The following is a 56,738-nucleotide window of genomic DNA, read 5'->3' on the forward strand; positions in this document are numbered from 1 at the left end:
CGGGGGGGGGGGGGGGGGGGGGGGGGGGGGGGGGGGGGGGGGGGGCGGGGGCCCCCCGCGCCGGCGCGGCCGCGGTCCGACGATACCTTCAGGCCGGCGCTGCGCAGCACGTCGAGCGCGGCGCTCGCGCCACCTGCGCGGCGCGGGATGCTGTCTGCAGTGGCGGGCACCTGGTCCTGCTGCTGCGCCACGGCTGGCGCGGCTTCTTCCGCGCGAGTGAACGCCGCTGCGGCGGGTGCGGTCAGCGCGGATGCAGGGGTTTCGTCTTCGGGACCGGCTGCGGAGGTGGTTTCACCTGGCGCGATCTCCGCTTGAGTTTCGGTGGACGGTTCGTCCATCCATGGCGCCAACGGACGCGCGGCGCTTGCTTCAACTGGCGTAGCAATGGCCGATGCGCTTGTGTGGTTGGATGCCGATGCCGTACTGGCAGAGATGGGCGCTTCAGCAATATCCGGTGCCGGCTGATCTTCGTCTTCTGACGAACCCGGCGCCCGTTCCGCTGCCACCTGCGTTGCAGCCGCAGCTTCCTCAGAAGCGCGTTCGGGCGTCGCCGAGGTTACCGGTTGCAGCGTGTGCGGCGAAGTGTCTTCGGCTCGCGTGGCGGGTACCGATTGCTCCGCTTCCGTCGAAGCGCTATCCGCTCGCACGGCAGATGTCGACAACGCGGCTTGCTGCACAGCAGCCGTCACGGCGATGCCGGCCGTCGGTTTGCGTTCATCCGCGTCGGTGTGAGCCGATTGCGCGTCGACCGGCACCGCCGCAGGAGCTCGAGGCGCCCGTGCAGCTTCGGCGACAGCCGGTGTCGCGGACGCATCCGTCGAACCCGCCACACCGCTCCCCGCGACAGCGCTAATAGCCGACACTTCACGCGAAGCCGCCACTCCATTCGTAACTTCACGTGCGGCAGAGACAGCCGCAGGACCCGCCGCGCCCTGTTGCGCAGCCACCGCAGGCGCACCGGCGCGCTTCGCGCCGCCGCCCGGCCCGGCCGCGCCGGCCGAACGTGCCGAAGCCGCCCCGCCCCCCGCCGCACCGCCACCCGTAGGCGCCGGTTCGAACGCCAGCATCCGCAGCAGCGTCATCGTGAAACCGGCGTATTCATCGGGCGCGAGGCCGAGCTCGCTTCGACCGATGGTCGCGATCTGATAGAACAGTTGCACCTGCTCGGCGCTCAGCGCTTCAGCAAAGCGGCGCAAATCGCCGGCTTCCGGCCACTCGTCGAGCACCGACGAAGGCGCGAACTGCGCCCACGCGATCCGATGCAGCAAGCTCGCCAGATCCTGCAACGCCGTCGAAAACGACAGGCTGCGCAACGCCATTTCGTCCGCGACCGCGAGTACAGCGGCGCCGTCGCCGTCGGCAAGCGCATCGAGCAGACGGATCAGATAGCTTTGGTCCAGCGCGCCGAGCATGCCGCGCACCGCTTCTTCATTGACCTGATTGGCCGAATACGCAATCGCCTGATCGGTCAGCGACAGCGCGTCGCGCATCGAACCGTCCGCCGCGCGCGCGAGCAGACGCAGCGCCTGCACGTCGTACGGCACTTTCTCTTCGCCGAGAATGTGTTCGAGATGCGAGACGATATGGCCGGCCGGCATCTGCTTCAGATTGAACTGCAGACAGCGCGACAGCACCGTGACCGGAATCTTCTGCGGGTCGGTGGTGGCGAGAATGAACTTGACGTGCGAAGGCGGCTCTTCCAGCGTCTTCAGCATTGCGTTGAACGCGTGGTTGGTGAGCATGTGCACTTCGTCGATCATGTAGACCTTGAAGCGCGCATCCACCGGCGCATACACCGCACGCTCCAGCAGCGCGGCCATTTCGTCGACGCCGCGATTACTCGCCGCGTCCATCTCGACATAATCGACAAAGCGCCCTTCGTCGATCTCGCGACACGCACGGCACACGCCGCACGGCGTGGAAGTCACGCCGGTTTCGCAATTCAGCGCCTTGGCGAAGATGCGCGACAGCGTCGTCTTGCCGACCCCACGCGTACCGGTAAACAGATAGGCATGGTGCAGACGGCCGCCGTCGAGCGCGTGCGTGAGCGCGCGCACCACGTGCTCCTGTCCGACGAGCGAAGCGAAATCCTTCGGCCGCCATTTGCGTGCGAGAACTTGATAGGTCATCCGGAAATTGTATCAGTAACGATGACGCGCCAAACCGATTCGACGACGTGCAAACGCGCGCCGCGGCTTCATTGAAACCGGCCACCGGATCGATAGAAAAAAATAGATGTCGCGCGCAGAGAGCGGCGCTGAGGTGCCGTGAACGAAGGCCCAGGGTAAAGCAGGAGATAACGACGAAAAACCGACACGCCGGAAGAGCGCGAAAGAACAACCGGAAACAAACGAAGAAAGGAGAAGGTGACGAGCCTGACCCTCGGCACTGGTGGAAAACGGCTGTGGCTGCTTCGTTCCCGACCTGACCAGGTTGACCATCCCTCCATGCGAGGAGGCCCGTCACGAAACATTCTATCACCGCTTGGGCCGCAAAGCGACTGTTAATACGAGCAAAGCGCCATCGACGCACCAAATCGCACACTACGCACCCTGAACAGCGCGGCAGCAACCGTGGCGACGCGAAGCTCTTGTGTTCGTCCGCGAAGCCACCAGATAGGAAACGTAGCGAGGTATGACAGAGCGTGGCGTATCAGCGGCGGCCATTGTCCCTACTCCCCCTGATGGGTACTATCGCCACCGGCAACGCATAGCGAATTAAGCTAAACTGCCGTACGGATGACCCGCAATGGCGAGCCTTCCGCACATGCCTGAAAGGTCCAGGGGCTTTTCAGGCATGCGCCGGCAGGTGGTGATTGCGGCAAAGCGAACAGAAGTTTCCCCTAGATTTTGATGTATCGTGGCGAGCATTCAGGCGGGCCTCGATCCGATAGAGGTATTCATACAATGAGCGAATCAATCAAGCATATTAGCGACGCATCGTTTGAACAAGACGTCGTGAAATCCGATAAACCCGTGCTGCTCGATTTCTGGGCCGAATGGTGCGGTCCGTGCAAGATGATCGCGCCGATCCTCGACGAAGTCGCGAAGGATTACGCCGATCGCCTGCAAATCGCCAAGATCAACGTCGACGAACATCAATCGACCCCGGTCAAGTTCGGCGTGCGCGGCATCCCCACGCTGATCCTGTTCAAGAATGGCGCTGTCGCCGCGCAAAAGGTCGGCGCGTTGTCGAAGTCGCAACTCACCGCGTTCCTCGACGGCAATCTGTAAAAGCACAAGCGTCGGCGCGTCGCTCAGAATCGGGCGCGCCACGTCCATCGTGTTGTCGAGCGACAACACGATTGATAAGAAAGATGCCATGCCGCCGCACTGGCGGAATTTGGCCTGTGCTATGCTAGAATCCGCAAAACGTCGAAAAGACGTGTAAGTCCTTGAGCGGTTCCGCTCACTCTCCTCCCAGATTTCATTTCGTCGCACCTTCTCCTGCGGGTTCTCCGTATGCATTTATCCGAGCTTAAGACTCTGCACGTGTCCGAATTGATCGAGATGGCCAATGGCCTCGAGATCGAAAGTGCGAACCGCCTGCGCAAGCAGGAATTGATGTTCGCCATTCTAAAAAAACGAGCCAAAACGGGCGACACGATCTTCGGCGACGGCACGCTCGAAGTGCTGCCGGACGGCTTCGGCTTCCTGCGTTCGCCGGAAACCTCGTACCTCGCCAGCACGGATGACATTTACATCAGCCCGTCGCAAATCCGCCGTTTCAACCTGCATACGGGCGACACGATCGAAGGCGAAGTGCGCACGCCGAAAGACGGCGAACGCTATTTCGCGCTGGTGAAGGTGGACAAGGTCAACGGCCAGCCGCCGGAAGCCTCGAAGCACAAGATCATGTTCGAAAACCTGACGCCGCTGCACCCGAACAAGGTGCTGCTGCTCGAACGTGAAATGCGTGGCGAGGAAAACGTCACGGGCCGGATCATCGACATGATCGCGCCGATCGGCAAGGGCCAGCGCGGCCTGCTGGTGGCATCGCCGAAGTCCGGCAAGACCGTGATGCTGCAACACATCGCGCATGCCATTAAACAGAACCATCCGGATGTCGTGCTGTTCGTGCTGCTGATCGACGAACGCCCGGAAGAAGTGACCGAAATGCAGCGTTCGGTGGCCGGCGAAGTGATCGCCTCCACGTTCGACGAACCGGCTGCGCGTCACGTGCAAGTCGCCGAAATGGTGATCGAAAAAGCCAAGCGTCTCGTCGAAATGAAGAACGACGTGGTGATTCTGCTGGACTCGATCACGCGTCTCGCGCGCGCGTACAACACGGTGGTGCCGGCTTCGGGCAAGGTGCTGACCGGTGGTGTCGACGCAAACGCGCTGCAGCGTCCGAAGCGCTTCTTCGGCGCGGCCCGCAATATCGAGGAAGGCGGTTCGCTGACCATCATCGGCACCGCGCTGATCGAAACCGGCAGCCGCATGGACGACGTGATCTACGAAGAGTTCAAGGGCACCGGCAACATGGAAGTGCATCTGGAACGCCGCCTCGCTGAAAAGCGCGTTTATCCGTCGATCAACCTGAACAAGTCCGGCACGCGCCGCGAAGAACTGCTGATCAAGCCCGAAGTACTGCAAAAGATCTGGGTGCTGCGCAAGTTCATTCACGACATGGACGAAGTCGAGTCGATGGAATTCCTGCTCGACAAGATTCGCCAGACGAAGAGCAACTCCGAATTCTTCGACATGATGCGTCGCGGCGGCGGCAGTTAAACGTCTGCTTTCCACGCCGTTCGACATCGAACACGAAAAACCGCTCGCGACAAACGAGCGGTTTTTTTTCGCCTGCTTCACGGGCAACCTGACCATGCACTATCCCGATAACATGTACGTGAACGTACACGTTGAACTATAATGCGGACAGCCCGTCATGTTTGCGATCTCCTATGCCGAAGGACTCACCCACCCTGTTGACTGTGCGCGACGCCGCCGAGCGTCTCGGCGTCACACCGCGCACGCTGAAGTACTACGAGGAACGCGGCCTCGTGTCGCCCACCCGCAGCGAAGGCCGCTATCGCCTCTACGACGAAGACGACCTCAAGCGCTTCGGCCGCATCCTGCGTCTGCGTTCGCTTGGATTTTCGCTGCACGGCATCACCGAAATGCTGAAGCAGCCGCTTGAACCGGTCGGCGGCCAGCATCGCTACTCCACCGAGTCGCTGCAACAGATTCGCGACGCGATCGCGCAACAGGCTGACGCGCTCGACGCGCGCATCGAAGCGATGCGCCGCGAGCTGAAGGAAGCGCAAAAACTCAGGGCGGAGTTGAGCCCCGATCTCGACTATCTCGAACGACGCCTTGCCGGCGAAAACGCCGACACACTGCTGGAACAGCGCCGCAACGCGCTCGCGAAAACCGGCAACGCGCCGGCCGCGAAACGCACCAGAAAGTCGGGCACGGCACGATGAACGCGTCATCGTCCCGCGTATCGTTGTTCAGCGTCGAAAAACTACGCGGCGATTTTTTCCCCTGGGTGCTGGCGGTCGTCACCGGCCTCGACTATTTCGACAACTCGATTTTTTCATTTTTCACGAGCTACATCGCGGGTGGAATCAACGCGTCGCCCGATGAACTGGTGTGGGCGTCGAGCTCGTATGCAGTCGCGGCGGTGCTCGGCATCCTGCAGCAGCAATGGTGGGTCGAGCGCTTCGGTTACCGGCGCTATGTGGCCGGCTGCATGCTGCTCTATTCCGCGGGCGCCGTGGCCGCGGCGCTCTGCGAGTCGTCGATCGAACTCGCTTTTGCACGCGGCTTTCAGGGCTACTTCATCGGTCCGATGATGGGCACGTGCCGCATCCTGATCCAGATGAGTTTCAAGCCGCAGCAGCGGCCCGCGGCAACGCGTGCGTTCCTGCTGCTGATCGTATTGAGCAGCGCGCTCGCGCCATTGATCGGCGGCCAGCTGGTCGGCCATTTCGACTGGCGCGCGTTGTTCGCCTGCACCGCGCCGGTCGGCGTGCTGTTCGCCGTGTTTGCGCTGCTCGCACTGCCGGACGCGGGCAACCGTCTGCCGGAAGAACGCGGCTCAGCGCATTTCTGGCCGTATCTGATCTTCGCGTTCGCGCAAGGCGCACTGCAAATCGTGATGCAGCAGGTGCGCTTCCAGTTGTTCAGCGCATCGCCCGGACTCATTCTGCTGACGGTCGCGGGCATCGGCGCATTGGGCTGGTTCGCGTATCAGCAGTGGCATCATCCGAGTCCGCTTGTCCGCCTGCACGCGCTGCGCGAGAAAGTCTTCCAGGTCGGCCTCGTGCTGTACATGTTCTACTACTACATCTCGACATCTTTCAGCTATCTGATCTCGCGTTTTCTCGAGAGCGGCCTCGGTTATCCGGTTGAAAACACCGGGCAACTGGTCGGCGTGACTTCACTGATTTCCGCAAGCGCCCTCTTCGTCTATCTGCGTTACGCGAAGCTGCTGCCGCGCAAGAAGTGGATCATCGTGCCGGGCTTCGCGGTGGCCGCGTTCGCTGCGGCGTGGATGACGCGCATGTCGCCGGGCGTCGGCGAAACGGCGTTGCTCGTGCCGTTGCTGCTGCGCGGCTTGCTGCTGCTGTTCATCGTGCTGCCGGTCGCCAATCTGACATTCAGGATTTTCGCAATCGAAGAATTCACGCACGGCTACCGGCTGAAGAACATCGTGCGGCAACTGACAATCTCGTTTGCGACAGCCTCGGTAATCATCGTCGAACAGCATCGGCAGGCGCTGCATCAAAGCCGCCTCGCGGAGTTCGTGAATCCGTACAATCCGGTATTTCAGAACTCGCTCGCCGCGCTGACGAACGGCTTCGCCGCAGCCGGCCGTTCGCCGTCCGACGCGCATTCGCTCGCGCTCGTCGAAATCAGCCGGACGGTCGCGCAGCAGGCCAGCTTTCTGACCTCGCTGGACGGCTTCTACTTTCTGATCGGCATCGCGATATGCGGCGGCATTTTCGCCGCGTGGCAAAAACAGATCGATTAAGGGTTTCATCCGCTCATGCTCTCGAAACTCACTGAATGGTTCGGCACGCGCCGCCGCGACCGCGCATTGCGCGACTACGCAATCGACGACACGCTCTGGCAAGCCACGCTCGCCGGCCTGCCCTTTCTCGCGCATCTCGATGCGGCGGATCTCGTGCGCTTGCGCGAACTGACCAGCCTCTTCATCGCGAAAAAGGAATTCTCGACCGCGCACGAACTCGAGTTGACCGACGCGATGACCGTCGCGATCGCCGCGCAAGCGTGTTTGCCGGTGCTGAATCTGAGCCTCGATCTGTATCGCGGCTGGGTCGGCGTGATCGTCTATCCGGGCGAGTTCGTGATCCGCAAAACAGTCGAAGACGAAGACGGCGTGGTCCACGAAGTCGAACACGACGCGAGCGGCGAAGCGTGGGAAGGCGGGCCGGTGGTGTTGTCGTGGGAAGACGCGCAGATGACCGACAGCACGGACGCCTACAACGTGGTAATCCACGAGTTCGCACACAAGATCGACATGATGAACGGCGACGCGGACGGTCATCCGCCGCTGATGCGCCGCTGGCACGCACCGCTCGACTCCCAGGCGTGGGCCGACGTGTTCGACCATGCGTACGACCACTTCTGCGCGAAAGTGGACGCGGTGCCGGAGCGGCGCTGGGCGCGTTTCGAGCGCGATTCGCTGATCGATCCGTATGCAGCCGATCATCCGTCGGAATTTTTTGCCGTTTGCAGCGAGGCGCTGTTCGTGAAGCCGCACGCGTTCGAGGCCGAATATCCGGAGTTGTACCGGCTGCTTGCTCGCTATTACCGGCAAGACCCGGCGCGCGTCGGGCTGAGCTTTCCCAGGACCTGAGAGCGTTGCCCGGCGGGCTTGAAGCCTTTGTTGCGCCGCTCAACCGAACCCCATGCGAAAACGCCGGACTGCTGGCAAAAAGCCTGCACAAAGGTCGCCAACCAACTGATTTTCTGGCATAATCGCCGTTTTTCGACCATAGGCAAGTGGCTCGCGCCTAGATGCAGTCCGGGTGAAAACACGGTTGCACGCGGGTTGGCTACCGCCAGATTAAAGGAAAGACCATGAAAGAAGGCATTCACCCGGATTACCGCGAAGTCCTGTTCATCGACATGTCGAACGACTTCAAGTTTGTGACGCGCTCGACCATCCACACGCGTGAAACCGCCGAATTCAACGGCAAGACCTACCCGCTCGCCAAGATCGAAGTGTCGTCGGAATCGCATCCGTTCTACACCGGCCAACAAAAGATCATGGACACGGCAGGCCGCGTCGAAAAGTTCAACAAGAAGTTCGGCACGCGCGCTACCGGCAAGGCAGCAGCGAAGTAATACCGCTTGCGCGTCGTCGTCGGCTTCGTGCGGCAACGATGCAGCAGCAAAAAAGGGGCAGCGCGAGCTGCCCTTTTTTATCGCCTTTTTCAGCCTTCAGGGTTTTGTTGCGCGCCTTCTTTGTTGCCCCTTTCGTCGTCATTGCCGCCGCATACCGCGCACAGCCACAAAGCCGGCCGCGTCGCGCACCGCGTTACAAACACCCAACCAGGTTTCAAGGCGTTACCGGCGCGTGACGCGCTTCGCGCGGCACGACTACAATGCCGGATGCTCGGAATTGGCCATTCCAGCCGGACATTCCGCCCGGTCCCGGCCGCATCGCTTATCCAAGATCAACACACCGCATGAGACCTGCCGTTCGCCTCACAGCCTCCGCGACTAGTGCATTACCGCGCTGGCTGCTGCTGACCATCTGTATCGTCTATGCGTTTTTCGGCCTGTTCGGCCGCGATCCGTGGAAGAACGAAGACGCAACCGGCTTCGGCGTCATGTGGACCATGGCGAACGGCACGGCCCACGACTGGCTGCTGCCGAACCTGGTCGGCAAATTCATGACGGAAGACGGCCCGCTCGGCTACTGGCTCGGCGCCAGCGCGATTCGCGCGCTTGCACCGTGGGTGGACGCGAGCAACGCGTCGCGCGTGTTCACCGGCCTGCTGTTCTGCGCGGCCTGCGCGTTCGTCTGGTACGCGGCCTACCTGCTCGGCCGGCGCGCGGAAGTTCAACCGTTCAAATATGCATTCGGCGGCGAGCCGGAACCGCGCGACTACGGCCGCACGCTGGCGGACGGCGCGCTGCTGATCCTGCTCGCGTGCTTCGGTCTGGCCGAACGCGGCCACGAAACCACGCCGCAACTGGCGCAGTTCGTCGGCATCGCGATACTCGTGTACGGCCTCGTGCGCGTGATCGACAAACCGGTCCAGGGCGCGCTGATCTGGGGTCTCGCACTCGGGATCATGACGCTCGCCAGCAGTCCGGTGCTGGTCGTCGCACTGCTGCTCGGCACGCTCGTCACGACGCTGTTCGTGCGCGAGATGCGCACCCGCTGGCTGCTGCTGGCCGGCTTGCCGGTTGCGCTCGCGCTGTCGGTAGTGTGGCCGATCGCCGCACTCGCCGCCTTTCCGGACGACGCCGTCTGGTACCTGAACCAGTGGGTGCATGTCAGCGTGGTGTCGTTCCAAGGGCCGCCGGGGTCGGTGGCGCTGTACGCGCTGAAGAACCTGCCGCTCTACACGTGGCCGGCCTGGCCGCTCGCGATCTGGGCGTGGTATAGCTGGTCGGGGCTGCGTCGCGCGCCGCACGTGGCGATCCCGCTCGCCGTGATCCTCCCGCTGCTCGTGCTGATCGTGATGCAAAGCCATCAGTCGAACCGGCTGTTCATGCTGCTGCTGCCGCCGCTCGCGGTGCTGGCCGCGTTCGCGCTGCCCACCCTCAAGCGCGGCACGATCAACGCGATCGACTGGTTCGCGCTGATGAGCTTCACGATCCTCGGCAGCTTCGTCTGGCTGTTGTATGCGGCCAGCCTGACCGGCTTCCCGGCTCCGCTCGCGCGCAATCTGGCCCGATACGCACCGGGTTTCGCGCCGCAGTTCAAGCTTCTGTCGTTCGTGTGCGCGGTCGCCGTGACGGTCTGCTGGTTCGCGCTGGTGCGCTGGCGCCTTGCGCGTCATCCGAAAGTGCTGTGGCGCAGCGTGGTGCTGTCCAGCGCCGGCACGACGCTGATGTGGGTGCTGCTGATGACGCTGTCGCTGCCGCTCGTCAACTACAGCCGGACCTATAAGGACGTCGCCGAACAGATCGCGAGCCACCTGCCCGAGGACTACACCTGTATCTCGCCGGTACGCCTCGGTAACGCGCAGATCGCGACCTTCGCGTATTTCGGCGACATGCACTTCTCGTTCAATCAGGATTGCGACGTGATCCTGCGCCAGGACACCCAGGACTTCGGCGAACCGAGCTCGATGTCCGACTTCGTCTGGAAACTGGTTTGGGAAGGCCGCCGCGCGGCCGACCGTGACGAGCGTTTCCGTCTGTATGTGCGTATCGACCGCCCGAAGCCGCCGGTCCCCGTCAAACGCCGCAGCTGGCACAAGAAGCCCGACTGACGATGTTCGCCGACGTACGGAAAATCGCCGCCCTCGCGTGGCCCGTGCTGATCGGCCAACTGGCGATCATCGCGTTCGGCGTGATCGACACCGCGATGGTCGGCCGCTATTCGGCCGTCGATCTCGCCGCGCTCGGCCTCGGTTCATCGATCTACATTTCCGTCTATATCGGGCTGACCGGCATTCTGACCGCGCTGCAGCCGATCGCCGCACAGCTCTATGGCGCGCGGCGCTACACCGAGATCGGCGAAGAAGTGCGGCAGGCGTTGTGGCTCGCGCTCGCGCTGACCGTGATCGGCTTTCTGATCCTGTATTTTCCCGGGCCGATCCTGCGGCTCGCGCGTGTGCCGGATGCGCTGCACGAGCGCACCGTCGCCTATCTGCGGATTCTGTCGTTCGGACTACCGGCGAGCCTCGCGTTTCGCGTCTATAGCTCGCTGACGAACGCGGTGGGCAAACCGCGGCTCGTGATGATCCTGCAGATCGGCGCGCTGCTGCTCAAGTTTCCGCTCAACACGTGGTTCATTTTCGGCGGCCTCGGCGTGCCGGCGCTCGGCGGTCCGGGCTGCGCGCTCGCAAGCATCGCGATCAACTGGGGGCTAGCGGCAGTCGGCATGCTGCTGCTGACACGCGTCGACGTGTTCACGCCGTTCGCGATCTTCGGGCGCTTCTGCTGGCCGGTGTGGCGACGTCAGGCCGCGCAGTTGCGGCTCGGCATTCCGATGGGCCTGTCCTACCTGATCGAAGTCACGTCGTACACCTTCATGGCGCTTTTCATCGCGCGCTTCGGCACCACGACGCTCGCCGGCCACCAGATCGCCGGCAACATCGGCGCGGTGCTTTACATGACGCCGCTGTCGATCGGCATCGCAGCGTCGACGCTGGTCGCTCAGGCACTCGGCGCGCATCGTCATGAAGCGGCGCGCACGCTGTCGCGGCACGGAATCGTGATGGCGGTATCGATCGCCTGCTGCTACGCGGCGATCGTGCTGGCGCTGCGTCCGTATGTGATCGAAGGCTATACGCCGAATGCGCAGGTCGCGGCGGCGGCGATGCCGCTGGTGCTGATCGTCGCGTGCTACCACGTGTTCGATTCGCTGCAGATCACGACGGCATTCGTGCTGCGCGCGTACAAGGTGGCCGTCGTGCCGACCGTGATCTATGCGGTCGCGCTGTGGGGCGTGGGGCTGGGCGGCGGGTATCTGCTCGGCTTCGACGTGGGCGGCACGATACCCGCATGGCTGACCGGCGCGCGAGGCTTCTGGATAGCGAATACCGCGAGTCTGGCAATCGCCGGCATCGGGCTGCTGCTGTACTGGCGGGTTGTGAGCAGGCGGGATCGGGTTTGACGGTGCACCGCTCTCAAGCCGTCAACGCGTCCTCCCGATCGTGCCGCTCGAAAATCTCGCGTGCCGCGAACAATGCGTTCAATGCCGCCGGGAAGCCCGCATAAAGCGCCATCTGCATGAACACCTCGACGATTTCCTCGCGCGTGCAGCCGACATTCAATGCCGCCTCGATATGCACCTTCAGTTGCGGTTGCGCACAGCCGAGCGTCGCGAGCGAAGCGATCGTCGCGATTTCACGGGCCCGCAGGTCGAGTTGCGGCCGGCTGTAAATGTCGCCGAAACCGAATTCGATCAGCAGACGTCCGAAATCCGGCGCGATCGGCGCAAGCGCGGCGATCACCTGCTCGCCGGTCGAACCGTCGATCTCCTTCAATTTGTTCCAGCCTCGGGTGTAGCGTTCGTTGTCGGCGTGTTCCATGGCGAGTCCTTGTCCTCTTCAGCTTGCGATTGAGTGTCGATCTGTCGTGTCGTATCGCACGGAGCGGCCGTGTGCTGCGCCGCCTGCTCGACGGCTTCGTAGTAAGCGATCTTGTCGATGATCGCGCCGAGATTGCTCTGCAACCCGGCGATCCGCGCCAAAACCGCGTCCCGATGCGCCACCAGCATCCGGCGACGCTCGCCCACCGTAGGCTCACCATTGGCCCGCAGCGCCGCGAAGGCTTGCATTCCGACGATCGGCATCCCGGTTGCCTTCAGACGCATCACGAACTGCAGCCAGTCAAGGTCGGCCGGCGAATACAGGCGATGCCCCGCCTGGGTTCGTCCGACCGCCCGGATCAGGCCGGCCTGCTCGTAATAGCGCAGCGTATGCGTGGACACGCCGATCGTCTCGGCGACCTGGCCGATGGTGAGTGCTTTTGACATGACGGAACTCAGGTTAGAGGTTCGAGTGCACTCTAAGTCAAGCGGGTACCGTTGTCATTTTCAGATTGATTGGCGCGTTGATCGATAACGCGCATAAAGGCTTATTCGGTAGGCAAAAGGTTTAAATCTTGTTCACACTGATTTACTTGTCACGAATCGATCGGTATAAATCGTCGGTAATGGCAATTAAGGGCGCGCAATTTATCCTATGCTTAAGCGCAGTGCCTGCTGACTAAAATGAGTTGTCTGACTTGTTGTTTTTCCGGCTAACTTTTTTGCCCTCAATGGAGTGCTTGCCATGCTGAAGAAGCTTTTAATGCTGTGCGTCGCTTTGGCTTTGTCGCTGTCGGCGGGATTCGCGGCTGCGGTCGAAGTAAACTCCGCCGACCAGGCGGCGCTCGAATCGGTCAAGGGTATCGGGCCGGTGCATGCGAAAGCGATCATCGACGAACGCACGAAGAACGGTCCATTCAAGGACGCCGACGATCTGGCCGCGCGCGTTAAAGGCATCGGCACCAAATCGGTAACCAATCTCGAAGCGGCAGGCCTGACGATCAACGGTTCGTCCACGCCGCCTAGCGGCGCAAAGCCGGCCGCGAAGTCGGGCAGCACCGTGAGCACCAAGGCCGCGCCGGCGGCAGCACCAGCCGCCACCGCGCCAGCCACGACAGCAGCAACGACTCCAGCAACCGCAGCGCCCGCCGAAGCATCCGGCACGAAAGCATCGAAGTCGAAGAGAAAGAGCAAGGCCGCGTCCGACGCGGCGGCCACCACCGCCGCCCCGGCCGCGACGGCTGCGGCGAGCGCGCCGGCCGACGCCTCCGGCACCAAGGCATCGAAGAAGAAAGCGAAGAAGAGCAAGGCTGCATCGGCGGCGGCAGCCTCCGGCGCGTAAAGCAGCTTGGCAGGTTGGCGCAGGCGGCGTGCCGGCTTCCCCGAACGCCCGTCACGAACGCATTGATCGACACAGGATCAACTGCGGACGCCGCCCGCCTTCATTCCCCCGGCGCCGCGCAACCGCGCGGCGTTTTCACCCGCCGGCTCGTCACACAGGGGTCGGCATTCAAGAGAGTCCGTCATGAGCCTACTCGACACTATCGGTTCCCTGGTTGGCAAATCGCCTGAAGGCGGTGGCGGCGGCCAGCAAGCGCTGGTCTCCGCGGCACTGGAATTCGTCAACAACCAGCCGGGCGGCCTGAACGGTCTGATCGACCGCTTCAAGGAAAAGGGCCTCGGCGACGTGGTCACATCGTGGGTCAGCAACGGCGAGAATCAGGCTATCGCTCCGGATGCGCTGCATAGCGTGCTCGGTTCGGAAACCGTCACCAACCTCGCCGCCAAAGCCGGCGTCGCGCCGGACCAGGTGACGGGCTTGCTGTCGCAGATCCTGCCGCACGTCGTCAATGCGGCGACGCCGGAAGGCGAAGTCCCCGCTGAAGGCAAGCTCAATTCGACCACCGTGCTCGGCGCGCTCGGCGGTTTGTCGGCGCTGTTCGGCAAGGGCAACGCGTAACCCCTAACGCGTAACGCACCTGGCAATAAAAAAGCGGCAACGAAAATCATCGTTGCCGCTTTTCCGCATGGCCGTCACTAACGATCAGTACCGCCACCGTTAGCGACGACCCACCGTCGCTCAATGCACGACGCGTTCGAACACCAGCTTGCCGTCTTCCACTTCGACCGGAATCACGTCCTTCGGACCGAACTTGCCGGCCAGAATCAGCTTCGCGACCGGGTTCTCGATCTCCTGCTGGATCGCGCGCTTCAACGGCCGCGCGCCGAACAGCGGATCGTAGCCGACCTTGCCGACGTGCTCGAGTGCGTCGTCGGACACCACCAGTTGCATGTCGAGCTTGGCGAGCCGTTCATGCAGACGCTGCAACTGAATCCGCGCGATCGACTGGATGTTCGAGCGGTCGAGTGCGTGGAACACCACGACGTCGTCGATCCGGTTCAGGAATTCGGGCCGGAAATGCAGCTTCACTTCTTCCCAGACCGCGTCTTTCACCGCTTCCTGCGGCTCGCCGACCATCGCCTGGATCACCTGCGAACCGAGGTTCGACGTCATCACGATCACCGTGTTCTTGAAGTCCACGGTACGGCCCTGGCCATCGGTCATGCGGCCGTCGTCGAGCACCTGCAACAGCACGTTGAACACGTCCGGATGCGCCTTCTCGATTTCGTCGAGCAGGATCACGCTGTACGGCTTGCGGCGCACGGCTTCAGTCAGATAACCGCCTTCCTCGTAACCGACATATCCCGGCGGCGCGCCGATCAAACGCGCGACGCTGTGCTTCTCCATGAATTCGCTCATGTCGATGCGGATCAGATGATCTTCCGAATCGAACAGGAACGACGCCAGCGCCTTGCACAGCTCGGTCTTGCCCACACCGGTCGGCCCGAGGAACAGGAACGAACCATACGGACGGTTCGGATCCGACAGACCCGCGCGCGAACGGCGGATCGCGTCGGCCACCGCGCTGATCGCCTCGTCCTGACCGACCACGCGGTCGTGCAGTTTCTCTTCGATCTGCAGCAGCTTTTCACGCTCGCCCTGCATCATCCGCGACACCGGAATGCCGGTGGAACGCGACACGACTTCGGCGATTTCCTCCGCGCCCACCTGCGTGCGCAACAAACGCGGCCGCGTCGGATTGTTCTGCTCTTTCGCCTCGGCCTGGGTCACTTCCTTCAACTGCGCTTCGAGACCCGGCAGCTTGCCGTACTGCAATTCGGCAACTTTCTCGAGCTTGCCTTCACGCTGCAAACGCGTGATTTCCGCGCGCGTTTTTTCGATCTCTTCCTTCAATTGCGCACTGCCCTGCACCGCCGCTTTTTCTGCGGTCCAGATTTCTTCGAGGTCCGAATAGTCGCGATTGAGCCGCTCGATTTCTTCCTCGATCAGTTGCAGACGCTTTTGCGACGCTTCGTCCTTTTCCTTCTTGACGGCTTCGCGCTCGATCTTCAACTGGATCAGCCGACGATCGAGCCGGTCCATTTCTTCCGGCTTCGAGTCGATTTCCATCTTGATCTTCGACGCGGCTTCGTCGATCAGGTCGATGGCCTTGTCCGGCAGGAAACGATCCGTGATATAGCGATGCGACAACTCGGCCGCCGCGACGATCGCCGGGTCGGTGATATCGACGCCGTGGTGCAGCTCGTACTTCTCCTGCAAACCACGCAGAATCGCGATGGTCGCCTCAACCGACGGTTCGTCGACCAGCACCTTCTGGAAGCGGCGTTCGAGCGCGGCGTCCTTCTCGATGTATTTGCGATATTCGTCGAGCGTGGTCGCGCCGACGCAATGCAACTCGCCGCGCGAGAGAGCCGGCTTCAGCATGTTGCCCGCGTCCATCGCGCCTTCGGCCTTGCCCGCGCCGACCATCGTGTGAATTTCGTCGATGAAGACGATGGTCTGGCCTTCGTCTTTTGCGATGTCGCTCAGCACGGCCTTCAGGCGCTCCTCGAATTCGCCGCGATACTTGGCGCCGGCCAGCAGCGCCGCCATATCGAGCGAGAGCACGCGCTTGCCCTTCAGCGTTTCCGGCACTTCGCCGTTGACGATGCGCTGCGCGAGACCTTCGACGATCGCCGTCTTGCCCACGCCCGGCTCGCCGATCAGCACCGGATTGTTCTTGGTGCGGCGTTGCAGGATCTGGATCGAACGGCGGATTTCGTCGTCACGGCCGATCACCGGGTCGAGCTTGCCCGCCCGCGCCCGCTCGGTCAGGTCGACCGTGTATTTCTTCAGCGCTTCGCGCTGGCTTTCGGCGTCCTGGCTGTGCACCTGCGAGCCGCCGCGCACCGCGGCAATCGCGCTTTCGAGCGACTTGCGCGACAGGCCGTGCTGGCGCGCGAGGCGGCCGGCTTCGCCTTTGTCGTCCGCGACGGACAGCAGGAACATTTCGCTCGCGATGAACGTATCGTTGAGCTTCTGCGCTTCCTTGTCGGCCTGGTTCAGCAAACCGGTGAGTTCGCGGCCGATCTGCACGTTGCCGTCGGTGCCCTGCACCTGCGGCAGGCGCGTGATCGCGTCGTTCAACGCGGTTTGCAGCGCCTGCACATGCACGCCGGCGCGCGACAGCAACGAGCGGGCCGAACCGTCCTGCTGGGCGACGAGCGCGGACAGGACGTGAACGGGTTCAATGTACTGATTGTCATGACCGACCGCGAGACTCTGCGCATCGGCCAGCGCTTCCTGGAATTTAGTGGTGAGTTTGTCGATTCTCATCAAGAGACCTCCAATTTCGAATACCACCAAAATGAGGCGTTTTACGCAGGTTTCAAGCGCTTTTTTGCATCGGACGACAACTATTTAACATTTGACGCGAGAGAACTTGCGGCCGTCTTCAGACGACCGGTGCGGGGCTGCCGCCGGCCGGCGCAAGCGGAACGATCGGGATGCTCAACCCGAGCAGCGCGGCCAGCGGGCCGTGCGGCGCGGCCATCTCGCCGATGGTGTGCCGGTCGAGCTCGGCAAGGAACGCATTGCGCGCCGCCTCGAGCGCGCCGCGCAGACGGCATTGCGCCGTTATGACGCAGGCGCGACGCTCGCCCTGCTGATCCGGAAAGCAGCCGACCAGCGCGAAGTCGCTCTCCGTGGCGCGCACGATTTCGCCGACCTTCAACGCGCTGGTCTGCTCCGCCAGCCGCAGGCCGCCATTGCGCCCGCGCACGGTTTCGACCCAGCCGAGCTCGCCCAGTTGCTGGACGACCTTCATCAGATGGTTTTTGGAGATGCCGTAGGCGTCGGAAATGTCCTGGATGGTCGCCAGGCCCTCGCCGCGCACAGCGAGATACAGCAGGACGCGCAACGAGTAATCCGTGTAATCGGTCAGTCTCATAAGTGCAGGTGTCACATGAGCGCAAGCCGCGATCCGGGATAACCGCGTCGATGCAAGGGTTGCCGGGGACTGTCGCTTCGCCATAAGATGCGGGCGCCACGCATTATTTATTTTTTTGCGTTGACAGGCGGTTCGGGTCTTTCAAACGTAATGGTAACGTTTCCCGCCTGGGTCATTCATGCGAAAAGCGGGGTATTCGCGGCCCAGTTCGCATCGTTTCCACACGATTTGAGGCCATTCGCGACGCAATGTGGCACCGTGTGGCGATGCGCCGCGAATCGAAGCACTCTCTGGAATCCGCATGAAGCCGACTTTTCCCGCTGCGCCGGTCGTCGAGCGCGCCGCCGAACCCACCGACGCGAACATTCGCGAGCTCGTCTACGGCTTCTACGACCGCGTGCGCGCCGATCCGCTGCTCGGCCCGGTTTTCGACGCGAGCCTTGCCGGTCGCTGGGACGACCATCTGCCGAAAATGTGCACCTTCTGGGCGAGCCTCGTGCTCGGCGCAAAGCAGTATCGCGGCAATGTGCAGCAGGCTCATCAGCCGCTCGAAGGGATCGAGCCGCAGCACTTCAACCGCTGGCTGTATCTGTTTCTGGATACCGTCGAAGCGCGCTTCGTGCCGGCTGCCGCAGTCCGTTTCATGGAGCCCGCGCTGCGGATCGCGCAGAGTTTGCAGTTGAGTCGCTTTGGTTGGGATTACAGGATTCCGCCGGAACAGCAGGCGTTGCTGGAGCGCGTCGCGCCGAGGCGGCGTCCGCGTGACGGCGATTCGCACGACGAGCATGCCGAACGTGCGCGGCCCGCTGGCGAGCCGTTTCCGGCGCGGATCATTGGGAAAGCGCGGGATGAGTGACGCTGGGCCGCTTCCCGCATGGCCCCGCCCCACCTACTCCTTCGTCCGGTTTCCCGATTCGATGCCCCAACGGGCCAGCGCGGCGTCGTCCGTGACGCGGGCGTCGACCCAGCGCTCGCCTTCCGCGGTCTTCTCTTTCTTCCAGAACGGCGCTTCGCTCTTCAGGTAGTCCATCACGAATTCGCACGACGCAAACGCTTCGCCGCGATGCGCGGCGGTCGTCGCCACAAGCACGATCTGGTCGAGTGGATGGAGCTTGCCGACGCGGTGCACGATCAGCACCTCGATGCCCGGCCAGCGCTGCCTCGCGCTGACGACGATCGCTTCCAGCGATTTTTCCGTCATCCCCGGATAGTGCTCGAGCTCCATCGTCTCGACCGCGCTGCCTTCATTCAGATCGCGCACCGTCCCGACGAAACAGGCGACCGCGCCGACCTTCGGATTGCGCGCGCGCAACGCGGCGACTTCGGCCGTCAGATCGAAGTCTTCGGTTTGAACACGGACGGGCATCTCTGACTCCTGGCAAGCGGGCCGCAACCAGCGTAGCTAGCGGCCACGGATGTAATTCAGCCGCCGGTGACGGGCGGAAAGAACGCGACTTCGCAGCCTTCAGTGATGCGCGTGCCGGCGTCGGTCATCACGTGGTTGCAGGCCATGCGCAGCGCGCGGCCTTCCGCGAGCGCGTCCGCCCACGCGCCGCCGCGCACGCGCAGCCACGCGCGCACGTCGCCGACCGTGGCGACGCCGTCGGGCAGATCGACCGTTTCGTCGGCGGTATCGAGCGCTTCGCGTACGCTTGCAAAATATCGGAGCTGGATTTTCATCGGGAACGCCGGGTCTTCAGTTCAGCAATTCGGAAAAGGGAATGAAGCGCACGGTCTCGCCGGCGCTGATCGCGTGATTCGGCGGGTTGTCGATCAGACCGTCTCCCCACACTGTGGAAGTCAGCACCGCGGAACTCTGGTTCGGAAACAGATCGAGCCCGCCGGCCGCGTTGATCCGCGCGCGCAGAAACTCGTTGCGGCGATCGGCCTTCGGCTGCGTGAAGTCGGCCCGCAGCGACAACACGCGCGGCGCGACGGTACGCACGCCGGCGAGGCTCAGCACGAACGGGCGCACGAACAGCAGGAAAGTGGCGAAGCTCGACACCGGATTGCCTGGCAGGCCGATGAAAAACGTTTCCGCCGCTGCCGCCGTCGCGACGGTCGAGCTCTGTTGTTGCGCGCGGCGCACCGCGCCGAACGCGAGCGGCTTGCCGGGCTTCATCGCGATCTGCCACATCGCGAGGCGCCCTTCCGCCTCGACGGCCGGCTTCACGTGATCCTCTTCGCCGACCGACACGCCGCCGCAGGTCAGAATCAGGTCGTGCGCCTGCGCGGCTTCGCGCAGTGTCGCGCGGGTCGCGTCGAGTTTATCGGCGACGATCCCATAGTCGGTCACTTCGCAGCCGAGGTTGTCGAGCAAGCCGCGCAACGTGAAGCGGTTCGAGTTGTAGATCGCGCCGGGTTTGAGCGGCTCGCCGGGCATCGTCAACTCGTCGCCGGTGAAAAAGACCGCCACCTTCACGCGCCGCCGCACCTGCAACCCTGCGCAACCGACCGAAGCGGCAAGTCCGAGCGCTTGCGGCGTGAGGCGCGTGCCGGCCGGCAGGATCACCGAGCCGTTGCGGATGTCCGCGCCTTGCGCCGTAATCCATTCGCCCGCCTGCGGGCTGTGAAGGATCGTGACTTCGTCGCCGGCGGCTTCGGCTTGTTCCTGCATCACGATCGCGTCGGCGCCCGGCGGCACCGTGGCGCCCGTGAAGATGCGCGCGGCCGTGTTCGGTTCGAGCGGCTGCGGCGCGTGACCGGCGGGGATGCGCTGCGACACGCGCAACCGGCGCTTGGCCTGGCCGGCCAGATCGGCGGCGCGGACCGCGTAGCCGTCCATCGAACTGGTGTGCATGGGCGGGACGTCCAGCGGCGACGTGACGTCTGCTGCCAGCACACGGTTCAAAGCATCGAGCGTGGGGATCGATTCCGTGTCCGCGATCGGATTGGCGGCGCCGAGCAAGGTCGCCAGTGCTTCGGCAGTGGAGAGCATCGGCGCACGTGGCGTGGGTGTGGACATCTGTGGTTCGAGCCGCAGGTTAAAAGAATATTGTAGCGGTCGAGGGGGACGGCTGTCGGCAGCCGCGAGTTATGAGCGTATTTCGTCGCACGACGGTCGCCGGATACCAACGCTGCAAAAACATCGGGCGCGGCAATTGCCGCGCCCGATGTTCGATGTCCAAAGCAGCCCTACCTCACTCGCCGGTATTCGCGACGATAAAGTCCTTCACGCGCTGCGCGTCCGCCGGCAACACCTCGAAGCGCTGCGGCAGCGCCTCCAGCCCCGTAAACGCGGCCGGCCGCTCCGGTTCGCGCAGCAGCGCTTCGCGGATCGTCTCGCCGAATTTGATCGGCTGTGCGGTTTCCAGCACGATCATCGGAATGCCCGGTTGCAAATGCTCGCGCGCGACCTTCAAACCGTCCGCGGTATGCGTGTCGATCATCGTGTCGTAACGCTCGAACACGTCGCGAATTGCTTCCACGCGGTCTTCGTGACTGCTGCGGCCCGACACGAAACCGAACTGCTGCACGCGCGCGAAATCGCCGCTCGCCGCCAGATCGAAGCCGCCCTTCTCCTCGACGTCGCGGAACAGTTGCAGCACGCGCGCCGGATCGCGGTCCAGCAGATCGAACACGAAGCGCTCGAAGTTCGACGCCTTCGAAATGTCCATGCTCGGGCTGGTGGTGTGATACGTCTCCGCCGCCTTGCGCACGCGATAAATACCGGTGCGGAAGAACTCGTCGAGCACGTCGTTTTCGTTCGTGGCTACGACCAGCTTCTCGATCGGCAAGCCCATCATTCGCGCGATGTGACCCGCACACACGTTGCCGAAGTTGCCCGACGGCACCGTGAACGACACGCGCTCGTCGTTCGACTTCGTCGCGGCAAAGTAGCCCTTGAAGTAATACACGACCTGCGCGACGACCCGCGCCCAGTTGATCGAATTGACCGTGCCGATCTTGTACTGCGCCTTGAACGCGTGGTCGTTCGAGACGGCCTTGACGATGTCCTGCGCGTCGTCGAACACGCCTTCAACCGCGATGTTGAAGATGTTCGGGTCTTGCAGGCTATACATCTGCGCGGTCTGGAACGCGCTCATTTTCTTGTGCGGCGACAGCATGAACACGCGAATGCCCTTCTTGCCGCGCATGGCGTATTCGGCGGCACTGCCGGTGTCGCCGGAGGTCGCGCCGAGAATGTTCAGCGTCTGCCCGTGCTTGGCCAGCGTGTATTCGAACAGGTTGCCGATCAACTGCATCGCCATGTCCTTGAACGCGAGCGTCGGACCGTTCGACAGTTCCAGCAGCGACAGCGGCGCGCCGTTCTCGACGCCCAGCGTTTTGAGCGGCGTGATCTGCGCGGCGCTTTCGTCGTCGCGCACGTTGCAGTACGTGGCGGCCGTGTAGGTCTTGCGCGTCAGCGCGCGCAGATCTTCGGCGGGGATGTCTTCACAGAATTTCGACAGGATCTCGAACGCGAGATCCGCGTACGGCAGCGCGCGCCAGCGCGTCAGTTCGTCAGCGCCGATGCGCGGGTATTCGGCCGGCAGGTACAGCCCGCCGTCTTTCGCGAGACCGCCGAGCAGGATGTCGGAAAAGGTGTGATGCTCACCGGCTCCGGCGCCGCGCGTGGAGAGATAGTTCATAGTGGGCCTAGTTCAGCGCTTCCATGCGCAGCTTCGTGACTTGCGAGACGACGGTCTGCAACGCTTCGATCGTCCTGATCGCCGCGTTGACGTTCTTCTCGACCGTTTCGTGCGTGATCAGGATGATGTCGGTTTCGCCCTTGCCGTTCGCGTCGACCTGCTCGGATTCCTTCTGCAGCAGCGCATCGATCGAGATGCCGGTGTCCGCGAGAATGCGCGTGATGTCGGCCAGCACACCGGTCACGTCGGCCACGCGCAAACGCAGGTAATAACCGCTCGTCACTTCGTCGATCGGCAGGATCGGCGTGCTCGACAGGCTGTCCGGCTGGAACGCCAGATGCGGCACGCGATGCTCCGGATCGGCCGTATGCAGACGCGTCACGTCGACCAGATCGGCGACCACCGCCGAAGCCGTCGGCTCCGCGCCCGCGCCCTTGCCGTAGTACAGCGTGGTGCCCACCGCGTCGCCATGCACGACCACCGCGTTCATCGCGCCTTCCACGTTCGCCAGCAGCCGCTTTTCCGGAATCAGCGTGGGATGCACGCGCAACTCGATGCCCTTCTCGGTGCGGCGCGCGATGCCCAGCAGCTTGATGCGATAACCGAGTTCTTCCGCGTAACGGATGTCGATCGCGGCGAGCTTGCTGATCCCTTCGACGTACGCCTTGTCGAATTGCACCGGCACGCCGAACGCGATCGCGCTCATGATCGTCGCCTTGTGCGCGGCGTCCACGCCTTCGATGTCGAAGGTCGGGTCGGCTTCCGCGTAACCGAGTTCCTGCGCGGCCTTCAGCGCGGTCGCGAAGTCGAGGCCGCGATCGCGCATTTCGGAAAGAATGTAGTTCGTCGTGCCGTTGATGATGCCCGCGATGTACTGGATGCGATTGGCCGTCAGCCCTTCGCGCAACGCCTTGATGATCGGAATGCCGCCCGCCACCGCCGCCTCGAACGCCACCATCACGCCGTTCGCGCGCGCCGCTTCGAAAATTTCCGTACCGTGCACCGCGAGCAGCGCCTTGTTGGCCGTGACCACATGCTTGCGGTTGTTGATTGCGCGCAGCACGAGATCGCGCGCGACGCCGGTGCCGCCGATCATTTCCGCGATGATATCGATCGACGGATCGTCGACCACCGCGTTGAAGTCGTCCGTGAGCGCCACGGTGCCGGCCTCGCTGCCGAGTGCCGCTGTCGCCCTGGCCGGGTTACGCACGGCGATGCGCGCAATCTCGATGCCGCGGCCCGCGCGACGTTTGATTTCTTCCTGATTGCGGCGCAGTACCGTGAAGGTGCCGCTGCCTACCGTGCCGAAGCCCAGCAGTCCAACTTTGATCGGTTCCATGCAGCGTGTGTTTTCGATTAGGTGAGTGAAAGTTACAGGGATCGGGCGTGGTGCAACTGTCGTGCGCGGCGCGCGTCAAGCGCCGCCGCGAACGCTATTGTGCGCTACGCCGTGTGACGTTTGCGGTAACCGTCGAGGAAGCGCGCGATCCGGTTGATCGAATCCGCCAGATCTTCCATGTTCGGCAGGAACACCACGCGGAAGTGATCGGGCGTCGGCCAGTTGAAACCGGTGCCCTGCACGAGCAGCACGCGCTCTTCCAGCAACAGGTCGAGGATGAACTGCTGGTCGTCCTTGATCGGATAGATCTTCGGATCGAGACGCGGGAACATGTACAGCGCCGCTTCGGGCTTCACGCAGCTCACGCCGGGGATCGCCGTGAGCATGTCATACGCGAGTTCGCGCTGCTTGTACAGGCGGCCGCCCGGCAAGATCAGGTCGTTGATGCTCTGATAGCCGCCGAGCGCGGTCTGGATCGCGTACTGGCCGGGCACGTTCGGGCACAGGCGCATCGACGCCAGAATGCCGAGCCCTTCGAAGTAATCCTTCGCGGTACGGCGGTTTTCGCCCGTCAGGCCGGAGATGAACATCCAGCCGGCGCGGTAGCCGCACGAGCGGTAGCTCTTCGACAGGCTGTTGAACGTGACCGTGAGCACGTCTTCCGACAGCGCGGCCATCGACGTATGCGTCTTGCCGTCGTAGACGATCTTGTCGTAGACCTCGTCGGCGAAGATGATCAGGCCGTGCTCGCGTGCGATCTCGATCAGGCCGAGCAGCAACTCGTCGGAATACAGCGCGCCGGTGGGATTGTTCGGGTTGATGACGACGAGCGCGCGCGTGTTCGGCGTGATCTTCGCGCGGATGTCGTCGAGATCGGGCATCCACGCGTTCGATTCGTCGCAGATGTAATGCACCGGCGTGCCGCCCGACAGGCTCACGCCCGCGGTCCACAGCGGGTAATCCGGCGCGGGCAGCAGCACTTCGTCGCCGTCGTTGAGGAGGCCCTGCAGCGCCATCACGATCAGCTCGGACGCGCCGTTGCCGATGTAGATGTCGTCCAGCTCGACGCCGTGCACGCCCTTTTGCTGCGTGTAATGCATGATCGCCTTGCGCGCGGCGAACACGCCCTTCGAATCCGAGTAGCCGGACGAGCCCGGCAGATTCCGGATCATGTCCTGGATGATTTCGTCCGGCGCGTCGAAACCGAACGGCGCGAGATTGCCGATGTTCAGCTTGATGATGCGATGGCCTTCTTCTTCGAGCCGCTTCGCGTGTTCGAGGACGGGCCCGCGGATGTCGTAGCAGACATTCAACAACTTGTTGGATTTGAGAACGGGTTTCACGGCGGGCACTTCATCCTGTTGATAGGCTTGGGCGAACAAGCGGGGCAACCCTGACGCCGGCCGGGCGAGTCCGGCGTTCGGGGAAATTCGGGCATGGCGCGCGGCCGGACCTCGATCAGGCCGTGGCACGCGGATTGGGGCCGAAAGCGGTTGAAACCAGGGCAGGTAGCCGGTGGGCCGGCCCGCTCCCCTCAGCGCGGCTTATGGCGGCGCCTGAAGCGAGGGGCGCCGCAAAGCGGCTAAAAAGTTATAATTTAGCGGATTTTGGCCGACTTCCGCAATGCACCAACCGCATCGGCAAGGCTTTTCGGCTGCTTCAGCGGCTTTCATCCACTCGCGCGCTCCATTCGCGTCGCAGCGCTCCGCCGCCGTTCTGTCAGGCCGGATCGCCCAGCCGCACGATGAGTGACGACGACTTCGGAAAACCAATTTGAAATTACATCAGGATTCGAGCGGCGCCCTGAACACCGTCACCGGCTACGGCGCCGACTACGTCGAAATCAACGCGGTCCGCCATGCCGGCAGCATTCTCGTGCTGCCCGAGGCGCCGATCATCCCCTGGCCGGTCTCGTCTTTCGACGAACTCACCGCCGGGCACTTCGCGATGCTGATCGAGTCGGCGCCCGAAGTCGTGGTGTTCGGCAGCGGCGAGCGTCTGCGCTTTCCGCATCCGCGCCTGACCGCCGCGCTCACCGCCAAACGCATCGGCGTCGAGACAATGGACTTCAAGGCCGCCTGCCGCACCTACAACATTCTGATGGCAGAGGGCCGCAAAGTCGCGGCCGCGCTGCTGATCGAAGCGTAACGCGCCGAGGCCGCGGCCGGCACCGCGCGCTCGCCGCGCCCCGGCCGATCACGTACACTGCGCGCCAGCGGCGCTTCGCTGAAGCGACCCGGGCATGGCCTGCGCTGGCAGAAGCCGGTTAGCGCCTGAGCCCGGCCTCCGGAAAGCACGCCTGCGCAATGCCGTCCGCAATTCATACAACACCGCCGCGCGCGCCATCTGGCGGCGCCGCCCAACAGGTTGAAATCCATGAACGATACGCCGACGAGGCTACCGCTCAATCGCACTACGATCCTGCTGCTGGTGCTGACCCTCGCCGTGATCTGGTTCGTGCCGCTCGGCTGGCGCCACCTGCTGCCGAGCGACGAAGGCCGCTATGCCGAAATGGCGCGCGAGATGTTCGTCACCGGCGACTGGATCACGCCGCGCTACAACGGCTACAAGTATTTCGAAAAGCCGCCGCTGCAAACCTGGGCCAACGCGCTGACGTTCGCGTGGTTCGGCATCGGCGAATGGCAGGCGCGGCTCTACACCGCGCTGACGGGCTTCGCCGGCGTGCTGCTGATCGGCTTTACCGGTGCGCGCGTGTTCAACACGGCGACCGGCGTATTCGCCGCGATCGTGCTCGCCACGTCGCCGTACTGGAACCTGATGGGCCACTTCAACACGCTCGACATGGGCCTGTCGTTCTGGATGGAACTCACGCTCTGCGCGTTGCTGCTTGCGCAGCGCCCCAACCTGCCGGGCGGCGCCGTGCGCGCGTGGATGTGGGTGTGCTGGGGTTCGATGGCGCTCGCGGTGCTGTCGAAGGGCCTGGTCGGCGTGATCCTGCCGGGCGCCGTGCTGGTGCTGTACACACTGATCGCGCGCGACTGGGCCGTGTGGAAGCGCCTGCACCTGATCGGCGGCCTGATCGTGTTCTTTGCGATCGTCACGCCGTGGTTCGTGCTGGTCCAGCAGCGCAACCCGGAATTCCTGAACTTCTTCTTCATCGTCCAGCAGTTCAAGCGTTATCTGACGCCCGAACAGAACCGCCCCGGCGCGTTCTACTACTTCGTGCCGGTGCTGCTGATCGGCTTTCTGCCGTGGCTCTCCGTGACCTTCCAGAGCGTGCGCCACGCGTGGCGCCAGCCGCGCCAGCCGAACGGCTTCTCGCCGGTGCTGATGATGCTGGTCTGGACCGTGTTCATCTTCCTGTTCTTCAGCGCGTCGCACTCGAAGCTGCTGTCATACACGCTGCCGATCGCGCCGCCGATCGCGATGCTGATCGGCATGTACCTGCCGCTCGTGTCGCGCGATCAACTGCGCCGCCATCTGGCCGGCTATGCACTATTTCTCGTAGCGGCGGCGTTCGGCGCGCTGTTCATGTCCCGGTTCGGCAATGCGCGCAATCCGACCGAGCTCTACGTCGAGTACCGCACGTGGGTGCTGGCGGCGCTCGCCGTCGCGTTCGTGCTGACGCTCGCCGCGCTGTGGCTGAACCGCCGCAGCCGCGCGGGCAGCCTCGGCGCGTTCGCCACCTTCGGTGCCGCGTGGCTGCTGCTCGGCTCGATCGCGGGCACCGGCCACGACGTGTTCGGCCGGCTCAGCTCCGGCGCGCCGCTCGCACCGGCGATCAAGGCCGAAATCGCGAAACTGCCCGCCGACACGCCGTTCTACTCGGTCGGCGTGCTCGATCACACGCTGCCGTTCTACGTCGACCACACGATGATCATGGTCGAGCATCCCGACGAGCTGGCGTTCGGCGTGTCGGTCGAACCGCAAAAGTGGCTGCCCACGGTCGACGCATGGATCCAGCGCTGGAAAGCCGACCGCTACGCGCTCGCGCTGCTGCCGCCGCCGACCTACGACCGCCTGCTCAAGGAAGGCCTGCCGATGCAGATCGTCGCGCGCGACTCGCGCCGGGTCGTCGTGATGAAGCCGCTCGCGGCAGCCGGCGCGACAGCGCCCGTAGAAAAAACGCAACAATGACCCCATATCAGGATCTGAGCGCTCGATGAACCCGATTTCACTCTTTTGCATTCTTGCGGGCGTCACGCTGAACGCCGGCGCGCAGTTGCTGCTCAAAGCCGGAACGAATGCCGTTGGACACTTCGAATTCACCCGTGCGAACATCCTGCCCATCGCCTTTCGTCTCGCGACGCAGCCGCCGATCATCGGCGGACTCGCCTGTTACGTGGTCAGCGTGGTCGTGTGGGTGGTCGGGCTGTCGCGGGTCGACGTGTCGATCGCCTATCCGATGCTGTCGCTCGGGTACGTCGTCAACGCGTTCGCGGCGTGGTATCTGTTCGGCGAAGTGATGTCGGTGCAGAAGCTGGTCGGCATCGGCGTCATCCTGATCGGTGTCGTCGTGCTGGCGCGCAGCTAGGCCGGCCAGGCGCCCCGGCGCGTTGCCGGGCCTCGTTTATTACGGTTTATTGCGGGTGGCTGGACCCGATTTTCCAGACTTGCCGGACCGACCACCGGGCCGACGGCAAAAAGAAGCCGTAAGCCGCCCGGCGCCGGCAGCCGAGTCAGAGTTACGGATGGCCGCGGTATGCTCCGCGGTCGCGCTTTTTTTGTTGCGGCCTTGGGTTTGCGCGTAGTTTGTGTTTTACTGCGCGCCCCGCGGGTTGCGCCCCATTTTGATCGAGCGAAGCATTCATGAGCCAGTCAACCACCCCGTCTTTGCCTTTTTTGCCGTTCGTCAAACCCGAAATCGATGAAGAAACGATCCAGGGCGTAGCCGACGTGCTGCGCTCCGGCTGGATCACCACCGGCCCGCAGAACCAGAAGTTCGAGGCGGCGCTGTCGGCGTTCTGCGGCGGCCGTCCGGTGCGCACCTTCAATTCCGGCACCGCGACGCTCGAAATCGGACTGCGCATTGCCGGCGTGGGCGAAGGCGACGAGGTGATCACGTCGCCGGCGTCGTGGGTGTCGACCAGCAATGTGATCTACGAAGTCGGCGCGACGCCGGTGTTCGCCGACATCGACCCGGTCACCCGCAACATCGATCTCGATCTGCTCGAAAAAGCGATCACGCCGCGCACCAAGGCGATCATTCCGGTGTATCTGTCGGGCCTGCCGGTCGACATGGACCGTCTGTATGAAATCGCCCGCGCCCACCAACTGCGCGTGGTCGAAGACGCCGCCCAGGCGTTCGGTTCGACGTGGAACGGCGAGCGGATCGGCAAGCTCGGCGACATGGTGTCGTTCAGCTTCCACGCGAACAAGAATCTGACGTCGATCGAAGGCGGTGCGCTGGTGCTGAACAACGAGGAAGAAGCGATCCTCGCGCAGAAATACCGCCTGCAAGGGATCACGCGCACCGGTTTCGACGGAATGGACTGCGACGTGCTCGGCGGGAAATACAACCTGACGGACGTCGCCGCGCGCGTCGGCCTCGGCCAGTTGCCGCATCTGGAGCGTTTTCTCGCGCAGCGCAGGAAACTCGTGCGCGCCTATTTCGCCGGTTTCGAAGGGGGCGCTGCGGCGAAACTGGGCGTAGGCCTGCCGTTTGCGGACCAGAGCAACAGCAACTGGCACATGTTCCAGATCACGCTGCCGCTCGACAAACTGTCGATCGACCGTGCCGGTTTCATGAGCCAGCTGAAAGACCGCGGCATCGGTTCGGGCGTGCACTACCCGGCGATCCACCTGTTCTCGCTGTACCGTGCGCGTGGCTTCAGGGAAGGCATGTTCCCGCACGCGGAGCGCTTCGGCGCCACCAACGTCACGCTGCCGCTGTTCACGCTGATGAACGAAGGCGACGTGGAGCGGGTCTGCCGCGCGGTCAATGAAATTTGCGAACAATACGGAAAATAAGCGGAAATGAGTTATTCGGAACATCGCGCCGTCGCACCGGAAGTGTCGATCATCATCCCGGTGTACAACGAGGAAGCCGGACTGGCCGCGCTATTCGCGCGCCTTTACCCGGCGCTCGACGCGCTCGGCACGTCGTATGAAGTGATCTTCATCAACGACGGCAGCCGCGACAAATCCGCCGCGCTGCTCGCCGAGCAGTTCCGCGCGCGGCCGGACACGACGCGCGTGATCCTGCTGAACGGCAACTACGGCCAGCACATGGCGATTCTCGCGGGCTTCGAACAGTCGCGCGGCGAGATCGTGATCACGCTCGACGCCGACCTGCAGAATCCGCCGGAAGAAATCGGCAAGCTGGTCAACAAGATGCGCGAAGGCTACGACTACGTCGGCACGATCCGCCTGCAACGCCAGGACAGTCTGTGGCGCCGCAAGGCTTCACGCGCGATGAACCGTCTGCGCGAGCGCATCACCCGCATCAAGATGACCGACCAGGGCTGCATGCTGCGCGCGTACAGCCGGCACATCATCGACACGATCAACCGCTGCGGCGAGATCAACACGTTCATTCCGGCGCTCGCGTACACGTTCGCGCAGAATCCGGTCGAGATCGAAGTCGCGCACGAAGAGCGCTTTGCCGGCGAATCGAAGTACTCGCTGTACTCGCTGATCCGCCTGAATTTCGATCTGGTCACCGGCTTTTCGGTGGTGCCGCTGCAATGGCTGTCGTTCATCGGCGTGATCCTGTCGCTCGGCTCGGCGGCGCTGTTCGTGCTGCTGCTGATCCGGCGCTTCATCATCGGCGCGGAAGTGCAAGGTGTGTTCACGCTGTTCGCCGTGATCTTCTTCCTGCTCGGCGTGATCATCTTCGCGCTCGGCCTGCTCGGCGAGTACATCGGGCGGATCTACCAGCAGGTGCGCGCACGGCCGCGTTATCTGGTGCAGACCATCCTCGAACAGCGCGACGGCGCCACCGTTGCCGAAGCGCCGCGTCAAGCCGTGGTGCAGGCCGTGCAGGCCGCACCGCTGATCGACCCGGAGCCGAATCCATGAAGCCACGCGCCGTCGTATTCGCGTATCACAACGTCGGCGTGCGCTGCCTGCAGACGCTGCTCGCGCGCGGTGTCGAGGTCGCGCTGGTCGTCACGCATGAAGACAGCCCGACCGAGAACATCTGGTTCGGCAGTGTGGCCTCGGTCGCGGCCGAGCACGGGATCAAGGTCGTGACGCCCGCCGATCCGAAGAGCGCCGAACTGCGCGAAGCGGTCAGCGCCGCGCGACCGGACTTCATCTTCTCGTTCTATTACCGCCACATGTTGCCAGTCGATCTGCTGGCGCTCGCCGCACGCGGCGCGTACAACATGCACGGCTCGCTGCTGCCGAAGTACCGCGGCCGCGTGCCGACCAACTGGGCGGTGATCCACGGCGAAACCGAAACCGGCGCGACGCTGCACGAAATGGCCGCGAGGCCCGACGCCGGCGCGATCATCGCGCAGACGCCGGTGCCGATCCTGCCCGACGACACCGCCGCGCAGGTGTTCGACAAGGTGACCGTGGCCGCCGAACAGACGCTGTGGCGCGTGCTGCCGGCGCTGCTCGCGGGCGAAGCGCCGCATCTGCCGAACGATCTGTCGCACGGCAGCTATTACGGCGGACGCAAGCCCGAAGACGGCCGCATCGACTGGACGCAGCCGGCGCAGCAGGTCTACAACCTGATCCGCGCGGTCGCGCCGCCCTATCCCGGCGCGTTCACGGACCTCGCCGGCACGCGTTTCGTCGTTGCCCGCGCCCGCCTGGCCGCGCCCGGCGCGCTGCGCTCGGATTTGCCGCCGGGCCTGCACGTAAGCGATAATGGCTTTTTTGCGATATGCGGCGACGGCCGCGCGATCGCCATCCACGAATTGCGGCATCAGCACGACGGCAGCGAAACCGTCATTACGCCGGCCGAATTCGCCCAGTTCATTCAAACTCCCCGTCATTCATGAAAAAAGTCCTGATTCTGGGTGTGAACGGCTTCATCGGCCATCACCTGTCCAAACGCATTCTCGAAACGACCGATTGGGAAGTCTTCGGGATGGACATGCAGACCGAACGTCTGGGTGACCTGATCAACCACGAGCGGATGCACTTCTTCGAAGGCGACATCACGATCAACAAGGAATGGGTCGAGTATCACGTCAAGAAGTGCGATGTGATTCTGCCGCTGGTCGCGATCGCCACGCCCGCCACGTACGTGAAGCAGCCGCTGCGCGTGTTCGAACTGGATTTCGAAGCGAACCTGCCGATCGTGCGTTCGGCCGTCAAATACGGCAAGCACCTGGTGTTTCCGTCGACCTCCGAGGTCTACGGGATGTGCACCGACGAACAGTTCGATCCGGAAGAATCGCAACTGTCGTACGGCCCGATCAACAAGCCGCGCTGGATCTACGCGTGCTCGAAGCAGTTGATGGACCGCGTGATCTGGGGTTACGGGATGGAAGGCCTGAACTTCACGCTGTTCCGTCCGTTCAACTGGATCGGCCCGGGCCTCGATTCGATCTACACGCCGAAGGAAGGCAGCTCGCGCGTGGTCACGCAGTTCCTCGGCCACATCGTGCGCGGCGAGAACATCAGCCTGGTGGACGGCGGCGCGCAGAAACGCGCGTTCACCGATATCGACGACGGCATCGGCGCGCTGATGAAGATCATCGAGAACAAGGACGGCGTGGCGACGGGCAAGATCTACAACATCGGCAACCCGACCAACAACTTCTCGGTGCGCGAGCTCGCGCACAAGATGCTGGCGCTGGCGGCCGAATTCCCGGAATACGCCGAGACCGCCAAGCAGGTGCAACTGGTCGAAACGTCGTCGGGCGCATACTACGGCGCCGGCTATCAGGACGTGCAGAACCGCGTGCCGAAGATCGACAACACGATGCAGGAACTCGGCTGGGCGCCCAAGTCGACTTTCGACGAAGCGCTGCGCAAGATTTTCGAAGCGTATCGCGGCCATGTCGGCGAAGCCCGCGCGCTCGTCGAACAGCAATAAGGGCTGATCCTTGGCCCGTATCGTCCTGAAGATCGACGTCGACACGCTGCGCGGCACCCGCGAAGGCGTGCCGAATCTCGCGCGTATCTTCGACCGCTTCAAGGCGCGCGCCACCTTTCTGTTCAGCCTCGGGCCGGACCACACCGGCTGGGCGATGCGTCGCGTGTTGCGGCCGGGGTTTCTGCAGAAGGTGTCGCGCACGTCGGTGGTCGAACACTACGGCGTCAAGCAATTGATGTACGGCGTGCTGCTGCCCGGTCCGGACATCGGCGCGAAGACGTCGGCGGAAATGCGCGCGATTCACGAGGCCGGCTTCGAGTGCGGCATCCATACGTGGGACCACGTGTACTGGCAGGACAACGTGCGCTCGAAAGACCGCGCGTGGACGGCCGCGCAGATGCAGAAGAGCCACCAGCGCTTCGTCGATATTTTCGGCACGCCGCCCGTCACGCACGGCGCGGCCGGCTGGCAGATGAACGGCCACGCGTTCGAACAGATCGACGCGTGGGGCATGCACTACGCGTCCGACGGCCGCGGTCATTCGCCGTATCTGCCGGTGGTCGACGGCAAGACGCTTGAACACGTGCAGATGCCCACCACCCTCCCCACGCTCGACGAAGTGCTCGGCGTGGACGGCGTGGACCTGCACAACGTGGCCGCAGCGATTCTCGAACGCACGCGGAATAATCCGCACGATCAGGTGTTCACCCTTCATGCAGAGCTCGAAGGGCAGAAGCTCGCGCCAGTGTTCGAACAATTGCTCGAGGGCTGGCGCGCGCAGGGTCACACGTTCGCGACGATGGGCGATTACTACGCCACGCTAGACCGCAGCACGCTGCCATCGTACCCTGTTACATGGGGTGAAATTCCAGGCCGCTCCGGCGAATTGATTGTCCAGCCCTGACTGGCCAACCGTTTCGCCGATCCTGACGACCCGGCCGCCGCGCGAGAATCCGCCGCGCCGCGGTCGACCTCCCCGAAGCCCAAGCCTCGATGCCAGGCCGACGCCGCCGCAGCCAATCCGGCGGCGCAGGCCATAACAACCGGAGAACCTCGTGCCCATCGCAGTCGACCAACCCATCCCCGACTTCACCGCCCCCGCCACCGGTGGCGAGATCACGCTGTCCAAGCTGCATGGCAAGAAGGTCGTGCTGTACTTTTATCCGAAAGACAACACGCCGGGCTGCACCACCGAAGGCCTGCAATTCCGCGATCTGTATCCGAAGTTCAAGAAGGCCGGCGCGGAAATCCTCGGCGTGTCGCGCGACAGCCTGCGCTCGCATGACAACTTCAAGGCCAAGCTCGAACTGCCGTTCCCGCTGATTTCCGATCCGGAAGAAACGCTCTGCGCGCTCTTCAACGTCATCAAAATGAAGAAAATGTATGGCAAAGAAGTACGGGGAATCGAACGCTCCACGTTCCTGATCGACGCCGAAGGTGTGCTCCGCCAGGAGTGGCGCGGGGTGAAAGTACCCGGCCACGTCGACGATATTCTGGAGGCTGTACAAGCGCTGTGAGGCGCGTTATATTGGGTTGCAATGAGTGCCTGTCCACCCCATTCCTTCCGTTGCTGCGCCAGACTTGGCGGCCGTTTCACCGGTGCCGTCGAAGTCGTGAGGCGCAACGCGATAACCGTAGGCGAGCCGCTTGCCCCGTACGCCGGGGCGGCGGCTTTTTCAATTGCGCGCGGCCGTTCGTTCACTCGGCCAAACGCTTCCGTTAAGGAGCCGATCGAAGACCAGGCGAACCGGCATCTCTAGACCGAATGCGCGCCTCCGGGCGCAAACTGCGTGCGCAACCACTGGCACCGGCAGAATGCGACAGGCGGCGCACGAAATGCGACCCGATTATTTAGAGGGACACCATGCCTTTGCCTACCCCCCCCAGCAAGCTCGGCAATCTCCTGCCGCCTGACGAATACAAGGCCAAAGCCGCCTCGCCGGCGCGCTCCGCCGCGAAGAAACAGGCGCATCAAGGGGATGCCGCAGAGTCGGCCGCGGAGTCGATCGATTACGGCCGCGCGAATGTCGCCACGCCGATGGCCCACGCCGCCAATGCCGCGACCACGCTGCGGCCAGTACCGGCTTCCCCGGCAGCGTCGGCTTCTGCCGCTGCGTCCGCATCCGCTGAGCAAGCCGCGCCGGCACGTTCGCGCAAATCGAAGCAGACCGCCGCGTTGCTGCAACCGGTTCCCGCTGCTCGTCCGCAAGCCGAGCCGGTGGCCGAAAAACGCTCCACAGAACCCGCCGTCGCCCGCTCGCCGAGCGCGAAGCAGCCGGCGGCCAGTGCGTCCGCGGCACCCGCGCCGAGCACCCGTGGCTCCGGCAGAAAACGCAGCTCGGCCACGGATCCGGTCGAAATGCAGAAGCTGTTCGTGCTCGACACCAACGTGCTGATGCACGATCCGAGCTGCCTGTTCCGTTTCGAGGAACACGACGTCTATCTGCCGATGATGACGTTGGAAGAACTCGACAACCACAAGAAAGGCATGTCGGAAGTCGCGCGTAACGCTCGCCAGGTGAGCCGCACGCTGGACGCGCTGGTGGCGAACGCCGGCAACATGTCCGACGGCATTTCGCTCGCCCGCCTCGGCAGCCGCGAGGCGTCCGGGCGGCTGTACTTCCAGACCAAACTGACGGCTATCGAGCCGGTGGAAGGTCTGCCCGAAGGCAAGGCCGACAACCAGATTCTCGGCGTCGTGCGCGCGTTGCAGCGCGATCGGGCGGACCGCCAGGTCGTGCTGGTGTCGAAAGACATCAATATGCGCATCAAGGCGCACGCGCTCGGTCTGCCGGCTGAAGACTACTTCAACGACCAGGTGCTCGAAGACAGCGATCTGCTGTACTCCGGCATCCGCGCGCTGCCCCAGGATTTCTGGACGAAGCACGCGAAGGGCATGGAGAGTTGGCAGGACACCAAAACCGGCACCACGTATTACCGTGTGACGGGTCCGCTGTGCGCGTCGATGCTGGTCAACGAGTTCGTCTATCTGGAGCCGCAGAACGGCGAGCCGGCGTTTCACGCGCTGGTGCGCGAGTTGAACGGCAAGACCGCGCTGCTGCAAACCTTGCGCGACTACGGCCACCACAAGAACAACGTGTGGGGCATCACCGCGCGCAACCGCGAGCAGAACTTCGCGCTGAACCTGTTGATGAACCCGGAGATCGACTTCGTCACGCTGCTCGGTCAGGCCGGCACCGGCAAGACGCTGGTCGCGCTCGCCGCGGGTCTGGCTCAGGTGCTCGACGACAAGCGCTACAACGAAATCATCGTGACGCGCGCGACGGTGCCGGTGGGTGAAGACATCGGCTTCCTGCCGGGTACGGAAGAGGAAAAAATGCAGCCGTGGATGGGCGCATTCGACGACAACCTCGAAGTCCTGCAGAAAACCGACGACGCCGCCGGCGAATGGGGTCGCGCTGCGACGCAGGAACTGATCCGTTCGCGACTGAAGGTGAAGAGCATGAACTTCATGCGCGGCCGCACGTTCGTGGACAAGTATCTGATCATCGACGAAGCGCAGAACCTGACGCCGAAGCAGATGAAAACGCTCGTTACGCGTGCGGGTCCGGGCACGAAGATCATCTGTCTGGGCAACATCGCGCAGATCGACACACCTTATCTGACTGAAGGCAGTTCGGGTCTCACGTATGTGGTCGACCGGTTCAAGGGCTGGGCGCACAGCGGGCATGTAACACTCGCGCGTGGCGAACGCTCGCGTCTTGCCGACTACGCGTCGGAAATTCTTTAAATTTCAATCACTTGATTCACGTACCAAGCCGCCGCCGGTCTCAACCGGCGGCGGCTTTTTTATGGGCTGGGCGTTCCGGACGGCAACACTTAGCGCACGAACTTCAAGTAATTTGTCAAGAACTGTTGCCGGAGCGCGGTGTGACGGGCTACCATCCCGACATCGCCCGCCATTAAACGAACGTTTACCCGCTCGCCCGTCTTCATGCGCCGACTCGCCTTTTCGCTGCTGACCGTCCTGCTGCTCGCCGCCTGTGCCGGCGCGCCGCAGAAGACGTCGTCGTCGCGCGCGGGGTCGTCGGTGGTCGTGACGAACGGCGCCTATCACGCGCCGCCGCCGGGCTTCCCGAACTTCGTCGATCACAGCATCGGTCGCGAGGAAATTTCGATTCAGGCGATGAGCCTGGTCGGCATTCCATACCGCTGGGGCGGTAATACGCCCGACAGCGGCTTCGATTGCAGTGGTCTGGTTCGCTATGTGGTGTCGCGGGCGGCGTCGGTGAATCTGCCTCGCACCACCGCCGACATGAGCGGCCGCGGCGAATCCATCGAGCCCGACGAGATCGCGCCGGGCGATCTGATTTTTTTCAATACGACAGGACGCGCGCATTCGCACGTCGGCATTTATGTGGGCAAGCTGCGCTTCGTCAACGCGCCGTCGACCGGCGGCACCGTGCGGCTCGACTATCTGACGAATCCTTACTGGGCCAAGCGCTTCGACGGCATTCGTCGCGTGGCCGCGCCGGCGACGACACCCGCACCGTTCGATACACCGAGTTATCAGGCTTCAGCGCCGCAGCCGGAGCGCGCGGCGCCGGCTGCGGCACCGGCGTATACCGCAGTGGGCCAGGCGCCGCTGACAACCCGCTCGGCTGCACAAGCACCTGCTTATGCGGCGGCCTCACCCGAATCGCAGCAAACCGCAACTCGCGTGGCGACCGTGCCTCGTGCGCAGGTTACCGCGGCGACTCAGACGGCGGCGGTCACGACTTCTACGACAGTTGCCGCACCGCAAGCTGATCCGTTCGAACCGCCGCCACCGGGCATGAGCGCCGCGCAGATACAGGCGCGGGCCGCTGGCGCGGTGTCGCCGACGCCGGTTGTCGGCGTCAACGCTGCGGTGTCGAACGGCTACGACTCCAACGCCGCTGGCGCGCAAGCTTCGCAACAACAGGCGGTCGCCGCTCGCGCCGCCGCGCCGGCCACGCCTGCCCGCAATGCGCCCGATCCGATCGACGCAGCCGCCGACGCTTTCGAGCCACCTCCGCCCGCCTCCGTCGCCGCTCGCCAGGCGCGGCAAGCCCAGCAAGCCGATGCAGACGGCGGCGTGCAGATCATGCGCGCGTCGACGGCCTCGCGCGGCATCCCCGCCCCGACGCAAACCACCGACGACCCGATCGCCCGCTTCGCGAACGGCAACTTCTGACGCTTGCGCGCGGAACCGCGCAACGCATCCTCCCCGCCTGCGTCACGCGCTGCGCGGCGTATCACAGGCGCACCGCCGATCTGCTATCGTCACCGATATTCTTCCGGAAGCAGGTGGCGACAATGGATCTCGGACTCAAAGACAAGGTAGTGTTGATCACCGGCGGCAGCAAAGGCATCGGCCTCGCGTGCGCCCGCGCATTCGCGGTGGAAGGCGCGAAAGTCGCGATCGTCTCGCGCGACCCCGCCAATCTGGCGCGCGCTTATGAGCAGTTGCGCGCGGAAGGCTTGCACGTGCATCGCACACGCGCCGACCTGCATGACCCGCACAGCGCCGCCGACATCGTCGACGAAGTCAGCACCGCCGTCGGCCCGATCGACGTGCTGGTCAACAGCGCCGGCGCGGCGCGCCGCTACGACCCGGAAACGCTCGACGCCGACGCTTTCCGCGCGACCATGGAAGCGAAATATTTCCCCTATATCTACCCGCAGCAGGAAGTGCTGCGCCGCATGGCCGAGCGCGTCAAGGGCGGCCACGGCGCGGAGCCGGGCACCATCGTCAATATCATCGGTATGGGCGGCAAGATCGCGAGCGATATCCATATCGCCGGCGGCGCCGCGAATGCCGCGCTGATGCTCGCGACCGTCGGCCTCGCCCACTACTACGCGCGCTATGGGATCCGCATCAATGCGATCAATCCGGGTGCGACATTGACCGAACGTGTCGAGGAAGCGGTCAAGCTGGAGGCGGCGCAGCAAGGTGTCGAGAGCGCCGAAGCGCTCGCGCGCGGCCAGGCCAAAGTGCCGTTGGGCCGCTATGCAAAACCGGAGGAAATCGCCGACGTCGCGCTGTTTCTGGCGAGCCGCCGCGCGAGCTATGTGACGGGCGCAATCGTCCCGATGGACGGCGGCAGCGCGCCGCTGATCTAAGCCGGTTGCTACAAGGCCGGTGCGCGCGGACCGCCACGGTGGCAGTCGCGCGCGAAGAACGTGAACAACAAACCCGCGTTACAGAAAACGGTGGCCCAGCCACCAGCCCGCGGCGGACAGCGCAGCGGACGCCGGAATCGTCAGAATCCACGCCCAGACGATGTTGCCGGCCACGCCCCAGCGCACCGCGCTCAACTTCTGCGTTGCACCGACACCGACGATCGCGCCGGTAATCGTATGCGTGGTGGACACCGGAATACCGAGCCACGAAGCGGTAAACAGCGTGATCGCCCCGCCCGCCTCCGCGCAGAAACCGCCGACCGGCTTCAGCTTTGTGATCTTCTGTCCCATCGTGCGGACGATCCGCCAGCCGCCGAACAGCGTACCGATACCCATCGACAGATAGCAGCCGCCGATCACCCACAGCGGCGGCGCATCCGCGATCGACGACGCGTAGCCGGTCGCGATCAGCAGCATCCAGATAATGCCGATGGTTTTCTGCGCGTCGTTGCCGCCGTGACCGAGGCTATACAAACCCGCGGACACCAGTTGCAAACGCCGGAAACGCCGGTCGACCTTGCTCGGCGGCGTGCGGAAATAGATCCACGACACGGCCAGCATGAAGAACGAACCGAGGATAAAACCGAGCAGCGGCGAGATGAAGATGAAGGCGACCGTCTTCATCAGACCGTCGAAATTGAGCGAACCCCAGCCCGACTTGGCGAGCGCCGCGCCGACCAGACCGCCGATCAGCGCATGCGAAGAGCTAGACGGAATGCCGTAATGCCACGTGATGATGTTCCAGCCGATTGCACCGACCAGCGCGCCGAAAATCACGTAATGGTCGACGATATTCGGATCGATCGTGCCCTTGCCGACGGTGGCCGCCACTTTCAGATGGAACACGAAATACGCGATCACGTTGAACGCCGCCGCGAACGCCACCGCCTGCTGCGGTTTGAGCACGCCGGTGGACACGACCGTGGCGATCGAATTCGCCGCGTCGTGAAAGCCGTTCATGAAGTCGAAGATCAGCGCGACGGCAACCAGGCCGGCAACGACCCAGATAGCGAGTTGTATCGATTGCATTAGGCGTTTTCCAGCACGATGCCTTCGATGATGTTCGCTACGTCCTCGCACTTGTCGGTGATCGTTTCGAGCAGTTCGTAAATCGCTTTCAGCTTGATCAGCGTCTTGACGTTGTCTTCTTCGCGAAACAGTTTGGACATGGCCGAGCGCAGCACGCGATCGGCTTCCGACTCCAGACGGTCGATGTCCTCACAGGCCTTCAGGATCTGGCTGGCCTGCTTCATGTCGGACAGCAGACTGACCGCGAACTGCACGCGCTCGGAGGCCGCCGTGCAGATGTGCGCCAACTGGCTCGCCTCGGAGGTTACCGCCTGCACGTCGTACAGCGAGATGGCCGTGGCGACGTCCTCCATCAGGTCGAGGATGTCGTCCATCGTGGTGATCAGCTTGTGGATCTCGTCGCGGTCGAGCGGCGTGATGAAAGTCTTGTGCAGCAGGTCGATGGTTTCGTGCGTGAGCTTGTCAGCGGCCTTCTCGGCCTTTTGCACGTTTTGCTTGTGAGTTTCAGCGTCTTGCAGATTGTCGATCAGCAGCTCGAGTTCGCGGCTTGCGGAGACGATGCACGTTGCGTGCGCATTGAAGATTTCAAAGAACTTGCCCTCGGTGGGCATGAAACGACCGAACATTGGGATCCCGAAAATTGGTCACATTATGGCTGACATAAAACCGCCACATTGTACCGTTGCGAGGCCCCGGCCGCACTTTTGAAAGCATGGGCGAAAGCGCCGTTACAACAGGCGCTCTAACTATTTCTTTACTTCTGGATTAGTCGCTGTAGAAATTCTGCGCGCCCGCAAAATTATCGAACTTCGTGAATTGACCATGGAACGTGAGCCGAACGGGGCCGATCGGACCATTCCGCTGTTTACCGATGATAATCTCGGCCGTGCCTTTGTCCGGGCTGTCCGGGTTGTAGACTTCATCGCGGTAAATGAACAGGATAACGTCCGCATCCTGCTCGATAGCGCCGGATTCGCGCAAGTCCGACATGATCGGCCGCTTGTTCGGGCGCTGTTCGAGACCGCGATTCAACTGCGACAACGCGATCACCGGCACGTCGAGCTCTTTCGCGAGACTCTTCAGCGAACGTGAGATTTCCGAGATTTCAGTTGCGCGGTTTTCGCCGGATGACGAGCCGCTCATCAGCTGCAAATAGTCGATGATGATCAGGCCCAGCTTGCCGCACTGGCGCGACAGACGGCGCGCGCGCGAGCGCAATTCCATCGGATTCAGGCCGCCGGTTTCGTCGATGAAAATCTGCGCCTCACTCATTTTCTGCACCGCGTGCGTGAGCTTCGGCCAATCCTCGTCGGTCAGACGCCCGGTTCGCATCCGATGCTGGTCGAGCCGGCCGACCGAGCCGAGCATACGCATCGTGAGTTGGCTGCCCGGCATTTCCATCGAGAACACCGCGACCGGCAGACCATACTCGACAGCCACGTATTCGCCGATATTCATCGAAAACGCGGTCTTACCCATCGACGGGCGCCCTGCGACGATGATCAGCTCGCCGCCGTGCATACCCGAAGTCATGCGATCCAGATCGACGAAACCTGTGGGCGTACCGGTCACGTCGCTCGGATTGGCGGTGTGGTACAGCGTGTCGATCCGCTCGACCACTTCGGTCAATAGCGGCCCGATTTCCAGAAAGCCTTGCGTGCCGCGCGCACCGTCTTCGGCGATCGAAAACACTTTCGACTCCGCCTCGTCCAGCAACTGGCGGACTTCCTTGCCTTGCGGATTGAACGCGTCGGCCGAGATTTCATCCGCCACCGACACCAGCCGACGCAACACTGCGCGATCGCGCACGATTTCCGCATAACGGCGGATGTTGGCCGCGCTCGGCGTGTTCTGCGCGAGCGCATTCAGATATGCGAGGCCGCCGACCTCTTCCGCCTTACCCGACGTGCCGAGCGCTTCGTACACGGTGATCACGTCGGCCGGACGCGTGGCCGCGATCAGCTTGCCGATATGCTCGAAGATGATGCGGTGGTCGTACCGGTAAAAATCGCTCTGCGACAGGAAATCCGCGATGCGGTCCCATGCGGCGTTATCGAGCAGCAGGCCGCCCAGCACCGATTGCTCGGCCTCGATCGAATGCGGCGGGACTTTCAGCGACTCGATTTGGGGGTCTTTGGACGGTGCGTTCATGGAGAGGGATTATCGGGGTAAATGCGCTCGGAGGGAACTCGTAATGCGATCGTTCAATGCACGGAAAGCGCGCATAAAAAAGGCAGGGGCCGGTTACCCGGCCCCTGCCTTTTACCAGCGACTTCCTGGCAGATGCTTACCTGTGACCTGTGCTTAGACGTGTTCGCCGATCACAGCCACCGTCACATCGACCAGAACGTCGGTGTGCAGCGAGATCTGAACCGAGTGGTCGCCCACCAGCTTCAGCGGGCCTTCCGGCAGACGCACTTGCGCCTTTTCCACTGCGAAGCCCAGCGTAACCAGTGCTTCGGCGATGTCCGAGTTCGTTACCGAACCGAACAGACGGCCGTCGACGCCTGCCTTCTGACCGATCTGAACCGTCGAGCCTGCCAGCTTTTCGCCTTGAGCTTGAGCGGCAGCCAGCTTTTCAGCGGCGATCTTTTCGAGTTCGGCGCGGCGAACTTCAAACTCAGCCAGCGCGTCTTTCGTTGCACGGCGAGCCTGCTTGTTCGGGATCAGGAAGTTACGTGCGTAACCGTCCTTGACCTTGACGATGTCGCCCAGATTGCCCAGGTTGACGACTTTTTCCAGAAGAATAATTTGCATTCGGATACTCCTTATCGCGTCGTCGGGTTAGGCCTTGTGCTGGTCGGTGTACGGCACCAGCGCGAGGAAGCGTGCGCGCTTGATGGCCGTGTCCAGCTGGCGTTGATAGTGCGACTTCGTACCCGTGAGACGCGCCGGCGTGATCTTGCCGTTTTCGCCGATGAAGTCCTTCAGCGTTTCGAGGTCTTTGTAGTCGATGTGATCGACGTTGGCAGCCGTGAAACGGCAGAACTTCTTGCGCTTGAAGAGCGGATTTTGTTGCTGACGACGCTTGTCGAATTTCTTACCAGTCGGGCGGGGCATGTTCAGTCCTTTCCAATGTCCTGCAATGCTGTGATGTGAAATACCAGAGTTCTTGCGTTGCGGTGTTTCTTTGCCAGAAAGCCTGTGAAGAGCGTTTCCACGCCCATCTGACAGCTTTCCAGCTTACCGCTCGCCTCGCCTGCGGCTACCGCCTGCATGGTCAGTTCGACTTGCCGGGCAATACCGGCTTCGACGACTTCCGTGCGGTGGTGCAACGTGCAACCTGCAATCGGAACGCCGGCGGGGGTGTACCGCACCGGTTCGCGTTCGACGACGCTGGCCGTAAGTTGCAACCGGTTCATGGTGCCTTCGGCGAAAACGACGCTTGTTCTGGTAGCTTAAATAGTGTGTCTTAAGCCTGCGCTTCGGACGGTTGCGTAGCAGCCGACTTCTTGGCTTCTTCGCGCTGCACTTCCTTCATCATCGGCGACGGGCCGGTTTCGGCCTTCTTCAGCTTGACGATCAGGTGACGCAGAACTGCGTCGTTGAACTTGAATGCGTGTTCCAGCTCGTCGAGCGTGGTTTGATCGCATTCGATGTTCATGCAGACGTAGTGAGCCTTGGCGAGTTTCTCGATCATGTAGGCCAGTTGGCGACGGCCCCAGTCTTCGATGCGGTGGATCTGGCCACCGTGCGAGGTGATCGTGCTCTTGTAACGCTCGATCATTGCGGGCACTTGCTCGCTTTGATCCGGATGCACGATAAATACGATTTCGTAATGACGCATATTCACTCCTTGTGTGACTTATGGATTAAAGCCACCCGGGCGTCGGAACCGGTGTGGCAAGTGAGAAGCCAAAGAGTGTAACCCGAATAGGGCCGGGTTGCAAGATATTCGCTCAGCCGAGCGCGTGATTCGGTTGTGTTTTCAAGGGTTTAGGCCGGCTCGAGCAGTTTCCCACGCAGTGACTCGATGGTTACGAGCTGATTACGAGCCGGTTTCCGTGCGCTCACTGCCGCTTTGCAGCCGCGCCTTCAGCGCCGTTTCCAGACCGCTCAGCGCATCGGGCGCGGCGTCGGAGATCGCCCACCAGGTCATGCCCTGCGCGTTCCACTGCGCAATCGAATAGCCTTCGCGAGCGAGCGTCGCCGGGGCCGTGGCGTCGAAACCGGGGGCGTTCTGCGGAACCACGTACACGTCGATTACATGCTTCTGGTAGCGGTACACCAGCACCGCTACCCGTTGATGCGCAAGGTAATCGAGGCGCCCGCCTTCCAGCGAATAGCCGTTCGCCACCAGATTTTCGACCGGCGGCGCATAGTCGAGCCGGCCGTTGAACCACGGCTTGACCGTATGCCGGTCGGTCGAAATCACGTCGATGTCGCGACCGGATACCTGGGCGCGAACATGGCTTTCGACCAGTTCGTCGATGAACGGCGAGCTCTGAGTTTTGTGCAGGCCCAGCGAGACACCCGCGGCGGCTGCGCCCAGCGCGATGATCAATGCCGCCAGCCAGCCGTAGGAAATCCCCGGGTTAGACGCGCCGCCGCCCAGCCCTCCCGCCAGGCCGCCCACGCCACCCAGCCCGCGATGGCCGCCATCTGCGCCGCCTTTCAGCCCACGCCAGCCATCCAGCAAGCCAACGATCCAGCCGCGTCGACGCGGCGTGGCCGCCGCGACGGTCTCTTCCGTCGGCGGCAGCGCTGCGATGAGACGCTCGCGCAGCGACTCCGGCGCGCGATGATAAGGCGCGCCGCTCAACACACGGCTCAGCGCGTGCAGGCCTTCGGTTTCCCGGCGGCATGCATCGCAACTCTCGATGTGCTGCTGCATGCGCAGCGCGTCCGGTGCGGGTAGTTCATGATCGGCGCTCGCGTCGAGGAGCGGCCGCGCTTCGTTACAGTCCATCTGGCGTCTCCTGGGCGAAGCCGGCGGCAGCGCCGCCGGGCGGATTGGATGAGCGGGCGTTCGACACCGCCCGCAGTGGCGTGACCGAGGCCGTCGACGCGGAACCACTGGAACCACCGGGACAACCCGGAGACAAGGCGCCGCCGCGGACGCCCGGCCCCGAACCGGCCCCCGACCGCCCGCCCGCCACACCCGTCAACAGCGCCGCCAGCTTGCGGCGCCCGCGAGCGAGCCGCGACATCACGGTGCCGATCGGCACGTCGGCGACCATCGCGATCTCGCGATAGCCCATCTCCTCGAGCTCGCGCAGGATCAGCACCTCGCGATACTCCACCGGCAACTGCGCGAGCGCCTGATGCACCTGCTTCGCGTCTTCGTCGCGGATCAGCAGCGTCTGCGGATCGTCGCCGCCCGCGCTCCAGCCGTCGAACGTGGCGTCGTCCATCGTGTCGTCGAACTCGACCTGCTCATGCGACGCCGCGCGCCGCCGCCACTCCGTGTACCAGGTGCGGCGCACGATCGCCAGCAGCCACGGTCGCGCGGAGTCGCCGCGGAACGTGTCGAAGAAACGGAACGCGCGCATGAACGCTTCCTGCACGACGTCGTCCGCATCGTTCGGGTTGCCGCACAGCCAGCGCGCGAGGTTGTACGCGGCGTCGAGGTGCGGCAGCGCGAGTTGCTGAAAACGGCGACTCCTTGCCGCCTCGGTTTCGGCGCCCGGCGGCGCGCCGGATGCGGATCGAGTTGCGGTTGATTCGGTCTGGACCACCTCGGCCCTCCAGGGCATTGCGACTATGTGACAACGCGCATCGATTGCGCCGTCCTTACCTTCATAACCGGCCGCGCTTCGAGTTTATTCCCGCCTGGGCCGCACAGCCGCAAAAAAAAGCGCCCGCGCCGCTAATAGGTCGAGCGGGACCAGTAACCGTCGCTCGCGTACACCTCTTTCAGATAATCGATGAAGTACCGCACCTTGGCCGGCACGTAGCGCTGCTGCGGGTAGACCGCGAGGATGTCGTAATCGGGCAGCGCGAACTCGTCGAGCACCGTTTCCAGTTCGCCTCTCGCGAGTTGCTGCTGGATCTCCCATGTGGAGCGCCAGCCCAGGCCGAGCCCTTCCGAGACCCAGCGGTGCAGCAGCTCGCCGTCGTTGCAATCGAGCGTGCCGCCCACCCGCACCGTCGCCAGCTTGCCGTTGCGGCGGAAATACCAGCCGCGGTTCTGGCCGCCTTGCAGATTGAACGCGAGACAGTTGTGCTGCGGCAGGTCTTCCAGCGTTTTCGGCTTGCCGTATTGGCGGAAATATTCGGGCGTGCCGCACACCACGCGCCGGTTGGTCGCCAGCTTCACCGCGACGAAGTTCGGATCGACCGCGCCGCCGATGCGAATCGACAGGTCATAGCCCTCTCGCACCAGATCGACCACCCGGTCGGTCAGATTGAACGACACCTGCAATTCGGGTTTGTCGGCGAGAAAGGCCGGGGCGAGCGGCGCCACATGCTTGCGCCCGAAGGCCGCCGGCGCCGACACGATCAGATGCCCGTTCACCGCGCGCCGCCCCGCGCTCAACTCGTTTTCCGCCTGGTCCCACTCGGTCAGCAGACCGCGGCAGCGTTCGAGAAACGCGGCGCCGTCTTCGCTGACCACGAGGCGGCGCGTCGAGCGGTACATCAGCTTCACGCCGAGGCGCTTTTCCAGCGCGTCGATGCGGCGCCCGAGGATCACCGGCGACACGCCCTCTTCCAGCGCCGCCGCGGCAAGACTGCCCGCGTCGGCGACACGCACGAAAGTTTCGATCTGCTTGAAGCGATCCATGTTTTTGTCTCCCACTCCCTCGGGTTCTAGTCCGCCGCCCATCGCGCCGCAGCGTCACTCCATACTTTTTGTTTCGAAATAAGCGACCCGGACTGATCTTATCAAACCTTTAAGTGCGGCCTAAAGTGCGTTCAACACCTTGCTTACCGCCCATTCCAAGACATTCAGGAGACATTCATGGCCAAGATGAGAGCCGTCGACGCAGCCGTGCTGGTGCTCGAAAAAGAAGGCATCGACACCGCATTCGGCGTTCCGGGCGCTGCGATCAACCCGTTCTACTCGGCCATGCGCAAAGCGGGCAACATCAGCCACGTGCTGGCGCGCCACGTCGAAGGCGCTTCGCACATGGCCGAAGGCTATACGCGCGCCCAGCCGGGCAACATCGGCGTGTGCATCGGCACGTCTGGCCCCGCGGGCACCGACATGATCACCGGTTTGTACTCCGCTCAGGCCGACTCGATTCCTATTCTGGCTATCACGGGCCAGGCTCCGCGCGCGCGTCTGTACAAGGAAGACTTCCAGGCCGTCGATATCGAATCGATCGCGAAGCCCGTCACCAAGTGGGCGGTCACCGTGCGCGAACCGGCGCTGGTGCCGCGCGTATTCCAGCAGGCGTTCCACCTGATGCGCTCGGGCCGTCCGGGTCCGGTGCTGGTCGACCTGCCGATCGACGTGCAGCTCGCCGAGATCGAGTTCGACATCGACACGTACGAACCGCTGCCGGTCTACAAGCCCAAAGCCACGAAGAAGCAGATCGAAGCCGCGCTGACCTTGCTCAACGATTCGGACAAGCCGCTGATCGTGTCGGGTGGCGGCGTGCTGAACGCCGCCGCCGAAGACCTGCTGGTCGAATTCGCCGAAACCGTCGGCGTGCCGGTGATCCCGACGCTGATGTCGTGGGGCGCGATTCCCGACGACCATCCGCTGATGGCCGGCATGGTCGGCCTGCAAACTTCGCACCGCTACGGCAACGCGACGATGCTCGCGTCCGACTTCGTACTCGGCATCGGCAATCGCTGGGCGAACCGTCATACGGGCAGCATCGAGGTCTATACCAAGGGCCGTAAGTTCGTGCATGTGGACATCGAGCCGACGCAGATCGGCCGCGTGTTCGGGCCGGACCTCGGCATCGTGTCGGACGCGAAGGCAGCGCTCGAACTGTTTGTCGCGGTGGCGAAGGAATGGAAAGCCGCGGGCAAGCTGAAGGACCGCAGCGCGTGGGTCGCCGATTGCCAGCAACGCAAGCAGACGATGCATCGCAAGACCCACTTCGACAACGTGCCGATGAAGCCGCAGCGCGTGTACGAAGAAATGAACCAGGTGTTCGGCCGCGACACGTGCTACGTGAGCACGATCGGTTTGTCGCAGATCGCCGGCGCGCAATTCCTGCACGTGTACAAGGCGCGCAACTGGATCAACTGCGGCCAGGCCGGCCCGCTCGGCTGGACGATTCCGGCAGCGCTCGGCGTGCGCGCAGCCGATCCGCAACGTCCAATTGTCGCGCTGTCGGGCGACTACGACTTCCAGTTCATGATCGAAGAACTGGCCGCGGGCGCGCAATTCAAGCTGCCGTATGTGCACGTGGTGGTGAACAACTCCTATCTCGGGCTGATCCGCCAGGCGCAGCGCGCGTTCGACATGGACTTCTGCGTGCAGCTCGGTTTCGAGAACATCAATTCGCCGGAGACGAATGGCTACGGCGTGGATCACGTCGCGGTGGCCGAGGGTCTCGGTTGCAAGGCGATCCGCGTGTTCAAGCCGGAAGAGCTGAAGCCGGCGCTGCAAAAAGCGCAGGCGATGCTCTCCGAGTTCAACGTGCCGGTGATCGTCGAAGTGATTCTGGAGCGCGTGACCAACATCTCGATGGGCACCGAGATCGACGCGATCAACGAGTTCGAAGAACTGGCCGAAAAGCGCGCGGACGCGCCGACGGCAATCAGCATCCTCGACTGAGTTCCATCCCCGCAATACGCAAGCAGCAAATAAAAAGCGACGCGCGCGGTTCGAATGCCTTCGGGCAAACGAACCGCGTCACGAAGCCACTCCCCTGACCGACCAGCGAGACACACGCACCATGCCGAAATTTGCAGCGAACCTCACCATGCTGTTCAACGAAGTTCCGTTCCTCGAGCGCTTTTCGGCCGCAGCGGACGCGGGCTTCAACGCCGTCGAATTCCTGTTTCCGTATCCGTATCAGATCGCCGAACTCAGCGAGCGTCTGCAACAGAACCGTCTGAAGCTCGTGCTGCACAACTTGCCGGCGGGCAACTGGGAAACCGGCGAACGCGGGATTGCGTGTTTGCCGGATCGCGTGGCCGAGTTCCAGGAAGGTGTGGGACGCGCGATCGAATATGCGAAAGCGTTGAAGGTGCCGCAACTGAACTGCCTCGTCGGCATTCCGGGTGCGAGCGTGGATGCAGACAAAGCACGCTCGACGATCGTCGACAACCTGCGCTTCGCAGCCGGCGAACTGAAAAAAGCGGGCATCAAACTGCTGGTCGAGCCGTGCAATTCCTACGATATCCCGGGCTTCGCGCTGAACCGTTCGGGCGAAGGCCTCGACGTGATTCGCGCAGTCGGCTCGGACAACCTGTTCCTGCAATACGACATCTATCACATGCAACGGATGGAAGGCGAACTCGCGGCAACGATCAGGAAGAATCTGCCGCAGATCGCGCACATCCAGCTCGCCGACAACCCGGGACGCAACGAACCCGGCACTGGTGAAATCAACTACCCGTTCCTGTTCGATCTGCTCGACTCGCTCGGCTACGAAGGCTACGTCGGTTGCGAGTACAAGCCGCGCACGACCACCGCCGCCGGCCTCGGCTGGGTGCAGACGGTGGCCGGACAAACCCGCGGCGCGGCCCACGCCGCGGCCTGAAGCATCGCGCGTTGGACACGCGTCAGGCGCTTTAACCCCAAACAAACACACTGGAGATTCAGACACATGGCAAAGATCGGTTTCATCGGCCTCGGCATCATGGGTGCGCACATGGCGCGCAACCTCATCAAGGGCGGTCATTCGCTGTTCGTGAACGGCGCGTATCCGGTGCCGGAAGATCTGGGCAAAACCACCAGCGTGGTCGCCGATTCGACCGCTGTCGCGCAGGCTGCCGATATCGTCATCATCATGGTGCCGGACACGCCTGACGTCGCCAACGTGCTGTTCGCCGACGACGGCGTCGCCGCCGGCCTCACGAAGGGCAAGCTGGTGATCGACATGAGCTCGATCTCGCCGCTCGATACGCAGGAGTTCGCGAGGAAGATCAACGCGCTCGGCGTCGATTATCTGGACGCGCCGGTGTCGGGCGGCGAAGTCGGCGCGCGCGAAGCGTCGCTGACGATCATGGTCGGCGGTCCGGAAAAAGCGTTCGCGCTCGCCAAGCCGCTGTTCGACCTGATGGGCAAGAACATCTCGCTGATCGGCGACAACGGCGCGGGTCAAACCTGCAAGGTCGCGAACCAGATCATCGTCGCGCTGAACATCGAAGCGGTGGCCGAAGCGCTGCTGTTCGCGTCGCGCTCGGGTGCCGATCCGGAACGTGTGCGCAAGGCGTTGATGGGCGGTTTCGCGTCGTCGCGGATTCTCGAAGTGCACGGCGAGCGCATGACGAAACGCACGTTCAATCCGGGCTTCCGGATCGAACTGCATCAGAAGGATCTGAACCTCGCACTCGACGGCGCGCGCAAGCTGGGCATCGCGCTGCCGCATACGGCGAGCGCGCAGCAACTGTTCAGCGTGTGCGCGGCGAACGGCGGCAAGGCGTGGGATCACTCGGCGATGGTGCGCGCACTCGAAATCATGGCGAACTACGAAGTCGCGCAAGCGCCCACTAGCGAAGCCAAGGCCGCTTGAACAACAGTTGAAACAGCAATACCGGTTGCCGTGACGACGCGTGTGTCGTCGTCCTGACAATCGCAGGTGGGGCGCCCGGTTCGTCGCGCGGCATGCGCGGCGGATCGGGTAAATGATGCCGCTCTGGGCTGAGAGCGGCATGTGGGGTCCGCAGCGGCACCCGGCGGCGCCGGGGAAGCCTTGGTCGGTCAGACGTCGTCGTCGGGTGTCCGGCTGTCGGATTTCATCGTTATGCTCATCGTTTATGCTTTATCCGCCAATCTCTCGCAGCGGGTGCATCATGCACGCCGCCCGCCAGCCCCTCTCTTTGCAGGCCTCCCCGCGCGCGTGCTCGCAAGCGCGCTTGCATTTGCTTGCAACTCCGCGCCTGCGGTGCGACCTTTTTTGACACATCGATCCGCGCTTTTCTCCTACACTCGATGAGTCTGGTTGTGGGCGTATCAGCCTGTGCTCTGCTTCATTCGCCCGATTCCCAACAACCAGTGTTCAACCCGCAAGCGGAATGTGCTTGCGCCGTTAACCCCTCTGCAAAGGACTCAGAATGAGCATCTTTGGTGACATCGTGAACAAGCTCTTCGGCAAGGCAAAGCCCGACCAGCCTGCGCCTGCGGTAGAACCGACTCCGGATCCAGCCGCTGCGCAAGCTGCCGCACCGGCGGCTACACCGGCGCCCCCGCCGCTGGCCGACGTCGACGTCGCAGTCGTGATGGATCAGTTCGTGAGTGAGAGCGGACAAACGTTGAACTGGCGCACGTCGATCGTCGACACGCTGAAAGCGCTCGGGGTGGACAGCAGCCTCGAGCATCGCAAGCAACTCGCGCAGGAACTGAAGTACAGCGGCGACACGAACGATTCAGCGAGCATGAACATCTGGTTGCACAAACAGGTGATGCAAGCGCTGGCAGCAAACGGCGGGAAGTTGCCTCCGGATCTGGCGGCATAGGGGCATAGCGGCTTGCCGGTGTCGCCCGTTTGCGGCGATAGCGATAAACCTTAAGCTGAAACGACAACGCGGCGCCCGGGTCGATGCCCTCGGCGCCGCGTTGTCATTCAAGCTTCCTGTGCAGGACGCGGTTCCGACTTTGAACCGGGCCGTCCCCGCCAAATCAATCAGTACGTATCGAAAGTCTTCTGCAACGCGACCGGCCCCGTGCCGCCCACGGCGAGTGCGAGCATCAACAACACACGCGCCTTGTACGGATTCAACGAGCCCGCGCTGACGAAGCCGAGCACGTCGTCGGCGGCTGCGCCGTTGCGCATCACGTGCCCCGAACCCACGCGCGACGAACGCACGATCGCGACGCCTTGCGACGCCGCATCGGCAAGCGCCTGCTGTACCGATGCGTGAATCGAGCCGTTGCCCGTGCCCGCCACCACGATGCCGCGCACACCGGCGGCGACCAGCGCGTCCACCGCGATCCGCGACACCCCTGCGTAGCTCGCGACGATCTCCACGTGCGGCCACTTGTCGCCGATGAAAAATTCGGCACCCAGCGTATGCGGACGCACCACCTGACGCTGGAATTCGACACGCCCGTCCTGCACCCAACCGAGCGCGCCGACTTCCGGCGACTGGAATGCATCGACTGCGTACGTGCTCGTTTTCACGACATCGCGTGCGCTATGAATCTTGTTGTTGAACGCCACCAGCACGCCCTGCCCGCGCGAGTTCGCGTGCGCCGCGACCGTCACCGCGTTCAGCAGATTCAGCGGACCGTCGGCGGAAAGCGCCGACGCCGGGCGCATTGCCGCGGTCAGCACCACCGGCTTATCGGACTTGACCGTCAGATGCAGCAGGTAGGCGGTTTCTTCGAGCGTGTCGGTGCCGTGAGTCACCACCACGCCGTCGATGTCGTCGGCGGCGAGCAGCGTGTTGATGCGTTGCGCGAGCGTGGTCCACAGCGCGAGCGTCATGTCCTTGCTGTCGACGCTCGCGACCTGCTCCGCGTGAATACGCGCGAGCGCAGACAAAGCCGGCACCACGGACAGCAATTGCTCGACGCCGACCACGCCGGCCTGATAACCGGACGTATTGGTCGCGTCGGCAGCGGCGCCGGCAATCGTGCCGCCTGTCGCCAGCACCGCGATACGCGGCAGCGCAGACGCGGCGGTTGCGTCGGACGCCGTCGTGGACATTGTGGAAGAGGAAGTCGAAGTGTTCATGGCGGCGATTGTAAGCGATGCGCCGCCATGCACGAGAACCGCTGAGAACAGCCCGCCGTTTGCTTTGGAGCGGGCCATCACAGCCCGGCCCCAAGCATCAAACCGCTTCGCGCAACTGTGCGGCGATTTCCGCCTCGTTCAACTGCGGCGCGAACATTTCGATCAGGCGGTACGCGTAAGCGCGCAGGAACGCGCCTTTACGCAGACCGACCCGCGTGGTGCTCGCTTCGAACAGATGCTGCGTATCGAGCGCGACGAGTTCGGTGTCGCGCTTCGGATCGTAGGCCATCGCCGCGACCACGCCGATGCCCATGCCGAGTTCGACGTACGTCTTGATCACGTCGGCGTCGATCGCGGTCAGCACGACGTCGGGCAACGCGCCCGCTTTCGCGAATGCCTGGTCGATGTGCGAGCGGCCCGTGAAGTCCTGATCGTAAGTGACGATCGGAAATTCAGCGATCTCGTCGAGCGTCAGGTTCGGGCGGCCCACCAGCGGATGATCCTTCGGCACGACCACCACGTGATGCCACGAATAGCACGGGAACGTGACGATGTCGGGGAAACGGTCGAGTGCTTCGGTCGAGATGCCGATATCCGCTTCGCCATTGATGATCATCTGCGCGATCTGTTGCGGACTGCCCTGACGCAGCGCCAGATGCACCTTCGGGAACACTTCGGTGAACTGGCGGATCACCTTCGGCAGCGCGTAACGCGCCTGCGTATGAGTGGTCGCGACGACGAGGTGGCCGCTGTCCTGATCGGCGTACTGACGCGCGACGCGGCGCAGATTTTCCGCGTCGAGCAACATCCGTTCGATCAGCTGATGCACCGCCTTGCCCGGCTCCGTCAGACCCGTCAGACGCTTGCCGCGCCGGATGAAAATGTCGACGCCGAGTTCGTCTTCGAGGTCCTTGATCTGTTTGGACACGCCCGACTGCGACGTGTACAACACGTTAGCCACTTCGGTCAGATTCATGTTCTGACGCACGGCCTCGCGCACGAAGCGCAATTGCTGAAAGTTCATCTTGAAGTCTCCGGTTAAGCCAGAGTTGAGTTATTTGAGTTGCGGGAAGCGCCGAATTTTTTGCTGCCTGAACCGTGTTCGCTCATTGCTCATTCACTGCGCGCTCATTGCGCAGGAAACACACGCAACGCGCGCGGCACGGCCGTCACACCATCGCCAATCGATAGTTGCAGATCGCGCCACGACTCGCGATCCAACTCCGCCTCGAGCAGGTTGCCTTCGCGGCCCGCGAGTTCCACTCGCACCGAACCGCCGAGCGTCACCACACGCCGCACGTCCACCACGATGCCTTCGCGATGACCGGACGCCTGCGGATACAACTGCAGATCGTGCGGCCGCACATACGCGAATGCCGGGCCGCTGAAATCGGCCTTGATCGAAACCGGCAGCGCCGCGCCATCGACCACGAAACCGCTCGCGTCGACCTTGCCGTGCAGACGGTTCGCCGCGCCGAGAAACTCGTAGACGAACGAGGTCTGCGGATGGTCGTACACGTCTTGCGGACTGCCCACCTGCTCCACATGCCCTCGATTCAGCACGACGATACGGTCGGCCACTTCGAGCGCCTCTTCCTGGTCGTGCGTGACGAAAATCGTCGAGATATGCAGATCGTCGTGCAGACGCCGCAGCCAGCTGCGCAACTCCTTGCGCACCTTCGCGTCGAGCGCGCCGAACGGCTCGTCGAGCAGCAACACTTTCGGCTCGACCGCCAGCGCGCGCGCCAATGCGATCCGCTGCCGCTGACCGCCCGACAGCTCCGACGGATAACGCTGCGCGAGCCAGTCGAGTTGCACGAGCTTCAGCAGTTCGTGCACTTTTTCGCGGATCACCGCTTCGGACGGACGCTCCTTGCGCGGCTTCACGCGCAGGCCGAACGCGACGTTCTCGAACACCGTCATGTGACGGAACAGCGCGTAATGCTGGAACACGAAGCCGACTTCGCGTTCGCGCGCGCCGACCGTCGCGACGTCCTGGCCTTGCAGCACGACCTGGCCGCCGTCTGCGTATTCGAGGCCGGCGATCACACGCAGCAACGTGGTCTTGCCACACCCCGAGGGCCCGAGCAGCGCAACCAGTTCGCCCGGCGGAAAATCGAGCGAAACGTTGTCGAGCGCGACGAAATCGCCAAAGCGCTTTTGCAGGTTACGAACGGTGATACCCATTACAGCTCTCCTTGCTTGACCGGGTGCTGGACTGCGTTCTGATGCGACGGGCGTGCTGCGATGGCGGCCGACGGCGCCGGCGTGACGGGACCGGCGTGCGCGGCCGACAGTTCCGCCGACATATGGCGCTCGGCGAGCAGCTTGAGGCCGAGCGTCACGAGCGCGAGTAGCGCGAGCACCGACGCCACGGCAAACGCCGCCGAGAAGTTGTATTCGTTGTAGAGAATTTCGACATGCAGCGGCATCGTGTCGGTCTGTCCGCGAATGTGGCCCGACACCACCGACACCGCGCCGAACTCGCCCATCGCCCGCGCGTTACACAGGATCACGCCGTACAGCAGACCCCACTTGACGTTCGGCAGCGTGACGCGGCGAAAGATCTGCCAGCCCGACGCGCCGAGCACGTGCGCGGCTTCTTCTTCGTCGTTGCCTTGCGCCTGCATCAACGGAATCAGTTCGCGCGCGACGAACGGGAACGTCACGAAGATCGTCGCCAGCACGATGCCCGGCACCGCGAAAATGATCTGGACGTTGTGGTCCTGCAGCCACGGGCCGAACCAGCCTTGCGCGCCGAACATCAGCACATAGATCAGGCCGGAGATCACCGGCGACACCGAAAACGGCAAATCGATCAGCGTGGTCAGCAACGCCTTGCCGCGGAATTCGAACTTGGCGATACACCACGACGCCGCGAGACCGAACCCGAGGTTCAGCGGCACCGCGATCGCAGCGGTGATCACGGTGAGCTTGATCGCCGACAGTGCATCCGGATCGGCGAGCGATTCCAGATAGAAGCCGACGCCCTTGCTCAACGCCTGATAGAACACCGCGACCAGCGGCACGACGAGGAACAGTGCGAGAAACAGCAGCGCGACTGCAATCAGAAGCCAGCGCACGAGCGGCGGCTCGGTGACCGGATCGGGCCGCCGCGCGATGTTGAGCGGCGCGCGCGGCGCGACAGCGGCGGTGTTGTTCGAGGAATCGCGGCTCATTGCGCACCTCCGCCGACACCGATCGCCGCGACGCTCGCTGTCGGTGCAGGACCCGCGCCGCCGCGACTGGTACGACGCTGCAAATACCACTGCAACGTGTTGATGAACAACAGCATCAGGAACGACACGACCAGCATCACGACCGCGAGCGCGGTGGCGCCCGCATAGTCGTATTGCTCGAGCTTGGTGATGATCAGCAGCGACGTGATCTCCGACTTCATCGGCACGTTGCCGGCAATGAAAATCACCGAACCGTACTCACCGAGCGCGCGCGCGAACGCCAGCGCGAAACCGGTCAGCAAGGCCGGAAACACGGCCGGCAGCACCACGCGCCGGAACGTCAGCCAGCGCGACGCGCCGAGGCAGGCGGCGGCCTCTTCCTGCTCGCGCTCGAACTCTTCCAGCACCGGCTGCACGGTCCGCACGACGAACGGCAAGCCGATGAACGTCAACGCAACCAGCACGCCGGCCGGCGTGAACGCGATCTTGATGCCGAGCGGTTCGAGAAACTGCCCGATCCAGCCGTTGCCCGCATACACGGCCGCGAGCGAAATGCCGGCCACCGAGGTCGGCAACGCGAACGGCAGATCGACCACCGCGTCGACGATGCGTTTGAACGGAAACGTGTAGCGCACCAGCACCCACGCGACCAGAAAGCCGAACACCGCGTTGATCAGCGCGCCGCCGAGCGCGGAGAAAAACGTCAGGCGATACGAAGCCAGCACGCGTGGCGACGTGACCGCGCGCACGAACTGGTTCCAGTCGAGCGTTGCGGTCTTCAGAAAGGTCGCCGCAAGCGGAATCAGCACCACGAGGCTCAGATAAGCCACCGTGATGCCGAGTGTCAGGCCAAAACCGGGCAACGCGCTCGGTTTTCGGAAGGTCAACGTCGTCATGCTGAGTACTCTTCAGGGTTGAGGCCGGCGACTCTTTCATGGCCGCCTGGCTAGCCAAAAAGCGCGCTCGATGAGCGCGCCTTCCAGTCGAGTGGGACTGTGTTGCGTCCCGCTTCGTTGATTTGCTGCCTGCTTCTGCTGCCCGCTTCGCTACCCGCTTATTGCGGCGAATAGATCGAATCGAACACGCCGCCGTCGGCAAAGTGCGTCTTCTGCGCATTGGCCCAGCCGCCGAACGAATCGTCGATCGTGTAGAGCTTCAGCTTCGGAAACTTGGCGGTCAGCTCGGCCGGCACCTTGTTCGAACGCGGACGATAGAAATTGCGCGCGGCGATTTCCTGACCTTCTTCGCTGTA

The 56,738-nt window shown here is 63.3% G+C and carries 54 protein-coding genes and 1 other RNA gene (1 of these 55 running past the window's edge); 27 read left to right on the forward strand and 28 right to left on the reverse strand.

Annotated elements, in window-relative coordinates; translation table 11 throughout:
• Both dnaX and ffs read right to left on the reverse strand, forming a co-directional pair.
• A partial coding sequence (dnaX, locus tag PQQ51_RS20730; RefSeq protein ID WP_408498694.1) for a DNA polymerase III subunit gamma/tau occupies positions 1-2,129 on the reverse strand: 2,129 nt, incomplete at its 3' end.
• Positions 2,130-2,365: 236 nt separating this feature from the next.
• Positions 2,366-2,464: signal recognition particle sRNA small type (gene ffs / locus PQQ51_RS20735), an RNA gene on the reverse strand.
• A 442-nt stretch (positions 2,465-2,906) separates the two neighbouring features.
• Here ffs and trxA point away from each other — a divergent pair.
• The 8 genes from trxA (at position 2,907) to PQQ51_RS20775 (ending at position 11,772) form a co-directional block, all read left to right on the forward strand.
• On the forward strand, positions 2,907-3,233 hold the full coding sequence (trxA, locus tag PQQ51_RS20740; RefSeq protein ID WP_054039468.1) for a thioredoxin TrxA: 327 nt from the start codon (positions 2,907-2,909) through the stop codon (positions 3,231-3,233).
• A 228-nt stretch (positions 3,234-3,461) separates the two neighbouring features.
• Entirely contained in the window at positions 3,462-4,730 is a 1,269-nt protein-coding gene (gene rho / locus PQQ51_RS20745; RefSeq protein WP_006048863.1) for a transcription termination factor Rho, read from the forward strand.
• 173 nt (positions 4,731-4,903) lie between these two features.
• The gene (locus PQQ51_RS20750; protein ID WP_408498695.1) at positions 4,904-5,425 is read left to right on the forward strand and encodes a MerR family transcriptional regulator; all 522 of its coding nucleotides are present in this window, start codon (positions 4,904-4,906) and stop codon (positions 5,423-5,425) included.
• Positions 5,422-6,978, forward strand: a complete 1,557-nt coding sequence (locus PQQ51_RS20755) for an MFS transporter (protein WP_408498696.1) — start codon at positions 5,422-5,424, stop codon at positions 6,976-6,978. Before PQQ51_RS20750 ends, PQQ51_RS20755 begins: the two co-directional genes overlap by 4 nt.
• A 15-nt stretch (positions 6,979-6,993) precedes the next feature.
• Positions 6,994-7,827: a M90 family metallopeptidase gene (locus PQQ51_RS20760; protein ID WP_408498697.1), complete on the forward strand. Its 834-nt coding sequence runs from the start codon at positions 6,994-6,996 to the stop codon at positions 7,825-7,827.
• Between the two features lie 224 nt (positions 7,828-8,051).
• The gene (locus PQQ51_RS20765) at positions 8,052-8,318 is read left to right on the forward strand and encodes a type B 50S ribosomal protein L31 (RefSeq protein WP_408498698.1); all 267 of its coding nucleotides are present in this window, start codon (positions 8,052-8,054) and stop codon (positions 8,316-8,318) included.
• A 344-nt stretch (positions 8,319-8,662) separates the two neighbouring features.
• Positions 8,663-10,423: an ArnT family glycosyltransferase gene (locus tag PQQ51_RS20770; RefSeq protein ID WP_408498699.1), complete on the forward strand. Its 1,761-nt coding sequence runs from the start codon at positions 8,663-8,665 to the stop codon at positions 10,421-10,423.
• A gap of 2 nt (positions 10,424-10,425) precedes the next feature.
• Entirely contained in the window at positions 10,426-11,772 is a 1,347-nt protein-coding gene (locus tag PQQ51_RS20775; RefSeq protein WP_408498700.1) for an MATE family efflux transporter, read from the forward strand.
• Positions 11,773-11,785: 13 nt separating this feature from the next.
• Here the strand turns inward: PQQ51_RS20775 and PQQ51_RS20780 are convergent, their stop codons facing one another.
• Together PQQ51_RS20780 and PQQ51_RS20785 are read right to left on the reverse strand one after the other, a co-directional pair.
• Complete coding sequence (locus tag PQQ51_RS20780) at positions 11,786-12,190, reverse strand: carboxymuconolactone decarboxylase family protein (protein ID WP_408498701.1); 405 nt, start codon at positions 12,188-12,190, stop codon at positions 11,786-11,788.
• The gene (locus PQQ51_RS20785; protein WP_408498702.1) at positions 12,142-12,636 is read right to left on the reverse strand and encodes a MerR family transcriptional regulator; all 495 of its coding nucleotides are present in this window, start codon (positions 12,634-12,636) and stop codon (positions 12,142-12,144) included. The genes PQQ51_RS20780 and PQQ51_RS20785 overlap by 49 nt, the downstream gene beginning before the upstream one ends.
• Before the next feature lie 298 nt (positions 12,637-12,934).
• Between PQQ51_RS20785 and PQQ51_RS20790 the strand changes: the two genes are divergently transcribed.
• Both PQQ51_RS20790 and PQQ51_RS20795 read left to right on the forward strand, forming a co-directional pair.
• Positions 12,935-13,531 carry a ComEA family DNA-binding protein gene (locus PQQ51_RS20790; RefSeq protein WP_408498703.1) on the forward strand — a complete coding sequence of 199 codons (597 nt, stop codon included), beginning with the start codon at positions 12,935-12,937 and terminating at the stop codon, positions 13,529-13,531.
• 183 nt (positions 13,532-13,714) lie between these two features.
• Positions 13,715-14,149, forward strand: coding sequence for a YidB family protein (locus tag PQQ51_RS20795; protein ID WP_408498704.1), 435 nt, complete (start codon positions 13,715-13,717; stop codon positions 14,147-14,149).
• A 120-nt stretch (positions 14,150-14,269) separates the two neighbouring features.
• On the opposite strand, the gene clpB is transcribed toward PQQ51_RS20795, so the two are convergent.
• Positions 14,270-16,867 (reverse strand): ATP-dependent chaperone ClpB, encoded by a 2,598-nt coding sequence (gene clpB / locus PQQ51_RS20800; protein WP_408498705.1) that lies wholly within the window; start codon positions 16,865-16,867, stop codon positions 14,270-14,272.
• 118 nt (positions 16,868-16,985) lie between these two features.
• Positions 16,986-17,480: an Rrf2 family transcriptional regulator gene (locus PQQ51_RS20805; RefSeq protein WP_408498706.1), complete on the reverse strand. Its 495-nt coding sequence runs from the start codon at positions 17,478-17,480 to the stop codon at positions 16,986-16,988.
• A gap of 301 nt (positions 17,481-17,781) precedes the next feature.
• Here PQQ51_RS20805 and PQQ51_RS20810 point away from each other — a divergent pair, with 301 nt between their 5' ends.
• Positions 17,782-18,336, forward strand: coding sequence for a group III truncated hemoglobin (locus PQQ51_RS20810; protein ID WP_408498707.1), 555 nt, complete (start codon positions 17,782-17,784; stop codon positions 18,334-18,336).
• Positions 18,337-18,369: 33 nt separating this feature from the next.
• Here PQQ51_RS20810 and PQQ51_RS20815 read toward each other — a convergent pair whose 3' ends face one another.
• From PQQ51_RS20815 to PQQ51_RS20840, 6 genes are all read right to left on the reverse strand, one after another.
• Entirely contained in the window at positions 18,370-18,846 is a 477-nt protein-coding gene (locus PQQ51_RS20815) for a molybdenum cofactor biosynthesis protein MoaE (protein WP_408498708.1), read from the reverse strand.
• A gap of 56 nt (positions 18,847-18,902) precedes the next feature.
• Entirely contained in the window at positions 18,903-19,160 is a 258-nt protein-coding gene (moaD, locus tag PQQ51_RS20820; protein WP_408498709.1) for a molybdopterin converting factor subunit 1, read from the reverse strand.
• Between the two features lie 16 nt (positions 19,161-19,176).
• Positions 19,177-20,418, reverse strand: a complete 1,242-nt coding sequence (locus tag PQQ51_RS20825; RefSeq protein WP_408498806.1) for a molybdopterin molybdotransferase MoeA — start codon at positions 20,416-20,418, stop codon at positions 19,177-19,179.
• Positions 20,419-20,620: 202 nt separating this feature from the next.
• Positions 20,621-22,072: a threonine synthase gene (thrC, locus tag PQQ51_RS20830; protein WP_408498710.1), complete on the reverse strand. Its 1,452-nt coding sequence runs from the start codon at positions 22,070-22,072 to the stop codon at positions 20,621-20,623.
• A gap of 7 nt (positions 22,073-22,079) precedes the next feature.
• Complete coding sequence (locus tag PQQ51_RS20835) at positions 22,080-23,411, reverse strand: homoserine dehydrogenase (RefSeq protein ID WP_408498711.1); 1,332 nt, start codon at positions 23,409-23,411, stop codon at positions 22,080-22,082.
• Positions 23,412-23,515: 104 nt separating this feature from the next.
• A complete protein-coding gene (locus tag PQQ51_RS20840; RefSeq protein WP_408498807.1) occupies positions 23,516-24,763 on the reverse strand; it encodes a pyridoxal phosphate-dependent aminotransferase in 1,248 nt (415 codons plus the stop codon).
• Positions 24,764-25,184: 421 nt separating this feature from the next.
• On the opposite strand from PQQ51_RS20840, the gene PQQ51_RS20845 reads away from it, so the two are divergent.
• The 12 genes from PQQ51_RS20845 (at position 25,185) to PQQ51_RS20900 (ending at position 38,472) form a co-directional block, all read left to right on the forward strand.
• Positions 25,185-25,559 (forward strand): Mth938-like domain-containing protein, encoded by a 375-nt coding sequence (locus PQQ51_RS20845; RefSeq protein WP_408498712.1) that lies wholly within the window; start codon positions 25,185-25,187, stop codon positions 25,557-25,559.
• Positions 25,560-25,787: 228 nt separating this feature from the next.
• A complete protein-coding gene (locus PQQ51_RS20850; RefSeq protein ID WP_408498713.1) occupies positions 25,788-27,509 on the forward strand; it encodes a glycosyltransferase family 39 protein in 1,722 nt (573 codons plus the stop codon).
• Positions 27,510-27,534: 25 nt separating this feature from the next.
• Positions 27,535-27,906 (forward strand): SMR family transporter, encoded by a 372-nt coding sequence (locus tag PQQ51_RS20855; RefSeq protein ID WP_120348262.1) that lies wholly within the window; start codon positions 27,535-27,537, stop codon positions 27,904-27,906.
• A gap of 275 nt (positions 27,907-28,181) precedes the next feature.
• The gene (locus PQQ51_RS20860; RefSeq protein ID WP_408498714.1) at positions 28,182-29,342 is read left to right on the forward strand and encodes a DegT/DnrJ/EryC1/StrS family aminotransferase; all 1,161 of its coding nucleotides are present in this window, start codon (positions 28,182-28,184) and stop codon (positions 29,340-29,342) included.
• Between the two features lie 6 nt (positions 29,343-29,348).
• A complete protein-coding gene (locus PQQ51_RS20865) occupies positions 29,349-30,392 on the forward strand; it encodes a glycosyltransferase (RefSeq protein ID WP_408498715.1) in 1,044 nt (347 codons plus the stop codon).
• Entirely contained in the window at positions 30,389-31,324 is a 936-nt protein-coding gene (locus tag PQQ51_RS20870) for a formyltransferase (RefSeq protein ID WP_408498716.1), read from the forward strand. The genes PQQ51_RS20865 and PQQ51_RS20870 overlap by 4 nt, the downstream gene beginning before the upstream one ends.
• Positions 31,321-32,367, forward strand: coding sequence for a bifunctional UDP-4-keto-pentose/UDP-xylose synthase (locus PQQ51_RS20875; protein ID WP_074298462.1), 1,047 nt, complete (start codon positions 31,321-31,323; stop codon positions 32,365-32,367). The genes PQQ51_RS20870 and PQQ51_RS20875 overlap by 4 nt, the downstream gene beginning before the upstream one ends.
• 10 nt (positions 32,368-32,377) lie before the next feature.
• Positions 32,378-33,271 (forward strand): polysaccharide deacetylase family protein, encoded by an 894-nt coding sequence (locus PQQ51_RS20880; RefSeq protein WP_408498717.1) that lies wholly within the window; start codon positions 32,378-32,380, stop codon positions 33,269-33,271.
• Between the two features lie 151 nt (positions 33,272-33,422).
• The gene (locus PQQ51_RS20885; RefSeq protein WP_408498718.1) at positions 33,423-33,884 is read left to right on the forward strand and encodes a peroxiredoxin; all 462 of its coding nucleotides are present in this window, start codon (positions 33,423-33,425) and stop codon (positions 33,882-33,884) included.
• Between the two features lie 347 nt (positions 33,885-34,231).
• A complete protein-coding gene (locus tag PQQ51_RS20890; protein ID WP_408498719.1) occupies positions 34,232-36,118 on the forward strand; it encodes a PhoH family protein in 1,887 nt (628 codons plus the stop codon).
• A 204-nt stretch (positions 36,119-36,322) separates the two neighbouring features.
• Positions 36,323-37,543: a C40 family peptidase gene (locus tag PQQ51_RS20895; protein WP_408498720.1), complete on the forward strand. Its 1,221-nt coding sequence runs from the start codon at positions 36,323-36,325 to the stop codon at positions 37,541-37,543.
• A gap of 122 nt (positions 37,544-37,665) precedes the next feature.
• Entirely contained in the window at positions 37,666-38,472 is an 807-nt protein-coding gene (locus PQQ51_RS20900; protein ID WP_408498721.1) for an SDR family NAD(P)-dependent oxidoreductase, read from the forward strand.
• Between the two features lie 78 nt (positions 38,473-38,550).
• Here PQQ51_RS20900 and PQQ51_RS20905 read toward each other — a convergent pair whose 3' ends face one another.
• The 10 genes from PQQ51_RS20905 to PQQ51_RS20950 form a co-directional block, all read right to left on the reverse strand.
• The gene (locus PQQ51_RS20905) at positions 38,551-39,561 is read right to left on the reverse strand and encodes an inorganic phosphate transporter (RefSeq protein WP_408498722.1); all 1,011 of its coding nucleotides are present in this window, start codon (positions 39,559-39,561) and stop codon (positions 38,551-38,553) included.
• Complete coding sequence (locus PQQ51_RS20910) at positions 39,561-40,187, reverse strand: DUF47 domain-containing protein (RefSeq protein ID WP_408498723.1); 627 nt, start codon at positions 40,185-40,187, stop codon at positions 39,561-39,563. Before PQQ51_RS20910 ends, PQQ51_RS20905 begins: the two co-directional genes overlap by 1 nt.
• A gap of 139 nt (positions 40,188-40,326) precedes the next feature.
• Entirely contained in the window at positions 40,327-41,712 is a 1,386-nt protein-coding gene (locus PQQ51_RS20915; protein WP_408498725.1) for a replicative DNA helicase, read from the reverse strand.
• Positions 41,713-41,865: 153 nt separating this feature from the next.
• Positions 41,866-42,318, reverse strand: a complete 453-nt coding sequence (gene rplI, locus PQQ51_RS20920) for a 50S ribosomal protein L9 (RefSeq protein ID WP_408498726.1) — start codon at positions 42,316-42,318, stop codon at positions 41,866-41,868.
• Between the two features lie 27 nt (positions 42,319-42,345).
• A complete protein-coding gene (rpsR, locus tag PQQ51_RS20925; protein ID WP_012432802.1) occupies positions 42,346-42,621 on the reverse strand; it encodes a 30S ribosomal protein S18 in 276 nt (91 codons plus the stop codon).
• Positions 42,622-42,623: 2 nt separating this feature from the next.
• Positions 42,624-42,923, reverse strand: coding sequence for a primosomal replication protein N (priB, locus tag PQQ51_RS20930; protein WP_007182110.1), 300 nt, complete (start codon positions 42,921-42,923; stop codon positions 42,624-42,626).
• A 50-nt stretch (positions 42,924-42,973) separates the two neighbouring features.
• Positions 42,974-43,348 (reverse strand): 30S ribosomal protein S6, encoded by a 375-nt coding sequence (gene rpsF / locus PQQ51_RS20935; RefSeq protein ID WP_035550559.1) that lies wholly within the window; start codon positions 43,346-43,348, stop codon positions 42,974-42,976.
• 201 nt (positions 43,349-43,549) lie between these two features.
• On the reverse strand, positions 43,550-44,470 hold the full coding sequence (locus tag PQQ51_RS20940) for an anti-sigma factor family protein (RefSeq protein ID WP_408498727.1): 921 nt from the start codon (positions 44,468-44,470) through the stop codon (positions 43,550-43,552).
• On the reverse strand, positions 44,460-45,239 hold the full coding sequence (locus PQQ51_RS20945; protein ID WP_408498728.1) for an RNA polymerase sigma factor: 780 nt from the start codon (positions 45,237-45,239) through the stop codon (positions 44,460-44,462). Before PQQ51_RS20945 ends, PQQ51_RS20940 begins: the two co-directional genes overlap by 11 nt.
• 131 nt (positions 45,240-45,370) lie before the next feature.
• On the reverse strand, positions 45,371-46,285 hold the full coding sequence (locus PQQ51_RS20950; RefSeq protein WP_408498729.1) for a LysR family transcriptional regulator: 915 nt from the start codon (positions 46,283-46,285) through the stop codon (positions 45,371-45,373).
• A gap of 177 nt (positions 46,286-46,462) precedes the next feature.
• Here PQQ51_RS20950 and gcl point away from each other — a divergent pair, with 177 nt between their 5' ends.
• From gcl to PQQ51_RS20970, 4 genes are all read left to right on the forward strand, one after another.
• Positions 46,463-48,238 carry a glyoxylate carboligase gene (gene gcl / locus PQQ51_RS20955; RefSeq protein WP_408498730.1) on the forward strand — a complete coding sequence of 592 codons (1,776 nt, stop codon included), beginning with the start codon at positions 46,463-46,465 and terminating at the stop codon, positions 48,236-48,238.
• Positions 48,239-48,359: 121 nt separating this feature from the next.
• Entirely contained in the window at positions 48,360-49,169 is an 810-nt protein-coding gene (gene otnI, locus PQQ51_RS20960) for a hydroxypyruvate isomerase (RefSeq protein WP_408498731.1), read from the forward strand.
• Between the two features lie 66 nt (positions 49,170-49,235).
• Positions 49,236-50,144: a 2-hydroxy-3-oxopropionate reductase gene (locus tag PQQ51_RS20965; protein ID WP_408498732.1), complete on the forward strand. Its 909-nt coding sequence runs from the start codon at positions 49,236-49,238 to the stop codon at positions 50,142-50,144.
• A 541-nt stretch (positions 50,145-50,685) separates the two neighbouring features.
• Complete coding sequence (locus PQQ51_RS20970; RefSeq protein WP_408498733.1) at positions 50,686-51,087, forward strand: DUF3597 domain-containing protein; 402 nt, start codon at positions 50,686-50,688, stop codon at positions 51,085-51,087.
• A gap of 167 nt (positions 51,088-51,254) precedes the next feature.
• Here PQQ51_RS20970 and PQQ51_RS20975 read toward each other — a convergent pair whose 3' ends face one another.
• The 6 genes from PQQ51_RS20975 to PQQ51_RS21000 form a co-directional block, all read right to left on the reverse strand.
• A complete protein-coding gene (locus PQQ51_RS20975; RefSeq protein WP_408498734.1) occupies positions 51,255-52,307 on the reverse strand; it encodes an asparaginase in 1,053 nt (350 codons plus the stop codon).
• Positions 52,308-52,404: 97 nt separating this feature from the next.
• Positions 52,405-53,331, reverse strand: a complete 927-nt coding sequence (locus PQQ51_RS20980) for a CysB family HTH-type transcriptional regulator (protein WP_091794591.1) — start codon at positions 53,329-53,331, stop codon at positions 52,405-52,407.
• A 104-nt stretch (positions 53,332-53,435) separates the two neighbouring features.
• Positions 53,436-54,494 (reverse strand): sulfate/molybdate ABC transporter ATP-binding protein, encoded by a 1,059-nt coding sequence (locus PQQ51_RS20985; protein ID WP_408498735.1) that lies wholly within the window; start codon positions 54,492-54,494, stop codon positions 53,436-53,438.
• Positions 54,494-55,486, reverse strand: a complete 993-nt coding sequence (gene cysW, locus PQQ51_RS20990; RefSeq protein ID WP_408498736.1) for a sulfate ABC transporter permease subunit CysW — start codon at positions 55,484-55,486, stop codon at positions 54,494-54,496. The genes PQQ51_RS20985 and cysW overlap by 1 nt, the downstream gene beginning before the upstream one ends.
• Positions 55,483-56,382, reverse strand: a complete 900-nt coding sequence (gene cysT, locus PQQ51_RS20995) for a sulfate ABC transporter permease subunit CysT (RefSeq protein WP_408498737.1) — start codon at positions 56,380-56,382, stop codon at positions 55,483-55,485. Before cysT ends, cysW begins: the two co-directional genes overlap by 4 nt.
• A 158-nt stretch (positions 56,383-56,540) precedes the next feature.
• Positions 56,541-56,738 carry the 3' portion of a sulfate ABC transporter substrate-binding protein gene (locus PQQ51_RS21000; protein WP_408498738.1) on the reverse strand. Its footprint extends 843 nt past the window's final position, so the window shows 198 of its 1,041 coding nt (coding positions 844-1,041); its start codon lies off the right edge, out of view — the gene reads right to left on this strand; its stop codon occupies positions 56,541-56,543.

This window comes from Paraburkholderia xenovorans, assembly GCF_046030735.1.
In the GTDB taxonomy this organism is placed as follows: domain Bacteria; phylum Pseudomonadota; class Gammaproteobacteria; order Burkholderiales; family Burkholderiaceae; genus Paraburkholderia; species Paraburkholderia xenovorans_A.

Excerpts from the sequence above, each read along its gene's own strand:
- otnI (WP_408498731.1), top strand. The coding sequence starts at position 48,360 with ATGCCGAAATTTGCAGCGAACCTCACCATGCTGTTCAACGAAGTTCCG.
- PQQ51_RS20775 (WP_408498700.1), top strand. The coding sequence starts at position 10,426 with ATGTTCGCCGACGTACGGAAAATCGCCGCCCTCGCGTGGCCCGTGCTG.
- PQQ51_RS20910 (WP_408498723.1), bottom strand. The coding sequence starts at position 40,187 with ATGTTCGGTCGTTTCATGCCCACCGAGGGCAAGTTCTTTGAAATCTTC.
- trxA (WP_054039468.1), top strand. The coding sequence starts at position 2,907 with ATGAGCGAATCAATCAAGCATATTAGCGACGCATCGTTTGAACAAGAC.
- PQQ51_RS20815 (WP_408498708.1), bottom strand. The coding sequence starts at position 18,846 with ATGCCCGTCCGTGTTCAAACCGAAGACTTCGATCTGACGGCCGAAGTC.
- priB (WP_007182110.1), bottom strand. The coding sequence starts at position 42,923 with ATGAACCGGTTGCAACTTACGGCCAGCGTCGTCGAACGCGAACCGGTG.
- PQQ51_RS20785 (WP_408498702.1), bottom strand. The coding sequence starts at position 12,636 with ATGTCAAAAGCACTCACCATCGGCCAGGTCGCCGAGACGATCGGCGTG.
- PQQ51_RS20795 (WP_408498704.1), top strand. The coding sequence starts at position 13,715 with ATGAGCCTACTCGACACTATCGGTTCCCTGGTTGGCAAATCGCCTGAA.
- PQQ51_RS20790 (WP_408498703.1), top strand. The coding sequence starts at position 12,935 with ATGCTGAAGAAGCTTTTAATGCTGTGCGTCGCTTTGGCTTTGTCGCTG.
- PQQ51_RS20975 (WP_408498734.1), bottom strand. The coding sequence starts at position 52,307 with ATGAACACTTCGACTTCCTCTTCCACAATGTCCACGACGGCGTCCGAC.
- PQQ51_RS20895 (WP_408498720.1), top strand. The coding sequence starts at position 36,323 with ATGCGCCGACTCGCCTTTTCGCTGCTGACCGTCCTGCTGCTCGCCGCC.
- PQQ51_RS20805 (WP_408498706.1), bottom strand. The coding sequence starts at position 17,480 with ATGAGACTGACCGATTACACGGATTACTCGTTGCGCGTCCTGCTGTAT.
- moaD (WP_408498709.1), bottom strand. The coding sequence starts at position 19,160 with ATGAAAATCCAGCTCCGATATTTTGCAAGCGTACGCGAAGCGCTCGAT.
- PQQ51_RS20905 (WP_408498722.1), bottom strand. The coding sequence starts at position 39,561 with ATGCAATCGATACAACTCGCTATCTGGGTCGTTGCCGGCCTGGTTGCC.
- thrC (WP_408498710.1), bottom strand. The coding sequence starts at position 22,072 with ATGAACTATCTCTCCACGCGCGGCGCCGGAGCCGGTGAGCATCACACC.
- PQQ51_RS20860 (WP_408498714.1), top strand. The coding sequence starts at position 28,182 with ATGAGCCAGTCAACCACCCCGTCTTTGCCTTTTTTGCCGTTCGTCAAA.
- PQQ51_RS20970 (WP_408498733.1), top strand. The coding sequence starts at position 50,686 with ATGAGCATCTTTGGTGACATCGTGAACAAGCTCTTCGGCAAGGCAAAG.
- rpsR (WP_012432802.1), bottom strand. The coding sequence starts at position 42,621 with ATGCCCCGCCCGACTGGTAAGAAATTCGACAAGCGTCGTCAGCAACAA.
- PQQ51_RS20965 (WP_408498732.1), top strand. The coding sequence starts at position 49,236 with ATGGCAAAGATCGGTTTCATCGGCCTCGGCATCATGGGTGCGCACATG.
- PQQ51_RS20850 (WP_408498713.1), top strand. The coding sequence starts at position 25,788 with ATGAACGATACGCCGACGAGGCTACCGCTCAATCGCACTACGATCCTG.
- PQQ51_RS20750 (WP_408498695.1), top strand. The coding sequence starts at position 4,904 with ATGCCGAAGGACTCACCCACCCTGTTGACTGTGCGCGACGCCGCCGAG.
- PQQ51_RS20985 (WP_408498735.1), bottom strand. The coding sequence starts at position 54,494 with ATGGGTATCACCGTTCGTAACCTGCAAAAGCGCTTTGGCGATTTCGTC.
- PQQ51_RS20825 (WP_408498806.1), bottom strand. The coding sequence starts at position 20,418 with ATGCTCTCCACTGCCGAAGCACTGGCGACCTTGCTCGGCGCCGCCAAT.
- PQQ51_RS20755 (WP_408498696.1), top strand. The coding sequence starts at position 5,422 with ATGAACGCGTCATCGTCCCGCGTATCGTTGTTCAGCGTCGAAAAACTA.
- PQQ51_RS20855 (WP_120348262.1), top strand. The coding sequence starts at position 27,535 with ATGAACCCGATTTCACTCTTTTGCATTCTTGCGGGCGTCACGCTGAAC.
- PQQ51_RS20765 (WP_408498698.1), top strand. The coding sequence starts at position 8,052 with ATGAAAGAAGGCATTCACCCGGATTACCGCGAAGTCCTGTTCATCGAC.
- PQQ51_RS20950 (WP_408498729.1), bottom strand. The coding sequence starts at position 46,285 with ATGGATCGCTTCAAGCAGATCGAAACTTTCGTGCGTGTCGCCGACGCG.
- gcl (WP_408498730.1), top strand. The coding sequence starts at position 46,463 with ATGGCCAAGATGAGAGCCGTCGACGCAGCCGTGCTGGTGCTCGAAAAA.
- rplI (WP_408498726.1), bottom strand. The coding sequence starts at position 42,318 with ATGCAAATTATTCTTCTGGAAAAAGTCGTCAACCTGGGCAATCTGGGC.
- PQQ51_RS20810 (WP_408498707.1), top strand. The coding sequence starts at position 17,782 with ATGAAGCCGACTTTTCCCGCTGCGCCGGTCGTCGAGCGCGCCGCCGAA.
- PQQ51_RS20870 (WP_408498716.1), top strand. The coding sequence starts at position 30,389 with ATGAAGCCACGCGCCGTCGTATTCGCGTATCACAACGTCGGCGTGCGC.
- PQQ51_RS20865 (WP_408498715.1), top strand. The coding sequence starts at position 29,349 with ATGAGTTATTCGGAACATCGCGCCGTCGCACCGGAAGTGTCGATCATC.
- PQQ51_RS20875 (WP_074298462.1), top strand. The coding sequence starts at position 31,321 with ATGAAAAAAGTCCTGATTCTGGGTGTGAACGGCTTCATCGGCCATCAC.
- PQQ51_RS20980 (WP_091794591.1), bottom strand. The coding sequence starts at position 53,331 with ATGAACTTTCAGCAATTGCGCTTCGTGCGCGAGGCCGTGCGTCAGAAC.
- PQQ51_RS20780 (WP_408498701.1), bottom strand. The coding sequence starts at position 12,190 with ATGGAACACGCCGACAACGAACGCTACACCCGAGGCTGGAACAAATTG.
- cysW (WP_408498736.1), bottom strand. The coding sequence starts at position 55,486 with ATGAGCCGCGATTCCTCGAACAACACCGCCGCTGTCGCGCCGCGCGCG.
- PQQ51_RS20770 (WP_408498699.1), top strand. The coding sequence starts at position 8,663 with ATGAGACCTGCCGTTCGCCTCACAGCCTCCGCGACTAGTGCATTACCG.
- PQQ51_RS20890 (WP_408498719.1), top strand. The coding sequence starts at position 34,232 with ATGCCTTTGCCTACCCCCCCCAGCAAGCTCGGCAATCTCCTGCCGCCT.
- PQQ51_RS20760 (WP_408498697.1), top strand. The coding sequence starts at position 6,994 with ATGCTCTCGAAACTCACTGAATGGTTCGGCACGCGCCGCCGCGACCGC.
- PQQ51_RS20940 (WP_408498727.1), bottom strand. The coding sequence starts at position 44,470 with ATGGACTGTAACGAAGCGCGGCCGCTCCTCGACGCGAGCGCCGATCAT.
- PQQ51_RS20915 (WP_408498725.1), bottom strand. The coding sequence starts at position 41,712 with ATGAACGCACCGTCCAAAGACCCCCAAATCGAGTCGCTGAAAGTCCCG.
- rpsF (WP_035550559.1), bottom strand. The coding sequence starts at position 43,348 with ATGCGTCATTACGAAATCGTATTTATCGTGCATCCGGATCAAAGCGAG.
- PQQ51_RS20835 (WP_408498711.1), bottom strand. The coding sequence starts at position 23,411 with ATGGAACCGATCAAAGTTGGACTGCTGGGCTTCGGCACGGTAGGCAGC.
- rho (WP_006048863.1), top strand. The coding sequence starts at position 3,462 with ATGCATTTATCCGAGCTTAAGACTCTGCACGTGTCCGAATTGATCGAG.
- cysT (WP_408498737.1), bottom strand. The coding sequence starts at position 56,382 with ATGACGACGTTGACCTTCCGAAAACCGAGCGCGTTGCCCGGTTTTGGC.
- PQQ51_RS20900 (WP_408498721.1), top strand. The coding sequence starts at position 37,666 with ATGGATCTCGGACTCAAAGACAAGGTAGTGTTGATCACCGGCGGCAGC.
- clpB (WP_408498705.1), bottom strand. The coding sequence starts at position 16,867 with ATGAGAATCGACAAACTCACCACTAAATTCCAGGAAGCGCTGGCCGAT.